The organism is Parabacteroides sp. 20_3 (genome assembly GCF_964238835.1).
In the GTDB taxonomy this organism is placed as follows: domain Bacteria; phylum Bacteroidota; class Bacteroidia; order Bacteroidales; family Tannerellaceae; genus Parabacteroides; species Parabacteroides distasonis.
Window position 1 is genome coordinate 807400 of record NZ_CAXSNO010000001.1, and the last position, 57671, is coordinate 865070.

Genomic DNA, 57671 nt, shown 5'->3' on the forward strand with positions numbered 1-57671 from the left:
TCGATATCGATCCTAACGATATCGAGAGCATTAACATCCTGAAAGGACAAGCAGCTTCCGCCTTGTATGGTATCCGTGCCTCTAATGGTGTAATCGTTATTACAACAAAAAGTGGTAAAGGGGCAAAAAAAGGGAAACCACAAGTATCATTTTCTTCTAACTTGAGTTTTGACAAGATTTCCAGAAAACCTCATCTTCAGAATATATACGCTCAAGGTAGTAACGGTAAATTCAATCCTAACGCTTCAACTAGCTGGGGACCTAAAATCTCAGAATTACCCAATGATCCTACCTACGGAGGAAATACAGATAATACATACACCAAGCAATCGGGCAAACATGAAGGTATGTATTACGTTCCTCAACGTGCCAATGCAGGAATGGATCCATGGACTACTCCACAAATTTATGATAATATAGGAGAGTTCTTTGATTTAGGTACGACTTGGAACAATTCATTAAATGTCGCACAAGCATTGGATAGAGGCTCTTATTCCTTTTCTTTGGGTAGTACTACCCAAGATGGTATAGTCCCTACTACAGGTATGGATCGTTACAATGTAAAATTAACAGCGGAATCCCGATTGGAAGAGCATTGGACTACCGGTTTTTCCGGAAACTTCGTGAATTCAAAAATCCAAAAATCTACCGGAGCTAATGACGGTATCGTGGCGACCGTATATCCCGCACCCGCTCATTATGATTTAGCAGGTATACCATCCCATTATGCCAATAATTTATACCAACAAAATACGTATCGCGGTACAGGAGGATTCGACGCTGCCTATTGGTCTGTCAACAACAATGAATTTACAGAAAAGACCAATCGTTTCTTTGGTAACGCATATGTAAACTTCGGTACAAAATTCAATACCGAAAATCATAAGTTAGATGTAAAATATCAAATGGGTGTAGATGCTTATACTACCCATTATCAAGATATTTGGGGATATGGACATGCGAACGGAAAAGGACAGATAGAAAACTCGGGATGGACAACAACGACGTTCAACTCTCTATTAACCGCGACTTACGCATGGAAGATCTCCGAAGCTTGGGACTTTGATGCCTTACTGGGTAATGAGATCGTACAAGACAATAATAAATATTACTGGCAATATGGTGGTACATATAATTTCCCGGGATGGAATCACATCAATAACACCGTAACTAAAGATAATGAAGAAAAACAGAGCAGCCAACGTACAGTAGGTTTCTTTGGCAGTCTTTCTGCTTCGTATAAGAATATGTTATATTTAAATGTTACGGGCCGTAATGACTATGTATCTACAATGCCGGCAGGCAACCGCTCATTTTTCTACCCTTCCGTATCGGTAGGCTGGATATTGACAGAATTAGAACCTTTAAAGAACGAAATCGTAAATTACGCGAAAATCCGTGCTTCGTACGCTGAGGTTGGACAAGCCGGGAAATACTATCAGAACTACTATACGACTCCTTCTTTTGGTGGAGGATTTTATAGCGGGACACCTTTGATGTATCCTATCGATAGTCAAAATGCTTTCACAGAATATGGGATCGTGTATGACCCCAATTTGAAACCTCAAAATACTCGTTCTTATGAACTAGGAGCGGATATTAGTTTCTTCAACAATTTGGTATCGATTAATTACACTTACTCTCGCCAAAATGTAAAAGATCAAATTTTCGAAGTACCATTAGCATCATCCACGGGATCAAGCAGTTTTATGACAAATGGAGGAAAGATTCACACGAACGCTCATGAGTTAACGGTGAATATCAATCCAATCCGTTTGAAGAATGTAGATTGGAATATCGGGATCAACTGGAGTAAGATAGATAATTACGTAGATGAATTGGCTCCCGGGGTAGAAAGTATCTTCTTGGGCGGATTTACGACTCCTCAAGTACGTGCGGGTATTGGTGATAAATTCCCGGTAATATACGGAGTCTCTTACGCAAGAGACGATAACGGTAACTTGATTGTCGACGAGGATGGAGTTCCCATGGCTGGTAAAGATGATGTAATCGGTAAAGTCTCTCCGGATTTTATCCTTGGTTTCAATACAAATTTACGTTTGTGGAAATTCAATATTAGCGCTGTATTCGATTGGAAGCAAGGAGGACAGATTTATTGTGGAACAAATGGTCTTCTTGACATGTATGGTGTAAGTAAAAACACTGAAAATCGAGAAGGATCATTCATTGTTGAAGGAGTTAAGGAAGACGGCTCCAAAAACACGACACCTATATCCGGAGCGAACGAGATGCAACATTATTATGAGACGATCAATAATATCAACGAATCTTCCGTATATAATAGCTCGTTTATTAAGTTAAGAGAATTAGCTGTTAGTTATCCTGTATTCCAGAAAAAATGGTTAGAAGTCAACTTGAATGTTTTCGCAAGAAATATCTTGGTTTGGTCCGAACTTGCTAACATAGACCCGGAATCCACTCAAGGAAACACGAATATGGCTGGTTCTTTTGAACGTTTCTCATTACCAACAACTTCTAGTTACGGTTTTGGTCTAAATGTTAAATTCTAAAATGATTACTCATATGAATAAATATAAGTTAACGCATGGATTATTGGCTCTGGCATTGCTGGCAGTTCCTATGATTTCTTGTACAGATAGCGTAATGGACGATATTAATGTAGACAAAAATCACGCACAGGATGTACAAGCCAAATTTATTGTAACAGACTTGATCACTTCTACCGCATTCAGCACCGTAGGAGGCGATTTCTCTACTTATGCATCTGTATATATTGAGCAAGAAGCAGGTATTCATAATCAGTTATTCAATGCCGAGACTCGAAATGGAGAACCATCTTCAACAAATACTTATAACAATGTATGGTCTTCTACCTATACCAACCTAAAGAACGCTAAAACAGTAATAGCTAAGTGTTCCGGAGAAGGAGAAGAAGCAGGTAACCAAATCACGCTAGGAATCGGACAGTTTTTCGCCGCCTATAACCTAGCGGTACTTACCGATTTATTTGGAGATGTGCCTTGGACAGAAGCTTGCGATATGAATATTAGCATGCAGCCTAAAATAGACTCTCAAGAATCTATTTACAGTGACATCTTTAAATTAATAGATGACGCTATCAGTAATTTCGATGGTACAGATGCCATGGGAGCGGTAGGAACAAATGATCTGGCTTATGGGGGCAACGGAGGTAAATGGAAAAAAGCGGCTTACGCCTTAAAAGCCCGATTAACAATGCATCTCTTAAATAGAGCATCGGACAAGACCGCTTCATTGAACACTGTCCTAGATTGCATATCTAAATCGTTTGAATCTTCAAGCGAAGAGTTAAAATTTAATTTCTATGATGGTGTCACCAATATCAATCCTCTATTTGGGTTCTGCTTTACTCGTGATGCTCTAGCCGCTAGCCAAAGTATAGTGGAAAAGTTTGTAGAACGTAACGATCCGAGGGGAACACGTGCCTTTATGGACCCGGACTGGGTACAACGTGAAGATCCTTCAGAGGTTAACGCCGCACCAAACGGGAAGCCTGAACAAGTGCAATTCACATACGACACTTCCATATTTTATGGCTCTTCTTTAGCTCCGACAATGATGCTAAGTTATCATGAATTATTATTCCTGAAAGCAGAAGCTCTTTGTCGATTGAATAAAAAAGACGAGGCTGAACCAATACTAAAAGAGGCGATACAAGTAGCATTTAATAACATGAATCGTTCTATCCAAGCAACGATCAATTGCCCGGATTTATTAAATTATGGAGGGGCTACAGCAAAAGCCGATCTAACAGAAGAGGTTGCCGCTGAATATTTTGATAAGAACGTAAAACCGTTATTCGAGGCTAACCCGCTGAAAGAAACCATGATCCAGAAATATCTTGCTTTCTTTGGCGCATCAGGTGAGGCTGTCGAGGCTTATAACGATTATCGTAGATTAAAAGCGGCGGGTGAAGACTTTATCACATTAAAAAATAAAGGTAAATTCCCATTACGCTTCATTTATGGCTCTGGTGACGCAACAGCAAATAACAATATCAAGGAAGCTGTTGGCGATGGCCAATATGTATACAGCGAACCGGTCTGGTGGGCGGGTGGTAGCCGTTAAATGACCTTATAAATTCATAGTTATGATTTTTTCAATTCATACTTATCTTTTGAAAAATCATAACTATGTTTTTTTCAAGTCCTTATAAGGATAATTTACGCATGCTTCACTAGCTCGAACCGCTTGTCTACGCAAGCAGGTAATTCATGCGGGTAATGGGTTACGTAAATCAAGGTTTTTCCCGGGCGATCGCAGAATTGCTCGATAATAGCAGCCGCCTTTTTCTTATTGCTCACATCCAGACCGTGGAGAGGCTCATCTAATATAATTAAATCGGGATCTTTCACGAAAGCTCTCGCTAATAAAGCCAAACGTTGTTCTCCCGATGATAAGGTCAAGAATAAACGGTCTTTCAAATGTTCGATGCCAAAAACTTTCATCCACTCCAAGGCTACCGTTTCTTGCTCCGCATTACACTTACGAAACAAGCCGATCGAATCGAAAAAGCCGGAACCGACAATATTCAAGGTAGGGACATTCTCTTTATAATATAAGTGCATCTCCGGCGATACATATCCGATACGCTTCTTGATATCCCAAATACTTTCCCCGGAACCTCTCTTTCTATCAAACAAATACAACGTATTCGCATACGACTGGGGATTATCCGCGTAAACCAAACTCAGCAAGGTAGATTTACCAGCGCCATTCGGACCGAATAACGCCCACTTCTCCCCGTTCTTGATTTCCCAATCCAAATCTTTCAAGATCGTACGGCTACCATAGCGTATTTTCACATGTTCCATGCGTAAAGTCACCTCATGTAAAGAGGCTATCTTGTTCATATCCACAGGTAAACGAACCTTACCAACTTCCTCGCATGCATGAATGCCTTCCGTTGGAAAAAGACGGGCGATTAATTCCGTATCCGACATAAACTCCTCTCGAGTCAGCGGAGGCAAGCAAGTACGATCATGGATAGGCAATACATGCGTGATCATTGCCGGTATGTCATTGGGGTTAGATAATAACAAGACAACTTGAACACCATTCAATTTTGTCATTTGCCCTAGCATCTCTACCAATAAATCCCGGGAAGGAGCGTCTAAGCCGATAAAAGGATTATCCAAGATCAAGACACGAGGACGGCTAAGCAACGTCCTGACAATCAAGAATTTTCGTAATTCACCACTTGATAAGAAGATCAACCGCTTAGGCAATAAATCCTCTATACCGAAAAGAGTCAATATCTTCGCTAAATTATCAGAGCCGGCATATTCCTTCAACAATTCCTCGACAATAGGCATCTCCTCCGTCTCTGTCGAATGCCAACGCTGTTGGTAATAAGAATTCCGGCAATCCGCCAACGAATAAATATCCTTAAACGCTATGCTCTTGATAAAGTCACTCACCTTACCATCCCCGGAGAACACGACCTCACCTTCCTTAAAAGCGAATTTACGCTGCATAATATCCGCTATCAAGGTTTTACCAGCGCCATTCGGACCGATTACAGCCCATTGCTGTCCTTCATCAATTCTCCAATTCACGGGTGCCGTAAACCGCAATTCCGGCAAACGAGTAACGATATTCTTAATATCGACCACCATCATTCCTTCTTTTTCCATCTTTTTTCTAAATAAGCCGGACAAAGGTACATAGTTTATTTAAAAATGACAGCATAATGACAAAAAAAGGGACCACTCATCACGAGCAGCCCCTCTATAGTATACAGGCACTTGGTATGTCTATGTTAACTAGTAGTTAATGAACGCCTGTACGTGTATCCCACCACATTTGTTTACCCCACAAATTATCCACGACTTCCGCATCGAACGGAGCGCAATTCGCATTGTTCAAATTACGTTCCTTATCAGGATACGGAGAGCGGAACGGGGGTACGTTATGATTAGAATAGTTTGCCGGACGGCCCGGAGCCGGATACAAGTTGTCTGGCACGCCTGTACGGCGATACAATGACCAACCTTCCATTCCTTGCTTGAACATGGCAACCCATTCCTCATAATAAATCTGTTTCTTATCATTCGTGAACTTACCCGCGTTCGCAAGGTAATCCGCTATATCTTCGGCAGATACGCTATTCTCTTCCATGGAATAGGTAACAGCCTTATTGTATGCGTCCTCTGCGGAGATTCCGGTATTCCATCCCAACATAGATGCCTCAGCGACACAGAACCAAGGCTCAGCGACACGCATATAAGGAGAAAAACCAGCCAAGTCCGTGAAGAAACGTGCTCCCCAAATGGAATATTTAGAAGCTACCGCATTCGCTTTCGCCCCGATCGTATAACCGACATACTTAGGCTCACCGGCCTCCACACTTTCTTTTGTGGGTTGGAAATAAGATGAGCGACGAGGGTCCTCACGTGTATTCATATGATCCACGATCACGTCTGCGGCACAATACTCCGTCTTACGTGTACGATAACCGTCTGCCATCGGTTCGTAATAGTTGGGGTCTGTTCCGATCCACCAGAAGAAAGCATTATCATCGTTGCTTTCCATGATCGGATACTTAGTGGGATTACCCATGACTTCCTCTACGGTCTCCTTAGCCAACGCCGGGGAAACCTCTGAGATACGCATCGCTAAACGAAGACGCATAGAATTACAATATCTCTGCCACTTCTCGATATCACCACCGAATAACAGGTCTCCCTCGCCTAAGTCATCACTACCACCATCGGCAAAGCCATCCGCTGCTTCCTTCAATGTAGCCAATAAGCCCGGATAAATATCCTCTTGCTTATCGTATTTCGGCTGCAAGACCCCATCTGTCATCTTAGCGGCATCCGTATAAGGGACATCCCGCCAACGATCCGTGGCTACCTGCATCAAATGAACCTGCATAACCTTCGATACGTTCAGCATATTAGGAGTCTCATTAAACGTGGCACGCTTCTCGATATCTTTTAGGTTATTCAATATACGATACAAATACTCCCAGTTCGTATCCTGTACACCCGTACGGAAATTATAGCGGGACTCGTCGATATAAGTCATCTTCGAAGCATATCCGCAGAAAGTCATCGGCTCATCCATCGCGAACCACCGATCATACAGACGATAGGATGTGTAATATAAAGAATACGCCAGAAGATTCGTCGTAGGCACATCCGTAGGGCTATCCGGGTCTGTATTGACCTCCTCAAACGAATCGGTACACGAGCTACCGAATACAGTAGCACCGACCATCATAGCCATCATGAAATTCTTGATATATCTTTTCATATTAAATTCCTCAGATTAATGTTGATTAAAATGTTACACCTAATTTAAGACCAAAGCTACGAGAAGGAGGATAAGAGTTGGACTCAAAACCTACACCAGAGTTAAATCCTCTGCTTGTAGCCGTAGTCTCGGGGTCATCGCCACCGGTACTTGTAGACTCCGGATCAATATGAGCGATATTTGACTTATGCACCCAAAGCAACGCCAAGTTCGTACCAACCAATGATACATGAGCGGCCTTGATACATTTAGTCTTCTCTAGAATTGATTTCGGGAAATTATACGTCAGGTGAGCCTCACGCAATTTCAAGTAAGAACCATCGAATACCGACATCTCACAAATCGTATAATAATTGTAGAAGAAGTCCTCCGCGTTGACAGCGACATCATTAATCTTACCATCAGCGGTCTTGAAGACCTTGTCCGTCATATAATTCTGGCCAAGTACGACGCCATTCTCACGCAAATCGCCTTCTGCTGTGTGTTTCAAGATACCTGTCTGAGAACCGAATGCTTGTGTAACAGAATACACGTCACCGCCCAAACGGAAATCCAATAAGAAACCGAAGCTCCAATCCTTATAAGAGAACTCATTGCTGAAACCAGCCAACCACTTCGGCGTAACATCACCGATCTCTTTTCCAGCCTCGTAGACAGGAATACCATCCTCTACCAAGATCGAGCCATCCTCATTATATACGTAACCAGTACCTACCAAAGTACCCCAGCTTTTACCGACCATCGCATAGTTCTTCACGCTCCAGCTACTACCGATTTGGTAAGCGTCCAAAGACTGTCCGGTAACGGGATCTGTATAAAGCTCATCGATTCGACTCTTATCCTTCGCCCAGTTCAACGTAGCCGTCCAGTTGAATCCCTTCGGATTCTTGATGATATCACCGGATACCTGCAACTCGACACCCTTGTTGCTGATCTTTCCAGCGTTGATATACATAGAGGTATAACCGGTAGAGGTAGCCACGTTCGCATTCATGATCTGGTCGCTCGTCACCTTATTATAATATGCGGCATCAATATGCAAACGATTGTTGAACAAATTAGCCTCAACACCAACTTCCCAAGTCTTTACGCTCTCCGGACGAAGATTTGTAGGAGGAAGGATTGTCGGATTATAGAACAATGTAGTACCATTGAACGAAGAACTGATCAATGAATAATAAGCGTTCGAACGATACGGGTCCGTTGCGGAACCGATCTTTGCCCAACCACCACGCAATTTCAAGAAATTCAAATAATCGCCATTTTGCAATCCGGGGAATGTCTCGGTCAAGATCCAGCTACCACTGAAAGAAGGATAGAAGAAAGCGTCCTTGATCGTAGAGTCCCAGTCATTACGGACACTTACCTCGGCATAAGCCATATTCTTGTAGCCGATAGAGGCATTAGCGTATACAGAGTTTGAACGACGTTTCTCATGGTCGTTCAAGGTGTACGGGGTTCCATGAGCGTTCGCTACGGTAAATAATCCCTCCGCGGTCAATTCGTCCGCACCTGTCCCCATGATAGCTGTTTGATAATCACGATAGTTGGCTCCAGCCAAACCATTCAAGGCCCAATCACCGAAGTTCTTGTTCACGTAGGCGATAAAGTCCGCGTTAAACTCAGTCATCGAACGGTCGAAGCTACGAAAATATCCATTCGGATAGTCGATATTCCATAAAATACGAGAGAACTGATTAGAATCGTAATGATCCAAGCCCATACGACCTTCAAACTTTAACCAATCGGTCGGTTTGATATACAAAGAGGTCTTGCCATAGAAACGATTACGATCATAACTATTGGTATTCTTATTCAATGTCCAATATGGATTCGCATGGAAAGACTGTATCCAGTTATAATGCGTATATTTTCCATACTCATCCACTTGGTCCCAATTATTCTTCAAATCTTTCAAATCAACTTGACGACCAAACCACTGCATGATAGACTGCAAGGCATTCGTACTGTTATATCCCGTACCCGGCAAGTTTGCGCTTTTCGTGCGAATATAATTCGCGGACAAGTCGAAATCAATATACTTATTAAACGTCATTTTCGTGTTCACCGCCATAGCATAGCGCTTCTGATCAGTGTTCGGGGTCGTACCGCCTTGATCACGGAAAGATAAAGACGCGCGTGTAGACGTTTTATCCGTAGAGGCAGACAAAGCCACCGTATGATTCATAGAATAACCCGTTTGGAAGAAATTCTTGATATTGTCCGGGCTGGAAACCCAAGGAGTAGCCTGACGCACGCCATCGATCACCGGGCTATTGTATTGCGGCAAATTCAATCCGATATCCAAGCGAGGTCCCCAAGACTCATCTGCGTTATCGTTGATACCACTACCCATACCATCTACATAATTGTAACCATTCTCCAAGGCAAAAGCTTGATAATCGCCAGAATATCCCCCCGCTTGCGCTTCCTTCCAATCATACTCGGAAGCGTAATAGCCTTGTCCGTACTTATTCTGCAATCTAGGCAAATTATAAACCCGGTCAATCGTGATATCACCCTCATAAGAGATAGATACACCCTTGTCTTTCTTACCGGATTTAGTAGTAACCAAGATAACGCCATTACCGGCACGCATACCATACAAAGCGGCAGATCCACCCTTTAACACAGAGATAGACTCTATATCCTCCGGATTAATATCATTCAAGCCGGAACCCAAGTTTACAGTGGCACCTTTCGCGTTATCATTAGCGATAGGCACACCATCCACAACGATCAACGGTTGGTTATTACCAAAAGAGGAATTACCGCGAACCACGATATTCTGCGACGCACCAACCTGTCCACCTTGAGAAGTAATCTGCACACCGGCGATCTTACCGGAAAGTGAGGTCGCCAAGCTCTGTTGGCCAGCTTTTGTCAACTCATCAGATTTCACCTCTTGCAGGGCATAACCCAAGGCTTTCTTCTCACGAGTCAAACCCATAGCGGTTACAACCACCTCATCCAACGCTTTTGAATCCGAGTCCAAAACAACGTTGATCACGGATGCCACAGGGACTTCCTTCGTTTTCAATCCTACATAAGAAATAAAGATCATCTTAGCGTCTCTCGGTACATCTAAACTAAAGTTTCCCTCAAAGTCCGTAACCGTACCAATCGTAGTACCTTTCACAACGACAGCCGCACCGATCACGGGTTGCTGATCTTCCGATGATATAACATTACCTGTTATCTTCATCGTCTGTGCCGTTGCGACTCCTATGCCTATAAACAAGCATAATAACAAAAAAGTCAACCTTCTCATAAACACACTTTTAATTTAACAATTAATTATTTAAATCAAAATTCACACATAACTTACCATAGTTTACGAAGAACTTAGTTTAAAACAGCAGGATTATACATGCATATATTTAAAATTACATTAAAATATTCACTTTACTTTTACATACAATCATACATATACCTAATCTTCACACCGCAAATATAAAGAATATTTTCTGTTAAAAACAAATAATATAATAGTTTTATGTCATCAAAACAGTCAAATATATTTCACAACGTCATTTTTAGACCTATTAAATGCATATTTTGACACACAAGCAATATCATAATAACACAAAACCAATCAAGCAATAGGTAATTTTCAGTTAATCTATTTTACAACAATAAAGATTATGCAAGATTTTAATATCATTTTAACAAACTATTTGATTTCTGATAAAAAAAGAAGATTTCCTTAAGAATCATAGCATTTCAACCTATTTCGCTTTCACCTGTAAATAAAATCGTTCTTCGTAGACTATGTTTCTTCCAAAATAAATGAATACATTTGCCTCACGTAAATCTTTAAAACTAATAGCATGAAACATTTTCTTTTAGCCATGGCTACTTTATGGTGTGTGGCAGGTACATTCTCCTTATTCGCGGCGGATAACAATAAATGGAAGCCTCTCTTCGGTAAAAATCTGGAAAACGCCAACTACAATCCGGAAGTTTGGAGCGAGACTGATGGCGTGTTAGGTGCCGTGAAGGACGAGTCTATCTGGACAAAGGATGAATATGAGAACTTCGAGCTGGATCTTGATTTTAAGACCGACGTGGGCACGAACAGCGGAGTAGTCGTTTACTGTACGAACACGAAGGATTGGATACCCAACTCGGTAGAAATACAGATAGCGGACGACCATTGTGAAAAATGGGGAAACGGCAAGCCGTATGAGAAATGCGGAGCCATTTACGGACATCTAGGCGCCGTGCAAGACAAGGTTGTCAAAAAACCCGGGGAGTGGAATCATATGCGTATCAAATGCGCCGGACAACATATCATGGTTATCCTCAACGGAAAGAAAGTTACCGAAATGGATATGAGCAAATGGACTTCCGGCACCAAGAACCCGGATGGAAGCGATATCCCAAGCTGGCTGCCCAAACCTTTCGCCGAATTACCGACAAAAGGATTTATCGGATTACAAGGAAAACATGGGGATTCATTAATCTGGTTCCGTAATATCAAGATTCGGAGTCTTTGATAGACCTATTATATAATGTACGTGAGGGGCCATAAACAGCCCCTCATTTATTTAAAAGACTCTCGTCCCTTTTCCTTGGTGAATCTCCGAGGCTTGCGTAATAATCACTTGCTTCACCCCGGCGTCTATCGCTTGGTAAGCGTTTTCCAGCTTTGGGATCATGCCCCCTTGGATAATTCCTTGTTCTACATATCCCTTAAACGCTATACGATCGATTTCCGGTATCACGCTCTCATCATCGTTCTCGTCCAACAAAACGCCTTTTTTCTCGAAACAGAACATCAATGTCACCTCAAAATGTTTCGCCAACGCTTTAGCGGCTTCTCCCGCTATCGTATCAGCGTTCGTATTCAACATATGGCCTTGCTTATCATGTGTAAGAGGAGCCAGTACCGGCACGATACCTTGATGGATAAGAGAGGCTAGCAAATCGGCATTCACCTCTTTCACGTCGCCTACGAAACCATAGTCTACATCCTTCACGGGACGTTTATCCGAACGCATCAAGTTCATGTCCGCACCGGTCAAGCCTAAAGCGTTCACGCCCAACGCCTGCAAGCCCGCTACGATGTTTTTATTCACCAACCCGCCATAGACCATTGTCACGACCTTCAAGGTCTCGGCATCCGTAATACGGCGACCGTTCACCATCTTGCTCTCGATCCCTAATTGGGCGGCAAGCTTGGTAGCCGAGCGTCCTCCCCCATGCACCAAGACCTTATATCCCTCGATAGCAGCGAAATCGTTCAATAATTGACGAAGCGTTTCTTCTTCCTCAACGATCTTCCCTCCTACCTTTATCAAGACTAGTTTTTCCATACTTAATTCTTTTTTATAAAATTTTCTCGCCAAAGTTACTAAAAAAAGAAAGATTTGTATACATTTGCACTCGCAATGCGGTAGTAGCTCAGTTGGTAGAGCATCAGCTTCCCAAGCTGAGGGTCACGAGTTCGAGCCTCGCCTACCGCTCTATCAGGCATTAGGCGATTATCCAAATAAGGATGGTCGCCTAATTTTGTTTTATCTCCTCAATGCTCCTTCTAAAAGCAACGTCCGTTTCTCTAGCTAGAAACTAGAGTTTTGTGCAAGGGAAACTTCTGTTTCCTCATAGGAAAACTTTTGTTTTCCCTAGAAGAAACTAAAGTTTCTTAAAAAAAAATCCGTAAAAACTGCAACACTCTTATAATCAAAGACGTAACCAAGTTTCCTTTTCCCTTTATAATAAAAACAAAGCTATCTCTTTTCTCGACATAAAGCCATATGTTATGCTTAAACGATCTATACTGTTTAAGAAAAATAATCTACCTTTGCGTCAAATAATCAAGAAGAGAATGACAAAAAGCATATTTCTATTTCTGCTGGGGATTCTTTCCCTATCGGCGATGGCGCAACCCAAACTGAGCGAGGAAGCCCGTATCAGTCTGATGACCAGCGCACCGTACGATGAAGAGGTATTCACCGTGTACGGGCATGCCGCTCTACGCATATACGATCCCAAGCAAAATATAGATTATATATTCAATTACGGTATATTTGATTTCTCCAAACCTAATTTTATCTATCGATTCGCCAAAGGAGAGACGGATTATAAACTGGGAGTGGCCGATTTCCAAGACTATGTGATCGAGTACCAAATGCGGGGCAGCGATATTACGGAGCAAGTATTGAACCTCACCCAAGAAGAGAAAGAGCATATATGGGACGCCCTGCTTATCAATTACAGGCCGGAGAACAGGGTATATCGTTATAACTTCTTCTTCGATAATTGCGCTACCCGCCCTGCCGCGATCTTGGAAAAGGAGATCAACGGGAGCGTCGATTATCAGTATCCCTATCAATCCCAGACCTTCCGGGATCTTATTAATTATTGTACCCGAAACCATCCGTGGCTCACATTCGGATGCGACCTAGCGCTAGGCAGCCCCACCGACCGGGAGGCCACCCAGCACGAGATGCTCTTCCTCCCCCCTTATCTAAAAGAAGCGTTCTCTAAAGCCACCATCACGGGCCCGGACGGGACAATCCGCCCATTGGTGAGCGAGACCCACGTGATCGGAGCCGGGGAAGCCGACGAGCCGGAAAAAGATATCTGGGATTTATTCACCCCTTTAGTCTGCGCTTGGCTTCTGTTCGGAATCGTTTTAGGGCTTACTTGGATCGAATGGCGCAAAAAAAAATACTTCCTGTGGGTGGATTGTGTCCTTTTCTCGGTAGCCGGAGCCGGAGGTGTCATCCTCTTCTTTCTTAGCTTCATATCCGTCCATCCCTGCACGTGGCCGAACTGGTCTTTGGTATGGTTACAGCCGCTCGATTTGATCGCTGTTATTTTGTTTTGCGTAAAAAAGCTGAAGAAGGCTGCATATTACTATCATTTTATTAACTTTGCGGCGCTTACGCTGATGTTACTGGGATGGCATTTCATTCCGCAACATCTAAACAGTGCCTTTATTCCGCTTGTAGCCTCGATTTGGGTTCGTTCGGGTTGGGGTGTTTACAGAAAGATATGGAGAATCGGATGAGAAAAATTATAACGTCACTTATCGCTATCCTCGTGGTAACAAACCTTGAGGCGCAGCAGCGTACCCCCAAATTGGTGGTATGTATTACTGTGGATCAGCTAAGGGGCGACTATATAGAATACTTTTATAATACATTTGGCGAACGGGGCTTCAAGCGTTTGATGAACGAGGGGTTGGTGTACAACAATATCCGCTTCGAGTTCTCTGACATAGACCAAGCCAGCGCGTTCGCGACTCTTTTTACCGGAAGCAACCCTTGCTTCAGCGGTATCGCCGGAGATAAGACATTTGATTTCGAGAAAGAGAAAGAGGTCTCGATCTTAAATGATCCCGAATATCTGGGTAATTACACGAAAGAGAATTATTCGCCCAAGAATTTATTCAGTTCCACGATCGGCGACGAGTTGAAAATCGCCTCTCAAGGAAGAAGCGACGTATATTCCATCGCCCCGGATGCCGAGAGCGCCATCCTTTCCGCCGGACATGCGGCGAACGGAGCTTTCTGGATGGATAACACCAACGGGAAATGGGCTACCACGACGTATTATAAGGGAATCCCTTGGTACGTAGACCGCTATAATAACGGCCCGGAATCTTTGGCGTCACGCTTGGAAACCATGGTATGGACTCCTACCCTTCCAATGGAGAAATACAATGCCTTTCCTTACGTATTAGACGATCTACCTTTCCGCTATACGTTCAGCGAGAAGTTTGCGAACTGCTATCCGAACCTGAAGACCTCGCCGTTCATCAATAAGGAGATCAATCGTTTGGCCCTCCAGTTCCTAGAGTACGGAGGGTTTGGTACACGCAGTTGCCCGGATATGTTGTCTATCACGTACTACGCGGGCAATTACCGGGGTACGATGAGCAAGGAATACACCCGGGAGATTCAAGATACGTATTACCAACTCGATCAAGATATCGAGAAGCTACTGGATACGATCGACAAGAAAGTGGGCTTGGCCAATACATTGGTAGTCTTCACCGGTTCCGGTTATTATAAAAGCGAGGAGTCTTATCCGGACGGCTTGATGGTGAACGGTGGCGAGTTTCACCCGAAACGTTGTCTAGCCCTGCTTAATATGTACTTGATGGCCATTTACGGCCAACATACCAGCTGGGTACAAGGATACTACGACAACCAGATCTACTTGAACCGCAAGGCGATAGAAGACGCCAAGCTGGATTTGACGACTTTACAGAACAAGGCCGCCGAATTCATACAGGAATTTAGTGGCGTACAACTCGTCACTACGGGTAGAAGCTTGCTTACAGGTGACTGGAACGAGGGAACCGCCAAATTCCGTCAAGGTACGCACCATCTGAGACGGGGCGATCTGATCATCGAGTTGCAACCCGGTTGGAAAGTGAACCTCGACAATCCGAAAGAAAAAGTCAAGATTATACGCAATAATGCTGTTATCACCCCGCTGGTATTTATGGGCAACGGGTTGAAACCCCAACATATCTACCGCGAAGTCAAGGCCACTGAGGTAGCCCCCACGGTAACCCATGTGCTAAGAATCAGGCCACCAAACGCTACTCAAAGCCTACCGCTTTGGGAATTGAAAATTGGTAATTGAGAATTAAAATTATCATAGAAGGGAAAGGTAGGTGGTTCTCCCCTAAGTATTTTATCTGAATTCAAATAACAAAGTAATAACAGACGATGATTGCTCATTGACAATCGGAAGTTGAACTCTCAATTTTCAATTTTCAATTATCAATTATCAATTAACATAAGAATCATGGGATTTAATGAGTTTATGACGAAGCTGTTCGGCAATAAGTCGCAGCGTGACCTTAAAGAAATCACACCTTACGTAGATAAGGTAAAGGCCGTATATCCGTCAATCAAGGCACTCTCGAACGACGAGTTGCGTGCGAAAACAGATGAGATCAAACAACGTATCCAGGACTACGTAGCCGAGGAGAAAGCGCAAGTGGAAGAGCTTCGCAAAGGCATCGAGGATAAGGAACTGGAAGAACGTGAGGCGATCTGGGCCGAGGTAGATAAAATCGAGAAAGCCATCACGGACAAGATGGAAGTGGTACTGGAGCAATCCTTGCCCGAGGTATTCGCCATCATGAAAGATACGGCCCGCCGTTTCGCCGAGAATGAGGAAGTGGTAGTTACTGCTAACCAATTCGACCGGGATCTGGCCGCTCGTTTCGACTTTGTCCGCATCGAGGACGATAAGGCGATTTACGCCAATCATTGGAAAGCCGGTGGAAACGAGATCACATGGGATATGATCCATTACGACGTTCAGCTATTCGGTGGCGTCGTTCTTCATAAAGGTAAGATCGCCGAGATGGCGACCGGTGAAGGTAAGACCTTGGTGGCTACCCTTCCGGTATTTTTGAACGCCTTGACACGTAACGGTGTACACGTGGTAACCGTGAATGATTACTTGTCAAAACGTGACTCCGAGTGGATGGGACCGCTTTATATGTTCCACGGACTTTCCGTAGACTGTATCGATAAGCACCAGCCGAACTCCGAGGCTCGCCGTAAGGCTTACGAGGCGGATATCACGTTCGGTACGAACAACGAGTTCGGTTTCGACTACTTGCGTGACAATATGGCGATCAGCCCGAAAGACTTGGTACAACGCAAGCATAACTACTCCATCGTCGATGAGGTGGACTCCGTATTGATCGATGACGCTCGTACGCCGCTGATCATCTCCGGACCGATCCCTCGTGGCGAGGAACAATTATTCGAGCAATTCCGCCCGAACGTGGAGGTTGTCGTGAACGCACAGAAAGACCTTTGCTCCAAATTATTGATCGAGGCCAAAAAGAAAATGGCTAGCGACGACCAGAAGGTCGTTGAGGAAGGCTCTATCCTTCTGTACCGCTCCTTCAAGGGATATCCCCGCAACAAGGCGTTGATCAAGTTCTTAAGCGAGCAAGGCGTAAAAGCTCAAATGTTGAAGACGGAAGAATATTTCATGTCCGAGAATATGCGCCATATGCACGAGGCGACCGATGAGTTGTATTTCGTGATCGACGAGAAGAACAACAGTATCGAATTGACGGATAAAGGTATCGACCTATTGACCGGTAAGACGGACGACCCGACCTTCTTCGTACTTCCCGATATCACTTCCCAATTATCTCAATTGGAGAACATGACAGGAACCGAGGAAGAGAAACAAGCTCAAAAGGACGAGATCTTGGCGAACTATTCCGTTAAGAGCGAGCGTGTACATACCATCAACCAGTTGTTGAAAGCTTACACCTTATTCGAGAAGGATGATGAGTACGTGGTTATGGACAACAAGGTCATGATCGTTGACGAGCAGACGGGTCGTATCATGGACGGACGTCGTTATTCCGATGGCCTGCACCAAGCGATCGAGGCTAAGGAACGTGTAAAGGTAGAGGCCGCTACACAAACATTCGCCACGATCACCTTGCAGAACTACTTCCGTATGTACCATAAATTATCCGGTATGACCGGTACGGCGGAGACGGAAGCAGGCGAGTTCTGGGATATCTACAAATTGGACGTAGTAGTGATCCCGACCAACCGACCGATCGCCCGTAACGATATGAACGATCGTATCTACAAGACAAAACGTGAGAAATATAACGCTGTTATCGAGGAAATCGTTCAGCTGACGGAGGCAGGCCGCCCGGTATTGGTGGGTACGACATCCGTAGAGATCTCCGAGTTATTGAGCCGTATGCTTACGATGCGTAAGATCCAGCACAATGTATTGAACGCTAAGTTGCACCAGAAAGAGGCCGAGATCGTGGCCTTGGCGGGTCAAAAGAGTACGGTTACGATCGCTACCAACATGGCCGGTCGTGGTACCGATATCAAGCTGTCCAAGGACGTGAAAGACGCAGGCGGTTTAGCGATCATCGGTACGGAACGCCATGAGAGCCGTCGTGTAGACCGTCAGTTACGTGGTCGTGCCGGACGTCAGGGAGACCCGGGTTCTTCCGTATTCTTCGTTTCACTGGAAGACGACTTGATGCGTTTATTCGCTTCCGAGAAGATCGCCGGCTTGATGGATAAGCTTGGTTTCAAGGAAGGCGAGGTTCTGGAGCACAATATGTTGAGCAAGTCCGTAGAACGTGCCCAGAAGAAGGTAGAGGAAAACAACTTCGGTATCCGTAAACGTCTGTTGGAATACGACGACGTGATGAACTCGCAACGTAACGTAATCTACACCCGCCGTCGCCACGCCTTGATGGGAGAGCGTATCGGTCTGGACGTATTGAACACGATTTACGATACTTCTACAGCTATCGCCGATCAACACGCCGAGGACTTCGAGGGCTTCAAGTTAGAATTGTTCAAGACATTCGCCATGGAAAGTCCGTTCACGGAAGACGAATTCAAGAGCATGAAACCGGAGCAACTCGTAGAGAAATTGTTCGAGGAGGCATTGAAGACTTACAAACGTCGCATGGAACGCATGACGCAAGTCGCTCACCCGGTCATCAAGCAAGTGTACGAGAATCAAGGAGCGATGTACGAGAACATCATGATCCCTATCACGGACGGCAAGCGCATGTATAATGTATCTTGCAACCTGAAAGAGGCTTACGACACGGAATGTAAGGCAATCGTTAAATCCTTCCAGAAATCAATCGTATTGCATATGATCGACGAGGGATGGAAAGAGCATCTACGTGAGATGGATGAGCTGCGCCACTCCGTACAAAACGCTAGCTACGAGAACAAGGATCCATTGTTGATCTACAAACTTGAATCTTACAACCTGTTCAAGACAATGGTAGACAACATGAACCGTAAGACAGCCGCCATCTTGATGCGTGGACAGATCCCGGTACGTGAGGAGCCGACCGAGGAGCAACGCCAAGCCATGCAAGCCCGTCAAGCGGCCGTAGCCCAGCAAGCCGCCCAAGCGATTGCCGAGGAAAGAGCCCGTCAACGTATCGCCGTACAAGAGGCCGCCCCGGAGAAGCACGAGGATATGAGCCGTTACCGCACGGAGAAAACAGACTTGAGCGGAAACAACACCCAAGCTGAGGCACCTCAACCGAAGCAAGCTCCGGTCCGTGCCGAGAAACGAGTAGGACGCAATGATCCATGTCCTTGCGGAAGTGGCAAGAAATACAAGAACTGCCACGGACAAGGTTTATAAGGAACAAGAAATAAGATAAAAAAAGAGGGACAGAATACCAATCTGTTCCTCTTTTTTGTATATTGCAGGCATATAAACCCATTAAATGCTACCATTATGATTATTGGAATTCCAAAAGAAATCAAGAACAACGAGAACAGGGTAGCTCTTACTCCCGCCGGAGCCAAAGAGTTGGTGAAAAGAGGTCATACCGTGTATGTGCAACACACGGCTGGTATAAACAGTGGTTTCGCCGATGATGCCTATGTGGCGGCAGGGGCCCGGATACTCCCGGCCATTGAGGATGTATATGGAATTGCCGAGATGATCGTAAAAGTAAAAGAACCGATCGCCAGCGAATATCCCTTGGTACGCAAAGGACAGCTTGTCTTCACCTACTTCCATTTCGCATCCGACGAGGCTCTCACCCTTGCCATGATAAAGAGCGGCTCCATCTGTCTGGCTTACGAGACCGTGGAGAACCCAGATCATACGTTACCCCTTTTGATTCCTATGAGTGAGGTGGCCGGACGCATGTCCGTACAGGAAGGCGCTCGTTTCCTTGAGAAACCGCAAGGTGGCAAAGGCGTATTGCTAGGTGGCGTGCCGGGCGTGAAACCGGGTAAGGTATTGGTTTTAGGCGGTGGCGTGGTAGGCCACAACGCCGCCTTGATGGCCGCCGGGCTAGGCGCCGATGTCACGATCGCCGACATCTCGCTTCCCCGCTTACGCTATCTGTCCGAGACGATGCCGAAAAACGTGAAGACGTTGTTCTCTTCCACGCATACGATCGAACAGGAATTACCCACAACCGATTTAGTGATCGGCGCCGTATTAATCCCCGGAGCCAAGGCCCCGCACTTGATCACCCGGGATATGTTGAAGTTATTAAAACCGGGCAGCGTATTGGTAGACGTAGCCATCGATCAAGGCGGTTGCTTCGAGACCTCCCACCCGACTACGCACGCCAATCCGGTTTATGAGATAGACGATATCCTCCATTACTGCGTAGCCAACATTCCGGGAGCGGTCCCGCAGACTTCCACATTAGCCTTGACCAACGCTACCCTGCCGTACGTGATCAAGCTTGCCGACAGAGGTTGGGAAAAAGCCTGCGAAGAAGATCCGGGCCTAGAACTGGGATTAAACATCGTGGAAGGAAAGATTGTCTACCCCGCCGTAGCAGAGGCTTTTCCTTCACTCAAAGCATAAGTTTCAAAGAATCTTTCATCAGTAGGGATTGCCGTAAGCAATCCCTTTTTTATGTTTTCTATTTTTATTGTTTTCTAAAAAACGTAAAATATCTTGGCTCCTTTTCCCGCACACCTTAACTTAGAGCACAAAATCAATTAAATTTAATAATTACCATGAAGAAAATTGTTTTATTAGTGGCTTTATGCCTATGTGTCGGAAACCTATTCGCACAAGACGCTGACAAATTAAGAGATGAAGGTGACGCTGCTTTGAAAGCAAAAGATTACGCTACCGTCGTAACAAAATACGGCGAATACTTGAAACAAAACAATTACCAAGACACCGCCCGTATCTTCAATTGCGGATACGCCGCTAATCAAGCGAAGAACTACGCCGAGGCCGCCAAATACTTCGACATGGCCGTTAAGATGAACTACAACGTAGACGACTCTTATGTAGGCGAGGCTATGGCTTACCGTAACTTAAACAAAACTGAAGAATTCCTGACTACGGTAAAAGAGGGATTAAAAGTGATTCCCGATGGAAACAAGAATAAGACCAATCTGGAAAAGTTGCTTTACGGTTACTGCATCAAACAAGGACAAGCCGCCCAAAAGAAGGGAGATCTGGCCGGTGCCGAGAAAATGTACAAAGAGGTCCTAGCCGTATCGAACAAGGATTACCAGAGCAACGCTTACTACAGCCTTGGCGCCATGCTGTATGGCAACGGAGCGAAGATATTACAGGCCGCTACCCCGATCGCTACTTCCGAGCCGGATAAATACAACGCCGAGAAAGCGAAAGCCGACAAAGACTTCAAGCAAGCGAAAGAATATTTGACAAAGGCTGTCGAACTCGACCCGAAAGACGAGAACTCCAAGAAGATCCTCGCTTCTATCAACGACATCCTGAAATAAGAAAGAGGACTTTATTCATACAAAAAAACCTCCCGGATCACATAGAAAAGTGATCCGGGAGGTTTTTTGTATCTAGTTGTAGAGACGTACGTTACTTGAAGAAGAAGCGGAAGATGTCATTTCCATTCGCATAGATCAATAAAGCGAACAGGATAAACATACCTGCCATTTGGGCATACTCTAGGAATTTATCGCTCGGTTTGCGACGGGCCACTACCTCATAGATCAAGAACATCACGTGTCCGCCATCCAAGGCCGGAATCGGCAAGATATTCATGAACGCCAAGATGATAGATAGAAAAGCCGTACGTTCCCAGAAAATCCGCCAATCCCAGACAGACGGGAACAATCCGCCGATCGTACCGAAACCGCCCAAACTGGAGGCACCTTCCTTCGTAAACACATATTTCATGTCGTTCACATATCCCTTCAAGGTATTAATACCTAATTTAATACCGGCGGGGAACGACTCGAAAAAGCCGTATTCGCGGGTCACGGTCTGATAGAGATCCGTAGGCAACATCACCGCTACGCCAATTTTCCCGGCCGAGTCCGTCCTCATGGTCAACGACTCCAACTGGCCGTTCCGGTAGAAATCTACTGTCACCTCTTCGCCCTTATTCTCTAACAATAACCCGGAGGCATCATAAAACGTCGGGGTAGCCACACCGTTAATAGCCACCACGCTATCCTTCGGCAGCATGCCAGCGAGAGCCGCCGGGGCATTCTTGTCGGGAAGCTCACGAACAACCATCGGGATACGCAAAGGATCGGCGAAGCCTTTTCCGTCACGCATGCAACGTTGCATCATATCCTCCGGTATGGAGATCACGGTCTCCCGCCCGTCACGGAGCACCGTCACGGTCTTCGCCTCCACCACCTTGCGGAAACTGTCGCTACCGAAACGCTCCAACTCCTCATTGTCCGCTCTCAGCAAGATATCACCGTCCTGAAAACCGACGTTCTGGAACGTCTCGCTATAATTCATACCCATCTTCATGTTCTTCAAAGGCAAGTACGTATCGCCCCACGTAAACAAGATCATGGAATAAATAAACAAAGCCAGCAAGAAGTTGAACACCACGCCCGCTACCATAATCATCAAACGCTGTCCGGCCGGCTTGGAGCGGAACTCGTAAGGCTTGGGCGGCTGGGCCATCGCCTCCTTGTCCATACTCTCGTCGATCATACCGGAGATCTTACAATATCCTCCCAACGGAAGCCAGCCTACGCCGTATTCCGTGTCACTGTTTTTCGGCTTGTACTTGAATAGCGAGAACCACGGATCGAAGAAGAGGTAGAACTTCTCTACCCGCACCTTGAAAATCCGGGCAAAGATAAAATGCCCGAACTCGTGGACAATCACCAGTATCGATAAGCTCAAGATAAGCTGTAACGCCTTAATCAAAAAAGTTTCCATCTACTATTGTTTGTTCTGTTTTAAATTATTTCAAAATAACTCGGCCGCCAACCGCCTAGCCTCGGTGTCGGTAGCCACGTAATCCTCATACGAGGGATTGACGATAAACGAGGCTTTCCGCATGGTCTGCTCAATCACGTCGCTCATTTGCAAGAAGCCGATACGATCTTGCAGGAAAGCGGCCACCACCACCTCATTGGCGGCATTCAAGATACAGGGCATATTCCCACCTTGGCGGGCCGCCTCGAAAGCGAAAGCCAAGTTGCGGAAACGTTCCATATCCGGCTCCTCGAACGTCAAGGTCGAATATTGGTTGAAATCCAGACGGGGCGCCATGCTCCTCATACGTGTCGGGAACGAGAAAGCGTAGGCGATCGGCAATTTCATGTCGGGAATTCCCAGCTGGGCGATCACGGCGCCATCCTCAAACTGCACCATCGAGTGGATCACCGACTGCGGGTGCACCACCACCTGTACCTGATCCGGCGTGACATCGAACAACCATTTCGCCTCGATCATCTCGAAGCCCTTGTTCATCATCGAGGCCGAGTCTATCGTGATCTTCGCCCCCATCGTCCAGTTCGGATGCCTCAAGGCCTGCGCCTTCGTCACGGTAGCCAGCTCCTCCAATGATTTGGTACGGAACGGACCTCCCGAGGCCGTCAGCAAGATCTTCTCGATCGGATTATCGTACGCACCTGTTAAACATTGAAAAATGGCCGAATGTTCCGAGTCCACCGGCAAGATAGGCACCTTATGCTCGGCGGCCAGCTTCATGATCAGCTCGCCGGCCACGACCAAAGTTTCCTTATTCGCCAAGGCGATCGCCTTTCCCGCCTTGATCGCCGAGATCGTCGGTCGCAAGCCGGAATAACCCACCATCGCCGTCAGCACCATATCGATCGGCTCCGACTGCACCATCTGGGCGATAGCGTCGGCACCCGCCCATACCTTGATCGGCAGGTCTTCCAAGGCCTCTTTCAGCTCGGGATATTTCCGCTCGTTGGCGATCACCACCACCTCCGGCATATATTTCCGGGCCTGATTGATCAATAAGTCCACTTGGTTATTCGCGGTCAAGGCATACACCTCGAAAAGATCGGAATGCTCGCTCACTACCTCCAAGGCTTGGGTCCCGATGGAACCGGTCGAGCCTAATATCGCTAACTGTCTTTTTTTCATGAATTATCAAAAAGCTATATATTCTTCCGGATTCACCGGATTGCCCTTATACCACAACTCGAAATGCAGGTGCGGCCCGGTAGACAACTCTCCCGTATTCCCGACCAGAGCGATCGCCTCACCGGCTACCACATGGTCTCCCACCTCTTTCAGCAACAATTCGTTGTGCTTATAAACCGAGATGAATCCGTTCTTATGTTGTATTTGAATTACGTTTCCGTGGTTCGGATCGAAACCGGTATAGATCACCGTACCATCCAACGTAGCCAAGACACTCTCCTTCGGGGCCGCGGCCAGATCCACGCCATAATGATGGACATCCGTCTCATAATGAGAGGTGACCACGCCATTCACGGGCTTATAGAAAAAGACCCCCTCGGTCGGTACCTTGCCCGGGTCGGTCAATACCGATAAATTATATTTCTCCTCTTCCTCGTAATCTTTCACGAAGCGAGTCTCTTCCTTGCTACGAGGAATCTCATAGTTAATATCGTTGCTAGCCAAAGAATCTATCTGACGGATCGAGTCCAAGGGCATCGTACCGGAAAGGATTCCGGCCACATTATTCAGATAAAGGGACTGGATCTCCATCATACGCTCCAACGAATCCGCCCGCAAGGCATTCTGCATAATCTCCTTGCGAACCTCCACGTCGAGATAGCCCGGCAAGTAGTTGCGAATCGGTGTCTTGATGATGATAAAGGCGGTAACGGCGATCAAGAAAAAGGCGAACACCGCCAAAGTGACAAACGCCGATAACTGCGAAAGCCGGAAAGACCACACCTCCTCCAACGTCCCCTCATTGATGAAGGAAAGTTTATATTTAAACCGGATCCGGTGCCAAAACGATTTCGTATTCTTCTTTTTCAACCCCTAATCTTCAATTATCAATTATCAATTCTATAAGTCCCTCCGGCAAAGACACCGTGAGGCTACGGGCCTCATGGTCGGCCTCGGTGATCAACTCCTCCACGGCGGGGATCAACAGCTCCTCGCCTTTATGATCGACACGCAGAAGGACGTTGATTGTCGTCTCATCCACGTCTGTTATCTCTCCTAAATAACCTTTCTGTACGTCCGTCACGGTATAACCGATAAAACTGTCCCATGTCATATCCCCCACGAGATCCTCCTCGTCCACGGCGTCCAAAGGATAGAACACCTCCTTGCCCACAAACATGCGGGCATCCTCCTCGGAATTCACGTCCTCCAGTTTCACCAAGACCACCGTATCGGTCTTATAGCGGAAATCCTCCACGAAGAACGGTACCAAGATACCATCCATCTCGCAAACAATGTACGGGTCCTCGGCATCTTCCAGCACATCGCTGTTCGTCACCAACGACAACTCCCCCTTGATACCATGGGGCTTGGCAAACTGCCCGATCTTGAAAACCTCTTCTTCTCTAATCATCGCCTAAAATCTTTAAATCCTCGTGATACGTGCCCCGATCTGGTTCAATCGCTTATCGATCCCTTGATATCCCCGGTCGATCTGGTCTATATTATGGATCGTGCTGGTACCTTCGGCGCTCATGGCGGCGATCAGCAAGGCGATACCCGCGCGAATATCCGGGGATACCATCGTAGAGCCCCGTAGCTTGAAGCGGTTACCCAGCCCGATCACCGTAGCCCGGTGCGGGTCGCAAAGGATGATCTGGGCTCCCATATCGATTAGCTTGTCCACAAAGAACAAACGGCTCTCAAACATTTTCTGGTGGATCAGCACGCTCCCCACAGATTGCGTAGCCACTACGAGAAATACGCTCAGCAAGTCCGGCGTAAGCCCCGGCCAAGGAGCGTCGGCGATGGTCATGATAGAACCATCGATAAACGTATCGATCTCGTAGGAATCATGCCGAGGGATATAAATATCATCGCCTCGCTGCTCCACGGTAATACCCAAGCGGCGAAAAGCGTCCGGGATGATCCCCAGCTTATCATATCCTGTATTCTTGATGGTGATCTCCGATCCGGTCATAGCGGCCATACCGATAAAGCTACCCACCTCGATCATATCGGGGAGGATGGTATGCTCCGTGCCGGAAAGCGACCGTACACCTTCTATCGTCAATAGGTTAGAACCGACACCTGAGATTCTCGCTCCCATGCGGTTCAGCATCGTGGAAAGTTGTTGCAGGTAAGGCTCGCAGGCGGCGTTATAGATCGTCGTCACCCCCTCGGCCAGCACGGCAGCCATCAAGATATTCGCCGTTCCGGTCACGGAAGCCTCGTCGAGCAGCATATAAGCGCCTTTCAACTGGCGTGCCTCTATCTCGTATACTTGCCGCCCGGCGTCGTAGCTAAAGCAAGCGCCCAGCTTCTGGATTCCCACGAAGTGCGTATCCAGCCGGCGTCGCCCGATCTTGTCGCCACCCGGTTTCGGGATCAGCGCCCTGCCGAAGCGGGCTACCAACGGGCCTACGATCATCACGGAACCCCGCAGGCTACCACTCTTGCGCAGGAACTCCTCAGTACTCAAATACTCCATGTCCACGTCGTCCGCCTGAAAGGTATAGGTATCGGCGGACGGATGCTCCACCTTGACCCTCATATCCCTAAGGAGCTGGATTAAGTTATTCACGTCCAAGATATCGGGCACATTGTGTATGGTCACCTTCTCCGGAGTTAGCAATGTCGCGCAGATCACCTCCAACGCCTCATTCTTGGCGCCTTGCGGAACGATCTCGCCGGACAAGCGATAACCACCTTCTATAACGAACGAGCTCATCTGCCTTTACGCGTAAAGTTCCTTTTGTTGCCGCCACTGTTATTACGGGCCAAGATATCACGGCTCTCGGCCAATTTGTGTTCCTCCTCGCTCAATACGATCTTGCCGCTAGACAGCTCGTCCAGATCCTTGAAGATCTTACGGTCGTCCACGCTTTCCTTGTTCCAAGTAAGGAACGATTTCTTCATCTGGTTTGCCAGCAGCCGCACGAGCTGGTCTTTCTCCATACCGGGTTGCAGCTCCGTGGCCTTGCGGATCATCAGCTCCAAGGTCTTTCCGTAATGGCGGTAGCGTATACGGTTATTGTTGTACGGGATACGAGGCGGACGGCTATACAGGTTCTCCTTCTTGATGATCTCGTACGGATAGTCTATATCGAGCTTAAAATCGGCCATGATCGCCAGATGATCCCAGAGGATATGCTTAAAGTCGTTTACGTCACGCAAATGCGGGAACATGTTTCCCATGATGTTGATAATCGTGTTGGCGCAACGCTTGCGCTCTTCCCGGTCTTGGATAGTCACGCAATAGTCCACCATATTTTGGATATTGCGTCCGTATTCGGGCAAAGTCAATCTTTTTCCTTCTGTATTGTATTTCATTCTTTACATTTTGTTTATCGCGAAGATAGGTATATTAATTGAGAATTGAAAATTGAGATTCGAAAGTTACCTCTCGTTAGGCTTAATTATCAATTCATAATCTACCACGTCCAGCCACCGCCCGAATTTCAGCCCTACTTTCTCAAAGTGGGATACTTTTCTGAACCCCAACTTCTCATGCAGCGAGCAGCTAGCCTCATTCCCCTCAGTGATGCAGGCGATCAGGGCGTGGTAGCCGCCTACCCGACATTCCTCGATCAGCCTTTCCATAAGCTGCCGGCCGATCCCCTTGCCCTTGTATCCCGGGGATAAATAAACGGTGGTCTCAAGCGTATATTTATAAGCTGCCTTTTCTTTCCACGCATGGGCATAGCAATATCCCACGACCTCATCATGATCTACGTATACCAGATAAGGATAACTCGCCGAGATCCCGGCTATGCGACCCTCCATCTCCTCCACCCGCAAAGGTTCCGTCTCGAACGTAGCCACGCTATTCACGACATATTCATTGTATATATCCACGATCGCCTTGGCGTCTCGCGAACTCACATTTCGAATCATATTCATTCCGTTAAAACAATCCGATCCGGGAAAGAATATCTCTCTGCCCGGACCGGATCTATCATCGAATAAAATTACTAATTTTTCGGCTTTCTACTCAGACAACGCCTTGATCACCTCTTGGTTCGCCTTGCGCACCTCGGCCTCATTGATCTTGATCACCTTGCGATCGTAGGTCATAAGGCCGTTCACCTCACCTTCTACGTCCGTGGTTTGCGTGTAGACAGCGGCGGAGAAGCCCTTCGGAACCATTTTCTTCAGCTCACGGGCGTACTTCACGTACTCGGCGGTCACCTCATCGCTATTCTTAAACTGTACATAGCCCCAGTTGCGTTTGTTCCACCACAAATGGTTCTCCACGGCCAAGCCGATACCACCATACTCGCCCAATACGTTCACACGCACCGGATCGAACAGGTACATCGCCGGGCCCGGGTAATTATGCAAATCCAAGATATCGCCGCACGCACGGAAATTACCGCCACTGGCCGGATTCACCAGACGGGAAGGATCGTATGTTTTTGTCCACTCGGCAGCCTTCTCGGTATCGAACTGGCCCCAAGCCTCGTTGAAGGGCACCCATACTACTACGCTAGGATTCGAGACGCACAGGTCCATGATCTCCTTCCACTCCTTGTAATAATTACGGATAGACTCCTCGGTACGCTCCTTGTCGGTTCCACCGTTATACGTATGAGGCGCCCATTGGTTACCCATGTCGCCGCTAGGCATATCCTGCCAAACCAACATACCTTCCTTATCGCAATGATAATACCAGCGGGCCGGCTCTACCTTCACGTGCTTGCGGATCATGTTGAAGCCCCACGCTTTCGTCTTCACGATATCATACAGCAACGCCTCGTCCGTGGGAGCCGTGTAAAGCCCGTCGGGCCACCAGCCTTGATCCAGCGGGCCGTATTGGAACAGGTTCTTGTTGTTCAAGCGCATACGCATGATGCCGTTGGCGTCACGCTCGGCGGATATCTTACGGAAGGCGGTGTACGATTTCACCTCGTCCACCTTCTTGCCATTCTTCGACAAGCTCACCTTCATATCATATAAATAAGGATTGGAAGGTTCCCACAACGTAGGATTTTGCACGGCCAAGCGTAATTCTGTCCCTTGTACGCCCTTGGCGGTAGCAACCACCTGCCCCTTATCGAGCAAGCTGACCTCCACGATGTCCGACACCGGGGAGTCGGAACAAGCCCCGACCGTCACGCTCATCACGCCATTATCGATATTCGGGATCGCCTTGATAGAGGTGATATGCGAGGAAGCGACCGGCTCCAGCCATACGGTCTGCCAGATTCCGGTGACCGGCGTATACCAGATTCCCTCCGGGTTGGCCACTTGCTTTCCACGGGGTTGGTAGCCTTTATCGCTCGGGTCCCATACACGCACCACCAGCTTATGCGTACTTTTGCCATTCAGATAGGGAGTGATATTCAAGGAAAACGGGGTAAAGCCTCCCGTGTGGGAACCGATCAAGATATCATTCACGAATACGTCCGCTTTCCAATCCACGGCGCCGAAGTTCAACAAGATATCTTTTCCTTTCCATGAGGAGGGCACCGTAAAGGTTCGTTTATACCACAACTCATTCTTCTCCCCCACTTCTTTTTGCACGCCGGACAAGGAGGATTCCACGGCGAACGGCACCAAGATATTCCCATTGAAACTCGTCGGCTCTGCCTGTCCTTTCGGAAGGATAGCGTATTCCCACTCGCCGTTCAAATTCTGCCAATCCGCACGTTCCATCCCGGGGCGTGGATATTCTGGCAATACATTCCGGGGATCTACTTTCTCAGCCCAGTCCGTCTTGATCTTGTCTCCGGCGGGCTTCCACTGCGCCCCGGCGCTACAAATCGTTGCGAACGCACAAAAGGCTAACAATAATTTTCTCATGATATTATTTACATTTTGAATTGATAATACACTTTCGGAAAACAAAGATACAACAAAGAAACGAAAGTGAGTGCAAAACGAAAAAAAATGTTGTCTGTTAGCGATTTAACAGTGTTTGCTAAGTTCTTGCGGTGTTATCAAAAGCCACCGAAAAGCCCAAAAATGACAGAGTTTCGTTACTATTCCATTACTTTGAGTTTGGATTTTTCAAGGTTTAAATAATCATACTAGAATACTGAAAATAAACATTTTACAAGCAACAAAAAAAACACAAATATAGCGAAGTTTCTCGTATCTTCGTTTTGGTTTTGCCTCAGTTGATTCTTTTATGCCAATACGCTATGTTTTGCTTACCGTCATTCGGCTCTGCCACAAATAATTTTGTAATTAAAAAGTAGATTTATGAGCAGAAGTACTTTCAGAATATTATTCTATCTCAAATGCAATGCCTCAAAGAAACAGACCGATTATTCAATCAATAAGCCGATAAATCAACATATCGATTGATTGATTAACAAACTTATATACATTAATGTTGGCTAATTGGTTGAGCATTAAACAAACTAAACTTAGCATTTGTGCATAATATGCTTTTGCACACAGCAAGATGCCTTTTGAGCTGTTCAAAACTTTCTCGGCTACTCAAAAGGCTTGTGTCTTTCTGAACACTGCAAGGTATGTTTTGTATACTCAAAACCTTTTAGGTTACTCCCGAAACCCTTGCCGCATTCTGCGAACATCTCCCTCCGAAGTCGGGAGATTTAGGCTAAAGCAAAATAAACTCGAGATAATTGTCCTCAATTAATAAAAAAACGAGTAATTTTGTAACAAACTTAGCATGTTACGATGTATGAGAACTATAAAAAAAACGTTGATACAAAATTCAATTAATACATTATCCCTTTTTTCTGGAGCAGGAGGGCTTGACATTGGTGCCATACAAGCAGGTGCCAAAATCATATGGGCTAATGATATGATGAAAGATGCGTGTGATTCCTACTCTACAAATATCGGAGAACATATTTATCAAGGGGATATTAACTCCTATATATCATCACTTGGTCAATATAAAGGTAACATAGATTTAGTTATAGGCGGTCCTCCTTGTCAAGGCTTTTCTATCGCAGGAAAAATGGATGAAGACGATGAACGGAGTAAGCTTATTTGGAGTTATGTTAAAGTTTTAGAGACAGTTATGCCTAAAGCATTTATAATGGAGAATGTAAAAGCTTTAGGAACATTGGAAAGATGGTCTTCTATTAGATGTAAATTGCTAAATAAAATACAAGCTTTGGGATACTCAGTAAACTTCTGTATTCTCAATGCATCAGATTATGACGTGCCCCAAGCAAGAGAACGTATATTTGTTATAGGCTTTAAGGGGAACAATTTTGCAAACCCCAATTTAGAAGTAATGCTTCAACCTTATAAAAGAAAAGCAAAAACAGTTCGCGAATCATTGAAAGTATTAGATAAGGCAGGAACTGGCAATAATATAAGCACTTGTAATGCAAAAATAACATTGACCAACAATCCTGTTTTGCGTAAATCCGCTTATGCAGGAATGTTATTCAATGGCCTTGGGCGTCCTTTAAAATTAGATGGGTATAGTGCAACTTTGCCTGCTTCAATGGGTGGTAATAAAACTCCAATTATAGATGAGCAAGCTTTGTATTGTAATTCACGACCATGGGTGGAAGCATACCACGAACGCTTACAAAATGATATAACTATTGCTCAAAAGGAGGTTGTCCCTAATTTCTTAAGGAGATTGACTATAGATGAAGCTCGTATTATTCAAACATTTCCATTAGAATATAGATTTTTAGGTAGTCAATCTTCCCAATATACTCAAATAGGTAATGCTGTTCCTTGTAATTTAGCAAAAGCTGTATGTTCTATGGTTATTGATGTATTAAAAGGACACTCACCAATTATATATTCAGGACTATTCAATTAAAAATATGGCATCAATTGATTTTAAAACAGCATCTTTGATTCTTGATAGAGCTTTTGTTGAAGCAAAATTGTCAAATGATAAAACCGGTCGGAAAATTAGTGAGATATTAAGAGGAACTCATAAGACATATCGTTACATATTGGTCACAGCTTTATTAGCAAAGGCTACCAACGATGAAATAAATATTTTGAGTTTACAAAAGGGAGATGGAGACGATGGGAAATATGATGCTCGTTCTCTGTGTCATAAAGTTTTAGTCCCTTTTGAAACATTAAAACTTCCAGGGTGTCTTGGTAGTTCTAATGAGCCGTTTCTTAATAAACCTGCTCGTTTTGTGTCTCTTTCATTAACAAATGCGGTCAGAAGAGGAAAAGATTTGCAAACCTTGTCTGATGTAATTGATGTCCTATCTAATATTTCGAATAGTTCCGACGCATATAGATACCTAAAATCTGCATTATCTACAATGAGAGAAGTGAGTAAGGAATATGTATCGAAATTTTCCGTTGGAGATGCTTTGATTGATATTAGTGAATTCTCACAATTGGTTTTAGATTATATTTACACTATTACAGAACACTCATTAGAAGGAGAAGTTTGCCCTTTAATAGTTGCTCAATTAGAGCAGATGTATTTGGGTAAAGATTTTAAAGTAGAACCCCATAAGGTTAATCAAAGTGGAGCATCATCAAAAGAGATTGGTGATATTGATGTATATGATAAGAACAAAAAATTAGTTTATTCGATAGAGGTAAAAGATAAAGACTTCTCAAAACAGGATGTTGCTCATGCTATTACTAAATTCAAGCAAGCAGACCTTAATACCAGTTTATTCGTATATGGAAAGAATGTTTCTTTTGATAAAAATGAAGTGTTTCAATTATTAAAAGAAATAGGACGGGAAGGACATTATTGTTGTTTAATATCAATACTTCATTATGCCAAATTAAGGATTTGTGATTTAAAGACATTAACTATTCGTGATTTTGTAGATGGATTATTGAAATTTGCCAAAGTCATCAATGCGAAAGACGACACCATTAGTATTGTAAAGGATATAGCCAGCAAAATATTTTAATTTATGCAAAGTATAGTAATTCCTATAGATAAAGCACAAACCACTATTAATAGTGAACAAAATTTTGTTATAGTTGGTGCTAATGGAAGTGGAAAAAGTCATCTTGGAGCGTGGATAGAAAAACAAAACATAAATGGATGCGTTTTAAGAATCTCTGCTCAAAGGGCATTGTCTATTCCTGAAAATATAACTATTACGAGTGAGGAAAGCGCTTGGAACAAAATTTACTATGGCAATGCAGAAGATCAGAATAAAGGATATAAATGGAGTTGGGGAAAAGAGTATACTACTAAATTAGTAAACGATTATGGCAGTGTTCTTTCTGGTATATTTGCGAGACAAAATAAGGAAAATGCGGCTTATGTAAAAGATTGTAGAGAAAGAGAAAAACAAGACATGGAAAAAGCTGATGTCCCATTCATGGTTACAGATAAAATCATACAAATATGGGACTCTGTTTTTCCTCATAGAACAATCTCGTTGGAAGATGCTAAGATAAAAGCCATTTATAATACTGATACAGAATATCATGCAAAAGACATGTCTGATGGAGAACGCGTTGCTATATACTTAATAGGGCAATGCTTAATTGCTCCTCAAAACACTGTCATTGTTGTTGATGAGCCTGAAATTCATTTACACAAATCTATAATGTTTAAATTATGGGATAAAATTGAGGAGTTTTGTACTGACAAGATCCTTGTATACATCACACATGATTTAGATTTTGCAGCATCAAGAAAAGAGGCAACAAAAATATGGGTAAAATCATATAATGGAAAAGATAAATGGGAATTAAGTGTGCTACCGCCTGAAGATGAAATTCCTGATAGTTTAATGTTTGAGGTTTTGGGAAATAGGAAACCTATTTTATTTGTTGAAGGAGAAAGAGGGAGTTATGACAATCAACTGTATCCATATATTTATGAGAATTATAGTGTAATACCTTGCCATGAATGCTCCAAGGTTATAGAAATGACAAAAGCCTTTAATAACGAACATATACGTGGACTACATAATTATGAAATTAAAGGATTAATTGACCATGATTATTTAACAGAAGAAGAAGTCATCAGCTATAAAACTGCGAACATTTATACTTTGTCAGTAGCTGAAGTTGAGAATTTATATTTATCAGAAACCCTAATTAAGATTGTCGCAGATAATCAGGTCTTAAATCCATTAGAGATATTTAATCAAGTTAAGGAATTCCTTTTTAATGAATTTAGGAAAGAATATGATCTACAATTAACGTCAATGTGTGCAAAAGAAATTAGGCATAAATTGCAATGTTATACGAAACCCAAAGAAAACTCTTTAGATGCATTAAAATCTCAACTTGACATAGTAAAATCTTCTATAAATATTGAAGAAATATACCAAAATAGAAAAAATGAAATAGACCAAATTTTAGATAATGAAGATTATGATGGTTTGTTGAAAATATATAATCGTAAAAGCTTACATGAACGAATCTCTTCAATATTGAAATTATCTTCCAAGGAATATCCTAACCTTATACTAAGATTGCTAAAAACGGATAAAAAAGATGAAATTATAAAAGCGTTTAAGCAACACACTCCTAATATAGATTAAAAAAAGTAGCCAAACTCTTTGCTCAATCAAGGAATTTGGCTACTTTTGTATCAAAGTTGTTTGACAAAGCATAATGCAGAAGATTGGTGCAATCTTAAAGTCGCCAAATCACTACCAACAACTTTCTATCGTAGCATTCGCCATTTGTGCATCAATCAGATACAGAATAATTTACTATCCGTGACAAAGATAAAAAGAAAAATTCAAACGACAACCTGCCCCCGGTTCCCCTTCTCCTTATAAGACAAGTGCAAGAATTTCTTTTTCCTGTACACGATCGCTTGGTCGAACGGCAATCCGCTATCTATCAATACTTCCAGCAATCGCTCCGGGCCGCAGGCGGCGTAGCAATCGGCGGCCTCGCCCCTTGTGTGCTGGGAGTTGACGACACCGCCTACCAAGCGATTCACCTCCGGGCAACGATAGCCGCTGGTAATGGCGATAGGCTCGCCGAGGCGGTCTCGCAAAGGCTGGAGTAATTGCGTGATAAACAGGTGGATAGCGACGAGCCGTAGCTCGCTAGGCATGTTGTCGATACCGTTCTCTATAGCCGTACGGCTGTAAATAAATTCATCTACTGTAAAATTTCCCGAAATCCGACTATTTTTATCCATGTTGATAAACAGGTGTTTTATTCGTGATACTCTTGTTTTTTATCCCCATATCTATATTTGTAGTCCACCCCGAGCAACGCCCCGGCGAACGTGGAGACCTCGCCGAAAGCGACCAATACGGAGGAATGGATCTCGCCCCGTGGAGGCATCCAGAGGCCCATGAAAAGCAATGTTATTCCCGCCAGACATAAGAGCGTGGCGATGACTAGTTGTAATCTCATGCCGATTTATTTTTCAAGGTTCCCCTAGATACTCGAATACTAACTGTACCTGCTTGGGAGTAAACACACGCTGGCCGTTCACATAACCCGTGTCCGACAATGCTTTCATCAGCGCCTTATTATACATAAACCATCTCTTTATCTGAGTGTTCGCCGACCGGGGCGTACTGTTAGGGAAGTACATCCCGGCGATTTCCTTTAAATGCAATGCTTGTATCTTCATAATACAAATTTACACTTTATTTCTTAATTTAACAATTATATCAAACAAAAAAACAAGAATCGAGAATCGAAAACCAGAATCGAGAATCGAAAACCAGAACACCCCCAATTTTCAATTCTCAATTCTCAATTTTCAATTCCCTAGATCTCGTCCGGACTCTCGCTATCCGAGCCGCCGCCGTTCTCCCCGGTAGCGACATTCGTGATATCCTTTACGTGGGCGAAACTGACGTTCGCCTTCGAGCCTTGAAGGGCCTTGCCGGGATAAAACAGGATGCGAGCCCCCGTGATATTGCCCGTGGCGTTGAACTTCGCCGCAGGATCAGCGGCCTTGGATGAGAACGACATACGGAAGTTGCCCAACTCGCCCATGCGGACGATACGGCCACCACGAAGCTCTAAATCGAGCACGTAGTTCAGCGAGTCCAGCACGCCCTTCACATCGGCGCTTGAGAGGGCCGATCGCTCGGAGATCGCCTTGCAAATGTCCTCCAACTCCGTGTAACCCGTGTAGACCGGGGTAGCGAACGCCTTGTCTGTCTTAGCCCCACCTTTCAAATCAGATACCTTTCTCGTGATGATCTTGTAATTTAATGCCATAAGATTTTAGACTTTAAGATTTATAAATTCGTTGATGATTGATTAACGTCAGCAAAGGTAACACCATCGGAAACCCACACCGTTGGCTTACGTGTCACTTCCTGCCCCAACGGACGCATATAAGCGCCAATAGGGCGAGAAGCGGCAGGAAGACAAGCCGTGAGGCGAGCGATTTGCGCTCGGTATGTCGCTCCGAGACCGTCCGTGTGTCTTGCCGCTCCGAAAGTAGCCGCTCATACTCCCAGACCACTTGCTGAAGGCTGTCGCAGGTAGCGTCGATATACAAGGTGTCACGCAAGATGCGTGCGGACAAGGCGGCACGCCCATCACGCTCCGTATAAGCCGCCCCCTCGGGCAACGGCCTCAACCCCGACAACGGGATGCGCAACGTGGCCCCGCCGCCCGGCACGTTGATGGCGCTCGCCTTGAGGCGCTCCGAGCTGAGGCGCAAGTTCTCCTCGCCGTGACGGCTTAACGTGTGACGGCTGCCGTGGCAAGCCGTGAAAAGCAATAAGATAAAAACAAGATTTCTCATACGTCTTTTTAGGCCCTAAAATAGACGCAGACCATCCCTTCCGGTTGACTTACCGGAAGGGATGGACATATTTCCCAAGGATTGGGGTTAATAGTGTACGTAGATAAGACGGATAACGCAATTTCTCACGGTTCGCAGCTTCGTGCCATTTCCTTATATTGATACCTTATGACTTTCAAACGAACCATCATCTGTTTGGATTTTCAGTATATAAATTCCAGAACTTAACCCATTTGTATCTATTGTGGTCTCATTTGGAGACAATCTTCCATTACGAGAGGATATTCCTGTCGTTGAATTTAACAACTCATACGTGAAGACAGAATTGGCCTTGTTTCTGGTCTCATTTTGTGCGACTGTAATTGTTTTTCCGGATTTGTTGACTGAAACAGAATAATTATAGCCCACTGAAACAACTAAATAAGCCGTGCCACCGGTACCACAGGGAGTCGACATATAGCATCGAAGAGTATAATTTCCCGCATTATTGAACGTAACTGAAAGCTCGCCATTTGTTACGGAACTATAGACTCCTGTCGTAGGTAATACTTCCCATTTAAGAGTGGAAAAATTAGCATCAAACCAATCTCCCGATGATGTGTATTTTTTTGTACTTCCCACACGTGCGGTAGTTGGCCCCGTTATATTTATCCTGTTAGATTTACCTACTTGAACTAATCTAGATTTGGAAAAAGTTCCGACTCGTGCCGTTATAGAGCTGTTAGGAGCGGTTCCGGATTTATTTGCGGACGTAATTCTCAAGGTGTTACCTGTTGTTGAAACAACAGACCCTCTATTATCCGCCGTCCAAGTAACGTTTATGTAATCCGGACATTTATTTAAGGTATAAGTAGCTATATCGCCCTCACAAAATCCGGAAGGACCGGATACAGAGATGGGACAACCATATAGAGTCCAGATACCTTGGAGATCATCAATAGCGATACGGCAACCCTCCCAATAAGTAGGGAACATCAGCGTATTAGGCAAATCCGAGTGATCTAGCCCTAGGGCATGACCGATCTCATGCGTAGCCACACCTTCTAAAAACTCCTCAGTCCAAGCTTCACTATCATCAAAATGAATTTGTCCGACAAAACGGCCTCCAGCAGGGGCTGGATAGAACGAATGTGCCAATACTCCATGAGGACCATCAAAAGCATTATCATCCCCATCGCCGTGATTGCCTGTTACCCAGCTTAATTTAAAGTCTGCCTCTGATTGATTGTAAACTTGGGTAAATGACATGTTTGTACAACTTTGCCACGCATTAAAAGCAGCCCTAATCGCAGTATTCTGCACAGATGATGAAACTTTAGAGGACGTATTACAAATGCAATATGTCAACGCCGTCTTATTCCACTTAGATCCCTCTATGCTAAAACGGGCATTCTTTAGAGCTGGATCTATCAGAGCTCCATTATCTATTAATATTTGAGAATACGCATTCACTGATAAAAATGCGAATATTAAGAGAAAAAGATGTTTTTTCATAACCAAACTAATTAATTATTGATATTACGCTTAAATGTAAACAAAAAACCGTAGTACCCGCAGGCAAGGTGGTGGCTACCTCTAGAGGATGTATTTTCCCGCTAAATTTCACGGAAGCCCCCTCTCGCTCACAATCAGCGCTCGGGTTTTTAATGTAAAAAATTCTCTCGACATCAATCGTGTTCGATTCATGTGAATGAATTGTCCAGATTTTTTCCTCATTATTATAGGAAATAGTCCCTTCCATATCACTTAATGTGACAAGATATTGATTGTCATCTTGAAAATCACAAATCTGTGATTTGTCATCACAAGACATCAAAACGGCCATAACAAATAATGCCAAATAATAAAGGATATTTTCCACTCGTTTCATGACAATAGATATTTTTGCCTAAGATAGCAAAAAAACTCAAATAAAAGAACTTTTATCAAAAAAACACTTCATAGACTTTGAATCACGATAACTCGTTAAACATTCCAATTAGTACTTATGGCATCACAAGACATCATTAGCCAGATCTATTAAGTCCATAATCACATCCGGATCGGATCTTATTTTCATTCGGATCGGTTCCGCCGTCCATTCGGACAGAAATTCAATTCCTTTCGAATAAAATTATTAGATATACATTTGTAATTAATAAATATTAATTAATACTACTTCCTCCTATCGTATAAAGATGAACCAAAAAGACTCATTTATAAATTATTGATAAATATTTGATTTTATCGATATTTAATTTGCTTCATATTAAAGTTTGATTTATATTTGCCGCAAATAAAGTTGTTAACCAACAAATTTACGTAATATTAATTTTATAAATTAAAGTAATGAAGAGTAACGAAACAAAACAAAAAACTATGTTGATCCAAACCCCGTCTATGGAAAAATGCGCAATCGCATTGAACCAAAACGCAGAGAATAGCGTACGTTTTATCCGATTCGGGCAAGAGCTGATCCGTCGTGCCGAGCATGAGGGCATGGACGAGGGGATGGCCGACGAGATCCGCAGTTACAACTCCCAATGCGCCAGCCAGATCAAGGCGATGCACGAGATGCGCCGCCCTTTCACCGAGATCTTGGCCGACCTGCAAAAACGGTTCGTGAGTTTAGAGAACGCCATTGATCCACGCAAGCCCGGGACACCGGCGCATACCTGCGGGCAATACCTCGACTCCTTCCTGCGTAAGCAAATGGACGAGGCGTTCAAGCAGCGGGAGCGTCTGGAGAAGAACCTCCGGCAGACGCAGCGCCGTATCGAAGGCCGCCAAGACCTCTCGGAGGAGGAGAAACGCACGGCGCTGGAGCGTGCGGACAAGCGCCGGTTGCTCGGCGAGCGTGACTTGAGCCTGCGGGCCATCGACTCCGAGCTGATACCGGAACCCCTATCTCCCGAGGGCTACATGGTCCTTCTGGCCTTCTGGTGGGAGAACCGTGGCAAGGGGATGCCGGACGACGAGTTGCGCAAGACTTTCCACCCGATACTCATGTACGCCAAGGCGCAAGCCCGCAAGGGCATACTCGTGGACAGCCCGCACGTGAGCTACCTAGCCGAACCCAAACGCAAGAAAACGGCTTGACAAATCCAAGGCCAATCAATTTCCTATTATCAATTTTCAATTATCAATTACCGAATGTCTAATATCAAACAAATCAAGCAAGTATCCATCAAGGATAACAAATTGAAAGCGACGATCGAGGTGTACGATGAGCGTACCGCCGACAGCTACCAGACCTCTTACCAGAACGAGTGCCCTATCCATGAGGAATTTACGTTGGCCATGGCGAACCTGAACTTCCACGTGGAGAAGATCTGCGGCACCTGCTTCCCCGGCCTCCGGGCCGAGGGCTTCTACCGCCAGCCGTCCGGCGACTCGGAGTTGCTCACCATCTACGCCGTCAACCGTGCCGACGATAACACCTGCCCCGTCAACCTCGCCGCCCGGCTCCACCTCGGGCGGGACGAGTACGCATGGATAGACCGCCTGCTGGAAGACCTCTCGCTATGCGAGCGTGAGGCACTGCTATACATCACGCAAGGCAAGCGCCTCGGCATGGAGCGTTTCGTCGAGATCGGGAACACGAGTGACGAACCTCTTAACACAGCCGCCTAAGACCATGACACACGCATCCACGCTTATCACGCCGACGGCCAAGGGCTGTCTGCTGGGCGACCAAGCCGCCGCCTGTTTCTTCCACCTCGCCTCGGGCGAGAGCCGCTCACGCAACTACCGCTTCGCACGGGGAAACGAGTACGGGTATTACTACGAGCCACGCATCCGCAAATGGATCACCTTCGACAACCGGATGGGAACCTTCTACGTGGAGATCTGCGACACGGACCGAGAGGCCGAACAACTCCTGACTGATGGGAACGGACTACTCGCCGCTTAGCGAGGCCGTCTTACGCTACACGGGGCTGCGGGTGGAACGGGAGTTCCCCTTCCACCCCACCCGTGAGTGGCGTTTCGACTTCGCCATTCCTCAAGCCCACGTAGCCATAGAGGTGGAGGGCGGCTTATGGAACGGCGGTCGCCACTTCCGCCCCGAGGGCTGGAAGCGTGACACGGAAAAATACAACGAGGCCGCCGCTTGCGGATGGCTCGTGATACGCACCACGCCCGCCGAGCTGCTCAACGTACGCACGCTGCAATGGATCGTGAGGGCGATCAAGACTCGCGATTAACTTTCAATTTTCAATCATCAATTTTCAATTAACCATGGCACGACCTATTAAAAAGGGGCTGGATTATTTCCCGCTCAATACCGATTTCATGAATAATCGCACGATACGCCGCTTGAAGAGGAAAGGCGGCTTCAAGGCAATCGTCCTCTATATGGATTTATTATGCGACATTTACGCCAATAGTTATTTTATAGAAATAACCGACAACTATATATTCGATCTTTCGGATCAACTCGGGCTCGAAGAAAAAGACATCCGGAGCATGATCGGGATAATGATAGAACTCGGATTATTCCACGAGAGATCTTTTGACAAAAGCCATATCCTAACCTCCGAGACCATACAAGAGCAATATGCCTTTTCAAAGAGTAAAAGACCAGATAATAAAGCTGTTATTGAGTTGTATAAGATAGTTAACGATGTAAAAACCGAGGTTTTCGCAGACGAAACCCCGCAAAATGACACGAAAAGTGCATATAGTATAGTAAAGGAAAGGAAAGAAAACATTACTACTACTTCTTCTCCCGCACGCACGTACGCACGGGAAGAGATCCTCCGCTCTTATCGAGACGAACTATCCAACGATGAGGATTGGCGGGCCGCTATCGTCCGTATGAGCGGCAAAGGTCCCGCCGTATTGGACCTGTTACCGGGCGTGATGGAACTTTTCGAGAGTCACATCGTCTCTACCGGCGACATGGGAACGCTCCGCACCAAGAACGATTACGCCCGTCGTTTCACCTCTTGGTGGAGATGCCTCGATTACCAACCCGAGGCAGACATAATCAATCGTCCCGCACCAATCGCCCCGGCCGGAAACAAACGGCCCGCCGCCCCCTCACGCATAGAAGAAGCCATGAAAGCGAGCGAACGAGCGGCACAAATAGCATTGAACATCTTACAAGCCGACGGACATGACAGGTCTAGAGCTTAGGCTACGGGAATCCTTGTCCTCGGAACGGATCGAGGACATATCAATCGAACAACTCACGCAATCCGTCTCCCAGTTGATCGCACAGACGTACATCATGGTCGGCTACCAGACGTACAACGAGCGGGATATCGGGATATTGGCGGCCAAGTTATCGTCCGACCTCCGGGAATCATACGCCTACCTCACCTTCCCCGAGGTATCGCTTTGCTTCGAGCTAGGGGCGAAAGGCACGTTCGGAGACTACACGGGCGTGAACCTCCGCACCTTCTCACGTTGGCTGAAAGCCTACAAGACGAGCGACCTGCGCTATCACGCCGTCGTGGAACGGGAACGGGATCGGCGGCTAAACGCTCTCCCGCCCGTCAGCGAGGCTTACAAGGAAGAGCGTGAGCTTGCCTTTCTCCGCAAGGTATTCCAGCAATACAAGGCCGGTTACCCGCTGGAACGCCTTTATCCCGCCCGTGTCTACCAGTCCTTGCAAGAGCGGGGATTGATACACGATACCCCCGAGGAGAAACGCCACGCCATGAGCCTCTTCGCCCATTGGAGACCACCGGGTCACCTGCCCATCAGCGAGGACTATCGGCTGACGATGGTGCGACAGCAAGCCATGGCGTGGTTGCTGCGGAGGTATTTCGATGGGCTGATAGCTAAAGAGAAAGCATAAGAACGAGTAGTATACACTTGCATATCTGTTAATAATTCGCCAATAAAAACATTGATTTACAAAATATATAGTTATATTTGCATCGTCATGTGGCTATAGCGTTAGCCGAAAAGCATGGCGACATATTATGTATTAGAGCATCGAGTGTTATTCTAGGCATTGTCAAACATCCCTAAAAGCAAAGTCAACTAGAATAACAAACTTCATGCTCACGCTGTTGTATTATCTCAAATATACAATAATGGCGTGAGCTGTCGTTTGTTATAGTTGACAAAGGTATGGGGATACCTGACAAGCCTATAACAATATAACGGCAGCTTCACGCTTTTTTTTTGTGTCTGCCCATAAAAACTCTATTTCTCCAATAATTATACATTTGGCCTATAATTAATCGAATTTAACAACATGGCTTTTCAGAGGAAAAGCTTGGTTATTTAGTTAAATAAAGAAAAGAGCTATCTCGTTCGTGAGAATATAGGTAGCTCACTATTGTTTAACCTTTTTAATGCGTTCACATCCTATTGATGGTAGACTTGTGCCAATAGGCTATAGTTAAATTTTATCATCATTACCCATAATTTCCTTCAAACTATAATGGTATGATAAAAACTAATTGTACATTTAGGGCAATCCTATTTTAGTTGTTAACTAATTAAAACTGATTCAGAAACATGAGAACTTCTTTATTTATATTTTTCATGGTCATTTTTATTGGTTGTAGTGAAAATGACATTATCGATGAAGGGGAAAAACCAGAAGATCCTCAAGCCGAAATAGAGGTTTATTATGACCAAGAAAGTACAAGCTCAAGAAAACCTGATGCAGGCGCAAAAGTGTATTTGTATTATAACATTAATATAACGACAGCGTTTGGTGGCCTTGCATCTTATGAAGGATAAGGCTAGGTATGCCCCTAGGTGATATAAAATGGGAACTATTCTTCTCACGCAAGAGAACACCCGGAAAGTATCGGACAAATAGACAACTCAACCCGAAAACCACCGAGGAAAGATTGTCCTCTTATTAAACTTCATCGTGCAATTTGATTATACAATTTAATAACGTACATTCGCGTACAAATAAATTAAATCTGTAGTCCGATGAGAACGCATTTACGCGAAAGCATGCTAGCGCTTCTTTTGATAGGTATCTTAGCCACGGGTTGCGATACCGGAACGAAGAAGGCTTCCGAAAACAGTATCACGTTTGATTCTATCAGCGTGGAAAAGACTTACCATTTGTTAGATAATCCGGATAATCCCAATTGCAATCTAGAGATCAAGTTCGTTTATCCCCGGAAATATTCGGATAAAGAGGTTCTTAAGAATCTACAGAGACAGTTCGTCTCCTCTTATTTCGGCGAGAATTATGAGCAATTATCCCCCGAGGAGGCGGTACGGAAATATACCGACGACTATCTGGCCGCTTATAAGGATCTGGAAGAGGATTACAAGGCTGAGGTGGCGAAATCCGACGAGACACCGGTGGGCTCTTGGTTCTCTTACTATGAGATGTCGTCGGATGATATCGCCTTCAACCAAGACGATATCATCAGCTATACGGTAAGCTTCGAGAACTATACGGGCGGAGCGCACGGCGCGCATTCCTACAATAACCATGTAGTGAACCTCAAGACCGGTAAGCCGATCACCGAGGAGGAGATATTCGTGGACAACTATCAAGACAATCTGGCGCGAATATTGGTAGATCAGATCGCCAAGCAAAACAACGTATCCGACGCCAAGGAACTGGAAAATATCGGTTTCTTTAGCGTGGACGAGATCTTCCCGAACGGGAACTTCCTCGTAGACGAGACGGGTATCACCTATTCTTTCAACGAATATGAGATAGCGGCATACGTGGTAGGCGTCACGAACGTCCATCTCCCTTACAAGGAAATCCGCTATTTGCTGCGGGATGACAGCCCGATAAGTCAGTTAATTGAAAATTGAGAATTGAAAATTAATGATAGATAAACCTATAAACAGATGTCCTATGGAACAAAATACAGAGAAATTTTCAATTCTCAATTCTCAATTCTCAATTCTCACATCTTATTTCCCCGATCTCACCGACCGGCAAAAAGAGCAATACGCCGCCCTATATGACCTATATACGGATTGGAACGCCAAGATCAACGTGATCTCACGGAAGGATATCGAGAACCTATATCCGCATCACGTGCTTCACTCGCTGGGTATCACCGATATGCTGCGTTTCAAGCCGGGTTCCTCGGTGATGGATCTGGGTACGGGAGGCGGTTTTCCCGGCATCCCCTTGGCGATCTTATTCCCGGAGACCCATTTCCATCTGGTAGACAGCATCGGGAAAAAAATCAAGGTGGGACAAGCCGTGGCCGAGGCGATCGGGCTGGAGAACGTATCCTTCCGCCATTGCCGGGGCGAGGAGGAAAAGCAGCTTTTCGATTTCGTGGTAAGCCGTGCCGTGATGCCTCTGGCGGATCTGGTAAAGCTCGTCCGCAAGAATATAAAGAAAGAACAGATCAACGCGTTGCCCAACGGATTGATTTGCCTGAAAGGTGGAGAGCTGGCGCACGAGATATTGCCTTTCCGGAACCAAGCGATAAGCATGGATCTGAAAGACCATTTTAAAGAAGAGTTTTTTGAAACTAAAAAAGTAGTGTACGTACCCTTATGATTACGATAAAATCTTTCGAAGTAAACTATTTCTCCGAGAATACTTACTTGCTATACGATGATACCAAGGAGGCGGTCCTTATCGATTGCGGCTGCCTGCGCAAAGAGGAACAAAAAGAAGTAAGCGACTTTATCGCCCAGAACGGGCTGACGCTGAAACGTTACCTTTGTACGCACCTCCATCTGGATCACATATTCGGTAACGAATTCATCCATGACACCTACGGATTGAGCCCGGAAGCCCATAAAGCGGACGTGGAGGGCCTTCCCTCTCCCGAGGAGCAAGCCAAGGCATTCGGCCTGCCGATGAAGGCGAAAAGCATCCCGGTAGGGAAATATCTGGTAAACGGGGAAATCATAAAGTTCGGGAAATCCGAGCTGGCGGTATTGAGCGTTCCCGGCCATTCGCCCGGAGGCTTGGCTTTCTATAACAAGAAGAACGGTTTCGTGATCGTAGGAGACTCCTTGTTCGCCGGAAGCATCGGCCGTACTGATCTATGGGGAGGCAACCAAGATGTACTGCTTGCCGCTATCAAGGACAAATTACTGTCGTTGCCGGACGAGACCGTGGTATACCCCGGCCATGGCCCCGAGACACGAATCATTGATGAGAAATTAAATAATCCTTATTTATAAAATACTAGAATTATGGACACAAATAAGTTTGTAAACCGCCACGTGGGCATCTCAGCGGAAGATATTCCCGCTATGTTGGAGACGATTGGCGTGAAGTCTTTGGACGAGTTGATCGATCAGACCATTCCGGCCAACATCCGTTTGAAAGAGCCGTTGAACCTCCCGGAGGCCATGACGGAACGTGAGTTCGCCGAGCATATCGCCGAGCTGGCCTCCAAGAACGAGGTATTCACCTCTTATATCGGTATGGGTTGGTACGACACGGTTTGCCCGGCCCCGATCCAACGTAACGTATTCGAGAACCCGGTTTGGTACACCTCCTATACTCCGTATCAGGCGGAAGTATCCCAAGGACGCTTGGAGGCGTTGCTGAACTTCCAGACTGTTATCAGTGAATTGACAGGATTACCTTTGACAAACTGCTCGCTACTCGATGAGGCGACCGCGGCAGCCGAGGCGGTTACCATGTTCCATGGTTCACGTAGCCGTGCGCAGGTGAAAGCGGAAGCGAATACGGTATTCATCGACGAGAATGTGTTCGCCTCTACGCTGGCCGTCATCCACACCCGCATGATCCCGCAGGGCATCCAGGTGGTAGTGGGCGATTATAAGAAATTCGAGTTCACGCCGGATGTGTTCGCCGCCATCGTACAGTTCCCGAACGCGGATGGTTCGATCGAGGACTATAAGGAATTCGTAGCCCGTGCGGGCGCCGCCGGAGCCAAGGTAGGCGTAGCCGCCGACTTGATGAGCTTGGTATTGCTGACTCCTCCGGGAGAATGGGGAGCGGATGTCGTATTCGGTAGCAGCCAGCGCTTCGGTATCCCGATGTTCTACGGGGGTCCTTCCGCCGCTTTCTTCGCTACGAAGGACGATTATAAACGTACGATCCCGGGACGTATCATCGGTATCTCCAAGGACGCTTACGGCCATCCGGCTTATCGCTTGGCCTTGCAGACCCGCGAGCAACATATCAAACGTGAGAAGGCTACGTCCAATATCTGTACGGCTCAGGCGTTGTTGGCTACCATGGCCGGCTTCTACGCCGTATATCATGGAGCGGAGGGGTTGCGTAACATCGCCGGACGGATTCATTCCACGGCCGGATTCTTGGCCAAGGAGTTGGAGAAACTGGGATATACGCAATTAAACAAGGATTATTTCGATACCTTGAAGATACAGCTTCCCGCGCACGTGTCGGTGAACGCGCTGCGTGAGATCGCCTTGGAGTGCAAGGTGAACTTGCGTTATTTCGAGGCCGGACAAGTGGGCGTCAGCATAGACGAGACGACATTGCCTACGGACATAGGCGTATTACTATACATCTTCGCCGGTGCCGCCGGTAAAGACTATATGCTGGACGAGTCTATCCCCGCCCAGACTTATTTCGACGCTAAATTCGCCCGTACCTCCGATTTCTTGCGGCAAGACGTATTCAAGAAATATCATACGGAGACCGAGTTGATGCGTTACATCACCCGTTTGGGACGAAAGGATGTTTCCTTGGCTCAATCCATGATCTCGCTGGGATCTTGCACGATGAAGCTGAACCCGGCCTCCTCCATGCTGCCGCTCAGCCGTCCGGAATTCATGAATATCCACCCATACGCTCCGGAGGAGCAAGTGGAGGGCTATACGGAGCTGATCGAGAACCTGTCTTCTTACTTATGCACGATCACGGGCTTCAAGGGCTGTACGTTGCAACCGAACTCCGGCGCCGCCGGCGAGTACACGGGTCTTCGTGTGATCCGTGCTTATCAGGAAAGCATCGGCCAAGGCCATCGTGATATCGTTTTGCTTCCGGCTTCCGCCCACGGAACCAACCCGGCCAGCGCTATCCAATGCGGGTATAAGACCGTAACCGTTAAATGCGACGAGAATGGTAATATCGATCTGGAAGATTTCCGCGCGAAAGCCGAGGAGAACAAGGAGCGTCTGGCTGCCAGCATGATTACCTATCCGTCTACGCATGGTATCTTCGAGGTGGACATCAAGGAGATGTGCGACATCGTTCACGCTTGCGGAGGACAGCTTTATATGGATGGCGCCAACATGAACGCGCAGGTTGGATTGACAAATCCGGGTACGATCGGCGCCGATGTATGTCACTTGAACCTGCATAAGACCTTCTCTTCTCCTCACGGAGGTGGTGGTCCCGGCGTAGGCCCGATCTGCGTGGCCGAGCATCTGGTTCCGTTCTTGCCGCAGCATCCGGTGCTTTGGGGCAGCGACTTGAATACGGTATCCGCGGCTCCTTATGGTAGCGCCGGTATCCTGCCGATCACGTACGCTTACATCCGCTTGCTGGGTACGGAAGGTCTTGAGACGGTGACGAAGACGGCCATCTTGAACGCCAATTACTTGGCCGCTAAGTTCAAGGATACGTACGGTATCGTTTATACCGGGGCGACAGGCCGTGTAGGTCATGAGTTGATCTTGGAATGCCGCACGGTAAAAGAGCGTTCGGGCATCGACGAGGGCGATATCGCCAAGCGTTTGATGGACTTCGGCTACCACGCTCCTACCCTATCTTTCCCGGTACACGGCACCTTGATGGTAGAGCCGACCGAGAGCGAGAGCAAGGCCGAGCTGGATCGTTTCGTAGAGGTAATGGAATGTATCTGGAGCGAGATCAAGGAGGTGGAGGAAGGCAAGGCTTCGAAGGAGGACAACGTCTTGAAGAACGCCCCGCATCCGGAATACGAGGTGACCGCCGACGAGTGGAAACACGCATATCCCCGCACGAAGGCTGCCTTCCCGCTGGAATGGTTGCACGACAGCAAGTTTTGGATTAACGTAGCCCGTGTAGATAACGCTTATGGCGATCGTAACTTAATACCGACTTTATGCGCTTGCGAGATATGAAGAAGCTCTTTATCGCTTTGGCGGCCGTCACTCTGACGGCTTGCGTCAAGGCTCCCGAGAAAACAGTCAAGGTCTACGCATGGCAAGGCGAAGGTGGGAATACCACCGAGCAAACCTTACAGGCGGACTTTAGTAAATGGCATGCCCACGGAGTAGACGGGATGTGCTACAACGCCGGCCATGACACGGAGAAAATTCAGCGTGCCGCCAAAGCGGCCCATGCCAATGGCATGGAATATCACGCATGGATTCCCGCCATGTTGCAACATGGATTGGACTCCACCCTCTACGCCGTGAACCGGAAAGGCGAGTCGGCCTATTCCGTACAGGCGTATGTGCCTTATTACAAATGCCTGTGCCCGAACCAAGAAGGTACGGCGGAGTTCTTGCTGAATCTGTATGGCAAGGTAGCCGATATCCCGGAGGTGGATTATATCCATCTGGATTATATCCGTTACGTGGATGTCATCTTAGCCCGCGGACTTTGGGAAAAATACGGCTTGGTGATGGACGAGGAATATCCTACGGCGGACTATTGTTACTGTGACAAATGCGTGGCCGATTTCAAGGCCGCTACCGGTATCGACATCAAATCCGTAGAGGATCCTTCCAAATGCGCAGAATGGGCGCAGTTCCGTTGCGACTTGATCACGAAATTGGTAAACCGCATCGCCGACGAGGTTCACGGCAAAGGCAAGAAAGTGAGCGCCGCCGTATTCCCGGGGCCGGACTCTCACGCCAAGTGGATGGTTCGTCAAGAATGGAATAAATGGAATATCGACGCTTTCTTCCCGATGAATTATAACGATTTCTATCTGGAGGACGCTTCTTGGCTGGCTCCGATCGTGAAAGAGGAAGTAGCCTCCGTGCAAGGCAAGAAGCCGGTTTATAGCGGTTTGTTCATCTGCGAGGATTGGCAGAACAAGGCGAATATCAAGGACCCGGAAGGCCACGGACTGATCCCGTCCGAGATCGAGGAGGCCGTAAGAGGCTCCATGGAAAACGGAGCGGCTGGCGTGGCGTTGTTTACGCCGGGCAACATGACGGATGAGCATTGGAAAGCTTTCGATAAGGCGATCCACCAACCGTATACCGTAAAGCCCTAATTCGTAATTACTATACGATAAAACAAAGACGAGGAGGCGCAGCTCTTCATTTTCTCACCTGCGCCTCCTCTTTTACTTATCCATCTAATCTATCTTACTAATAAAAATATCATGACAACTAAGAAACAAGAGAAAATCAAGTTCAGTAAAGCATTCTGGGTAGCGAACACCGTCGAGTTGTTCGAGCGAGCCGCTTATTATGGCGTATTTATCGTCATCACCCTTTATCTTAGCCGCATCTTAGGCTTTAACGACATTCAGGCCGCCAGTATCGCCGGTATCTTTTCCGCTTGTCTGTATCTGCTGCCCACGTTCGCCGGAGCGTTGGCCGATAAGATCGGTTTCCGCAACTCGATGCTACTGGCTTTCACTTTGTTAACTTGTGGTTATCTAGGACTGGCAGTTTACCCTACTTGGCTTCAATCCGCCGGACTTGTTGAATACAGCACGACGACTACCTTTACGGGATTGCTGGAGAGCAATCTTCAGTACGGCATTATCCCTATCATGGCCTTGATCGTATGCGGCGGGGCTTTTATCAAGAGCGTTATCTCCGGCACGGTCGCTAAAGAGACCACGCCGGAAACCCGGGCGAAGGGTTTCTCTATCTTCTATGCGATGGTAAATATCGGGGCTTTCTCCGGAAAGACCATCGTGAAGCCGCTTCGCGAGGCGTTGGGTAACGAGGGGTTGATCACCCTGAATTATTTCTCGGCCAGCATGACGTTCCTTGCCTTGCTAGCCATCTGGTTCTTCTACAAAAGCGCCCAGCACTCGGGCGAGGGCAAGACGTTCGGGCAGATTTGGAACGCCTTGATCAAAGTTTGCAGTAATGGCCGGCTGATTACCTTAATCATCATTATCACCGGATTCTGGATGGTGCAACACCAGCTGTATGCCACGATGCCTAAATATGTGCTTCGTTTGGCCGGTGAGGGGGCCTCTCCTTCTTGGTACGCCAACGTAAACCCTTTAGTCGTAGTTCTGACAGTCAATCTAGTAACGCAGATGATGCGGAAGCGGACAGCGCTTACTTCCATGACGGTCGGTATGTTCATCATGCCGATATCCGCTCTTTGCATGGCATCCGGAAATATGCTAGACGGAAATACGAATATACTCGGCATGCACCCTGTTGCCTTCATGATGGTGGTAGGCATCGTGTTCCAAGGCTTGGCCGAGACATTCATATCGCCTCGCTTCCTCGAGTATTTCTCTTTGCAAGCTCCCAAGGGAGAGGAAGGTCTTTATCTTGGATTCAGCCATTTGCATTCCTTCTTATCCTCTATCTTTGGGTTTGGATTATCCGGATTCCTTTTGAGTAAATACTGTCCGGAACCTACCCTCTTCGCCTCTCATGAGGAATGGCTGACGGCTAGCGCAAATGCCCATTATATCTGGTATTATTTCGGAGCGATCGCTTTAGTCTCGGCTTTTGCCTTGATTATTTATGGCAAGGTGGTAGAACGCCTAGACGCAAAACAGGTACGAGGCTGATATCGTCTTAATAAACATACATATCTTCGTAAGAACTTGGTTTGTACCCGAGAGTAGTACAAACCAAGTTTTTTTCATATTTTAGTTTCTCTTTGGAAAACCATGAATGTCTTTAAAACACGACATAGGGTCAGTATGTTTTCATGTAATTAATTAAGGAGAGAAGCTATGGGACAATCCAAACAAAAGAACAAAAGCACGGCTCTTTTATTCATCGAGTACGTCAAGATACGTGCTCATAGCAAGAGGGAGCAGGGAAAGCTGAGTACCGCGGAACTATATGAGGTGGCGGGACGACATTTCGAGCGTTTCTTGGGGAAGAGCGTTTGCCGTATCAAAGATGTGACGGCGACACAGATCGCCGATTTCCACTGTTTCTTGCAGAAACTGGGGTTAAAGACCAACTCGGTCAATAGTTATATGAGTAGCCTGAGGGCGATCTACAACGCCGCCTTGTCCGAAGGGCTGGTGACCGTACGGGAGAACCCTTTCGCACGCTTACGCTTGAAAAGGGAAGAGACCGCCAAACGGGCCATCCCCTCCGAAGCCATCCGGGAGATAGCGGCACAGGACTTACGGGAGCGACCGGACCTTGAGCGGGCCGCTGACCTGTCGATTTTCAGTTTTATGGCCTTCGGCATGCCTTTCGTGGACATCGTGAACTTGAGAAAGGAAAATATCCGAGGCGGCGAGATCGTGTACAACCGCCGCAAGACAGGCACGCAGATCCGGATCGAAATCACCTCCGGCATGAAGGCCCTGATCCGGAAATACAGGAATGACACGCCTTTCATCTTCGACTTGGGGCTGACATCTCCGGATCACACCAATAATCAAGAATACAAACGGTTATTGAGCCGGCAGAACCGGGCCTTGAGGGAAATCGGCGAGCGGCTGGGGCTGAAGATCAAGCTCACCTCTTACGTCATGCGTCACACATGGGCCTCGGAGGCCTTGGCGCACCACGTCCCGGTTGCCGTGATTAGCCAAGCGATGGGGCATTCGTCCGAGAAGACCACCCGATGCTATCTCAGCTCGCTCGACCAGTCGGAACTGAACAAGGCGAATAAACAAATAACGAGATTCTTGAATAATCTGCTGAGGAAGGGATACGAGACTTATTTACGAAATAAGTCAAAACCGGATTAACAGCCCTATAATGAGTTGTTTGCGATTCAACAAGAAGCGACAAGGCAACTCTGTTATAGAACAACACGACAAAGTACGGTTTTATATATTAGAAAAACAAGCTTTTTTCTAATCTTTTTTAGCAAACAACCTTTTTCTCCCGAAAAGAGAAGTTCTGCATAAGGAATATTCACGTTTTTTTCCTTGATATAAGCCTTTTAGGCGCTTTTACCAAAAGGAGGGCAAAGGCTGTCCTTACCATCGTGCCTTTACGTTTTATTAACAAGCTCTTCTCACGCCTTTTGCCAGTCAAAAGAACTCCGTACACGAGGATGTATAAGAAAACCACGGTCGTTTACCGTTTTTTCGCTCCAATAACGAAACCGTTCGGCGATAGATCTATCTGCCGTAAACCTTATTTCGTAAATAAGGATCGTTATCACTATACAGGAAGAACCATATATCAAGCCCTTAGTGATGGATGAGAGACTGGAAGAACCAATGGAAACGCGAAGGCTTTTCCTGAAAATAGAGAGAGTGACTGGCCGTTAGGAAAAAACCGACCCAACTTCTGTATCCGGTAAGAACTACGACCCGTTCATAAGATGATTATTTACTTAATTCAATGAATACAATGAAAATGAAAAGGCTTTTCACGTTAATGGTATTTCTCTGCGCAGCGTTCCTCTCGCAAGCGCAGACTTCGCCGGGCGATGACAAGGGCGCCGTGGCGGCCATCAAGACCAATCTCCCGTACTGGGGAGTGGGCGGTACCTTCAACCTCGGCGCCGAGTTCCGGCTGGCACGGCACTGGACGCTGGACCTGGAGGCGGGACTCAACCCCTTCGACGGGAAGAACGACGACGGATCTTACGACCGTACGATGAAACACTTCCGGGCGCACCCCGAGTTGCGCTATTGGTTCTGCGAGTCATTCCAAGGGCATTTCCTAGGGCTTCACGTACCCTTTATCGCCTATAACTTCGCCGACCTGAAGGTTCTCGACCTCGAGAACGAGCGTCGCCAAGGCTGGGGAACAGGCGTAGGCGTCAGCTACGGATACCAATGGCTCCTGCACGAGCACTGGAACTTGGAGGCCACGCTCGGCGTAGGATACCTCTACCTCAATTACGACAAGTTCCCTTGCAAGAATTGCGGCAACAAGTCGGAAGACAACAAGAAGCACTACTTCGGCCCTACGCAGGCGGCCGTCAGCTTGATCTACTTATTCTAAAACACGCGAACTGATGAAAAGACGATTCTTACCCATAGCTCTGCTGCTGGCCGGATCCTTGGCGGCGGCGGATGCGTACGCGCAGGAGAACACGTTGCGCGTAGAGAAAAAACTCATCGAACGGTCCGGTGACTACCTGCTAGTAGACCTCACCCTCAACCTGAGCGACCTAGAGATCCGCTCCAACCGATCCGTTACCTACACGCCGGTCATCCAGCGGGGCGACAGCTTGAGAAGACTGCCCGCGCTGATCGTGAACGGGCGTAAGCGCCAGATCCTATACGAGCGCACGGGGCGCGACACCGCCACCGACGGGGAGTTCGCCGTGCGCCGCAAGAACGGTACCGAGCAACGCTTCGACTATCACGCCCGCGTGCCTTACGCCCGCTGGATGGACGGTTCCGAGATGGCCTTGGTGATCGACGAGTGCGGTTGCGGATGGGAGGCTCTCAAGAATGACCGGAGCACGCTCTTCCCGATCCAGCTGGATCAGGCCCCTCGCCCACTCATGGCCTACGTGGCGCCTCCGGTGGAGGTGAAGAACCGGGCGAAGGAGGGTAGCGCGTTCCTCGACTTCCCCGTGAACCGCACGGAGATCTGCCCGGACTACCGCCAGAACTCGCGCGAGCTGGCGGCGATCCAAGAGATCATAGAGTCCGTACGCGGCGATAAATACGCCACCATCACCGGTATCAGCATAAAAGGATATGCCTCTCCCGAAGGCTCATACGCCAATAACGAACGTCTGGCCAAGGGCCGCTCCGAAGCTTTGCTGGCATACGTGAGAGAGCGGTACGGCCTAGACGGCGTGGACACCGAGGCGAGCTACGAGGCGGAGGACTGGCAAGGGCTGGAGGACTGCGTGGAACGCTCCTCGATGCCCGCCAGGGAGGCCCTGCTTGACGTGATCCGGGACGCCTCCATCGACGACCCGGATCGTCGCGAGGAGAGGCTGAGGGGCGTCGACGGGGGCGAGCCTTACCGTTACCTGCTAAAGGAGATCTACCCCGCCTTGCGCCACTCGGACTATAAGGTGAGCTACACCATCCGGCCGATCAGCGTGGAGGAGGCGAAGAAATTGATTTACAACGACCTGAAACAGCTGAGCCTCGATGAGATGTTCCGTGTGGCGCAGACCTACGAGACGGGAAGCGCCGAGTTCAAGGAGGTGTTCGAGATTGCCGTGCGCATGTATCCGGACGACCCCGTGTCGAACCTCAACGCTGCCAACTCCGCCCTGCTGAACGGCGACAGCGCCGCGGCGCGCCGCTACCTAGCGAAGGCGCAAGAGGGACCGGAGCGTAGGCTGGCCGAGGGCGTAGCCTCTTGGCTGGAGGGCGATACCGACCGGGCGGCCACCATCTTCCGTGCACTGACGAACGACGTGCGGGTGGGCGAGCAGGCCCGGGCCAATCTGGAACAGGTGGAGGATTGACCCGCTGCCCCGCAGCAGATGTCTTCCGAGGTCTGCCGCGGTCGTCGGAGACTATTACATACTAACTTTAATTAAACAATAAAACAACATGAGACTGAAAAGTACATTATGGGCACTCGCCTTCGCTTGCGCGGCGGTGTCTTGTTCGGACGATCTGGAGAACGGGCCGAACGTAAACAACAACAATGGGGAAATGGGTGAGGCCGACGCCTATCTTAAGGTCGTGGTCAACTCTGACATAGCGACAAAAGCCGCCGACTCAGAGGAAGAGCCCGGATCGCGTGACGAGTACGAGGTAAAAGATGTCACGATCATCCTCTTCAATAATGGTGAAAGCACTGACTACGGCTTCGGGGCGGACAGCCAGATCAAAGGCGTGGGTTTCGCGCAAGTCGGTCAAATGGAAGGAAGCGGTACGGATAACCATTCCTTCATGGCACAGATAGAAGTACCGGTCTCCGATCCGGGATCCACGTTGGCTGGTAACACATACGGCGTGATAGCCGTTACGAACCTGGGCGGAAGCAAAGATGTCCCGAACGATTTGTATAAAGCGATCAAGGACCAAACGAGTGGCACAAAAATCACAAAGGGATCAGAATTGGCCGACTATATCATCAAATACGAACAGTATAATAACCAGACCAATGGCTTTGTCATGTCCACCCATGCCATGGAATGGCCGAAAGAATCAGGCGAGGAGAGCAAGGTTACGTTCAATGAAAACCCCACCGACGAGAACCACGCGCCTACCGTAAACGTATATGTAGAACGCTTGGCCGCCAAGATCCGTATCAAGGAGGATCAGGACAAAGGAGCAAACTTCTTCTACACAATCACTTCACAAGAGACCCCGAGCAATACAATCGCCAAGGTCGCCTTGCGACAGGCCGCTATCGTGAACCAGTTGAACAGCGGATCTTATTTGTTGAAACGTGTATCAAACACGATCAACGGCGAGGGGGATATTACCGCGGGTGAACAAACCTACTTAGGCCCAGAGGTTTGGAGTATGGACAATGGAACAAAGGTAGTTACAGCGAACTATGTAATAGACCCATGGTTCTTTAAGAAAAACGCCAGCGCCGATTTACCAACAGCAACCGCCCAATTGAGCTACAGCAACCCATACAGAGTGGGTGAGCAAGGTACAATGAACAATATCGGTGCTATATGGGATTCATATTCAAAAAAAACTAGCTTGCCTGGCGAAGCTAACGATAACGGAGCCATACGCTTGGCGTACGTAATGGAGAACACGACCAAGGTCGGTACCTCATTGCAAGGCTACGCGACGGGAGCGGTGTTCAAGGCAACCTATTACCCGGCACAAATGAGTGAGGTTGATGAGACAGGTAGCATTACCCCGAAACCTGTCACGTATGGCGAAACAGCTTTTAAAGATATTGACAACACTACTGCCGGTAAAACATTCTATCGCTATGAGGGAAAGATCTTTAAGGACGATGACGCTATTTTCGCTTATTACCTGAATGAACACGGGCATTTTGATGCGGATGGCGAACATGCAAACTGCAACTACACCGATTTTATCGGTGATAAGTTCTCCAAACTTAATATCGCAGACTTCCATGAGCATTTCTACACGGACGAAGAAGCGAAACATGATCCGTTTGGTTATCTAGATTACTTGCATAAAGAATCAAAGAAAAATCCTAATGCAACAACATTCGGTGAGATAACAGGCGTAAACGACTTCACGGCTTACATGGAAAGTAAACCCGATGCTACGACTTATAACGACGTAGACGAATTCATAAATGGGGAATGTTACTATACTTATTGGATCAAGCATCAAGACAACAAGAACTCACATCTGATCGCCCCCATGGAGTATAGCATCGTCCGCAACAACATCTATGATTTGCAGATAAGTGGTGTCAGCGGCCTGGGCTTCGCTCGTAGCATGGTTCCGGATCCCAAAGATCCGACCGAGGATAGCAACCAGTTGCTGAACGTCGTTCTTCACGTGAAGAACTGGACGGTTCGCCCCAACAGCGACATCATCCTCTAACGACCCCTTCCTCCCCCTCCGGCCCTCCGCCGGAAGGGAGGAACCCTATATGCCACCGGGGAAATCCCCGCTTCCTACATACATGACCCTATAGCACAGTTGGGATCCTGCCCTTCCCATCAGTGAATGACAGGAGGGTGGCTCCCCGGTGGACATTAAATTATCTTTGGCAGTAAACAAACAACGTTTAAACAGATATGAACAGATTCTCCAATTTATTAATCAAATCGATCGGCGCGCTGACGCTGACGGGACTCGCCGCGTGCGACTATATCCACGATGACTCCATCGCCCCTTGCGAGTACCGGCTGCGCCTCGTGTACGATTACAACATGAAATTTGCCGACGCCTTCCAATGCGAGGTGGATAAAGCCGCATTGTTTATCTGCGACAACAAGGGTAATTTTATCCGGCGGCAAGATATCGAGGGAGCGGAGTTGAAAGCGAACAACATCGCGATGGACCTCGAGCCCGGGACTTACCAAGTGCTCACTTGGGCCGGACTGGACGAGAGCTCCTACCAATGGCCCGAGCTCACC

48 protein-coding genes and 1 tRNA gene (2 of these 49 only partly in view) are annotated in these 57671 nt (G+C 46.8%); 30 read left to right on the plus strand and 19 right to left on the minus strand.

The window, feature by feature from the left end:
- Together ACESPU_RS03410 and ACESPU_RS03415 are read left to right on the plus strand one after the other, a co-directional pair.
- On the plus strand, nucleotides 1–2531 hold the 3' portion of the coding sequence (locus tag ACESPU_RS03410; RefSeq protein ID WP_087880993.1) for a SusC/RagA family TonB-linked outer membrane protein. It extends 412 nt beyond the left edge of the window; only the last 2531 of its 2943 coding nucleotides appear in the window; its start codon lies off the left edge, out of view; the stop codon is at nucleotides 2529–2531.
- A gap of 13 nt (nucleotides 2532–2544) precedes the next feature.
- Complete coding sequence (locus ACESPU_RS03415; protein WP_005865336.1) at nucleotides 2545–4089, plus strand: SusD/RagB family nutrient-binding outer membrane lipoprotein; 1545 nt, start codon at nucleotides 2545–2547, stop codon at nucleotides 4087–4089.
- Between the two features lie 95 nt (nucleotides 4090–4184).
- Here the strand turns inward: ACESPU_RS03415 and ACESPU_RS03420 are convergent, their stop codons facing one another.
- From ACESPU_RS03420 to ACESPU_RS03430, 3 genes are all read right to left on the minus strand, one after another.
- Nucleotides 4185–5657 carry an ATP-binding cassette domain-containing protein gene (locus ACESPU_RS03420; RefSeq protein WP_122115020.1) on the minus strand — a complete coding sequence of 491 codons (1473 nt, stop codon included), beginning with the start codon at nucleotides 5655–5657 and terminating at the stop codon, nucleotides 4185–4187.
- A gap of 136 nt (nucleotides 5658–5793) precedes the next feature.
- A complete protein-coding gene (locus tag ACESPU_RS03425; RefSeq protein WP_057327194.1) occupies nucleotides 5794–7281 on the minus strand; it encodes a SusD/RagB family nutrient-binding outer membrane lipoprotein in 1488 nt (495 codons plus the stop codon).
- Between the two features lie 25 nt (nucleotides 7282–7306).
- Nucleotides 7307–10552 carry a SusC/RagA family TonB-linked outer membrane protein gene (locus ACESPU_RS03430; protein ID WP_005865330.1) on the minus strand — a complete coding sequence of 1082 codons (3246 nt, stop codon included), beginning with the start codon at nucleotides 10550–10552 and terminating at the stop codon, nucleotides 7307–7309.
- A gap of 559 nt (nucleotides 10553–11111) precedes the next feature.
- Here ACESPU_RS03430 and ACESPU_RS03435 point away from each other — a divergent pair.
- On the plus strand, nucleotides 11112–11780 hold the full coding sequence (locus tag ACESPU_RS03435) for a DUF1080 domain-containing protein (protein ID WP_158532480.1): 669 nt from the start codon (nucleotides 11112–11114) through the stop codon (nucleotides 11778–11780).
- Between the two features lie 51 nt (nucleotides 11781–11831).
- Here the strand turns inward: ACESPU_RS03435 and argB are convergent, their stop codons facing one another.
- Nucleotides 11832–12599, minus strand: a complete 768-nt coding sequence (gene argB / locus ACESPU_RS03440) for an acetylglutamate kinase (RefSeq protein ID WP_036651497.1) — start codon at nucleotides 12597–12599, stop codon at nucleotides 11832–11834.
- Nucleotides 12600–12676: 77 nt separating this feature from the next.
- Here argB and ACESPU_RS03445 point away from each other — a divergent pair.
- The 6 genes from ACESPU_RS03445 to ACESPU_RS03470 all read left to right on the plus strand — a co-directional run bounded on the left by ACESPU_RS03445 (nucleotide 12677) and on the right by ACESPU_RS03470 (nucleotide 21521).
- Nucleotides 12677–12749 (plus strand) — tRNA-Gly (locus tag ACESPU_RS03445).
- 362 nt (nucleotides 12750–13111) lie between these two features.
- The gene (locus tag ACESPU_RS03450) at nucleotides 13112–14299 is read left to right on the plus strand and encodes a DUF4105 domain-containing protein (RefSeq protein ID WP_005855611.1); all 1188 of its coding nucleotides are present in this window, start codon (nucleotides 13112–13114) and stop codon (nucleotides 14297–14299) included.
- Entirely contained in the window at nucleotides 14296–15885 is a 1590-nt protein-coding gene (locus ACESPU_RS03455) for an alkaline phosphatase family protein (RefSeq protein ID WP_081024267.1), read from the plus strand. The genes ACESPU_RS03450 and ACESPU_RS03455 overlap by 4 nt, the downstream gene beginning before the upstream one ends.
- A 165-nt stretch (nucleotides 15886–16050) precedes the next feature.
- Nucleotides 16051–19431, plus strand: a complete 3381-nt coding sequence (gene secA / locus ACESPU_RS03460; RefSeq protein WP_005855607.1) for a preprotein translocase subunit SecA — start codon at nucleotides 16051–16053, stop codon at nucleotides 19429–19431.
- 96 nt (nucleotides 19432–19527) lie between these two features.
- Nucleotides 19528–20622 carry an alanine dehydrogenase gene (gene ald, locus ACESPU_RS03465; protein WP_005855604.1) on the plus strand — a complete coding sequence of 365 codons (1095 nt, stop codon included), beginning with the start codon at nucleotides 19528–19530 and terminating at the stop codon, nucleotides 20620–20622.
- A 155-nt stretch (nucleotides 20623–20777) separates the two neighbouring features.
- Nucleotides 20778–21521 carry a lipopolysaccharide assembly protein LapB gene (locus ACESPU_RS03470; protein ID WP_005855602.1) on the plus strand — a complete coding sequence of 248 codons (744 nt, stop codon included), beginning with the start codon at nucleotides 20778–20780 and terminating at the stop codon, nucleotides 21519–21521.
- Between the two features lie 91 nt (nucleotides 21522–21612).
- Here ACESPU_RS03470 and rseP read toward each other — a convergent pair whose 3' ends face one another.
- The 8 genes from rseP to ACESPU_RS03510 all read right to left on the minus strand — a co-directional run bounded on the left by rseP (nucleotide 21613) and on the right by ACESPU_RS03510 (nucleotide 29928).
- Nucleotides 21613–22941 (minus strand): RIP metalloprotease RseP, encoded by a 1329-nt coding sequence (gene rseP, locus ACESPU_RS03475; protein WP_005865319.1) that lies wholly within the window; start codon nucleotides 22939–22941, stop codon nucleotides 21613–21615.
- Nucleotides 22942–22971: 30 nt separating this feature from the next.
- Nucleotides 22972–24123 (minus strand): 1-deoxy-D-xylulose-5-phosphate reductoisomerase, encoded by a 1152-nt coding sequence (locus ACESPU_RS03480; protein WP_158532482.1) that lies wholly within the window; start codon nucleotides 24121–24123, stop codon nucleotides 22972–22974.
- A 6-nt stretch (nucleotides 24124–24129) separates the two neighbouring features.
- Nucleotides 24130–24993, minus strand: a complete 864-nt coding sequence (locus tag ACESPU_RS03485; RefSeq protein WP_122378967.1) for a M23 family metallopeptidase — start codon at nucleotides 24991–24993, stop codon at nucleotides 24130–24132.
- A gap of 10 nt (nucleotides 24994–25003) precedes the next feature.
- Nucleotides 25004–25537: a ribosome maturation factor RimM gene (rimM, locus tag ACESPU_RS03490; protein WP_005865312.1), complete on the minus strand. Its 534-nt coding sequence runs from the start codon at nucleotides 25535–25537 to the stop codon at nucleotides 25004–25006.
- Between the two features lie 12 nt (nucleotides 25538–25549).
- Complete coding sequence (gene murA / locus ACESPU_RS03495; protein ID WP_005855586.1) at nucleotides 25550–26854, minus strand: UDP-N-acetylglucosamine 1-carboxyvinyltransferase; 1305 nt, start codon at nucleotides 26852–26854, stop codon at nucleotides 25550–25552.
- Nucleotides 26851–27456 (minus strand): DUF4290 domain-containing protein, encoded by a 606-nt coding sequence (locus ACESPU_RS03500; protein ID WP_005855584.1) that lies wholly within the window; start codon nucleotides 27454–27456, stop codon nucleotides 26851–26853. Before ACESPU_RS03500 ends, murA begins: the two co-directional genes overlap by 4 nt.
- Before the next feature lie 66 nt (nucleotides 27457–27522).
- Nucleotides 27523–28020, minus strand: coding sequence for a GNAT family N-acetyltransferase (locus ACESPU_RS03505; protein ID WP_005855581.1), 498 nt, complete (start codon nucleotides 28018–28020; stop codon nucleotides 27523–27525).
- Nucleotides 28021–28113: 93 nt separating this feature from the next.
- Nucleotides 28114–29928 carry a glycoside hydrolase family 2 protein gene (locus tag ACESPU_RS03510; protein ID WP_373133129.1) on the minus strand — a complete coding sequence of 605 codons (1815 nt, stop codon included), beginning with the start codon at nucleotides 29926–29928 and terminating at the stop codon, nucleotides 28114–28116.
- An 850-nt stretch (nucleotides 29929–30778) separates the two neighbouring features.
- Here ACESPU_RS03510 and ACESPU_RS03515 point away from each other — a divergent pair.
- From ACESPU_RS03515 to ACESPU_RS03525, 3 genes are read left to right on the plus strand one after another with little or no spacing between them, the layout of a single operon-like run.
- Complete coding sequence (locus ACESPU_RS03515) at nucleotides 30779–31888, plus strand: DNA cytosine methyltransferase (protein ID WP_303391609.1); 1110 nt, start codon at nucleotides 30779–30781, stop codon at nucleotides 31886–31888.
- A gap of 4 nt (nucleotides 31889–31892) precedes the next feature.
- Nucleotides 31893–32966, plus strand: a complete 1074-nt coding sequence (locus tag ACESPU_RS03520) for a restriction endonuclease, SacI family (protein WP_373133130.1) — start codon at nucleotides 31893–31895, stop codon at nucleotides 32964–32966.
- A 3-nt stretch (nucleotides 32967–32969) separates the two neighbouring features.
- A complete protein-coding gene (locus ACESPU_RS03525; RefSeq protein WP_373133131.1) occupies nucleotides 32970–34562 on the plus strand; it encodes a DUF4435 domain-containing protein in 1593 nt (530 codons plus the stop codon).
- 203 nt (nucleotides 34563–34765) lie between these two features.
- On the opposite strand, the gene ACESPU_RS03530 is transcribed toward ACESPU_RS03525, so the two are convergent.
- From ACESPU_RS03530 to ACESPU_RS03560, 7 genes are all read right to left on the minus strand, one after another.
- Nucleotides 34766–35176 carry a D-Ala-D-Ala carboxypeptidase family metallohydrolase gene (locus ACESPU_RS03530; RefSeq protein WP_373133132.1) on the minus strand — a complete coding sequence of 137 codons (411 nt, stop codon included), beginning with the start codon at nucleotides 35174–35176 and terminating at the stop codon, nucleotides 34766–34768.
- 17 nt (nucleotides 35177–35193) lie between these two features.
- The gene (locus ACESPU_RS03535) at nucleotides 35194–35397 is read right to left on the minus strand and encodes a hypothetical protein (protein WP_373133133.1); all 204 of its coding nucleotides are present in this window, start codon (nucleotides 35395–35397) and stop codon (nucleotides 35194–35196) included.
- A 13-nt stretch (nucleotides 35398–35410) separates the two neighbouring features.
- Nucleotides 35411–35620: a DUF4248 domain-containing protein gene (locus tag ACESPU_RS03540; protein ID WP_036611558.1), complete on the minus strand. Its 210-nt coding sequence runs from the start codon at nucleotides 35618–35620 to the stop codon at nucleotides 35411–35413.
- A gap of 140 nt (nucleotides 35621–35760) precedes the next feature.
- Complete coding sequence (locus ACESPU_RS03545; protein ID WP_122370513.1) at nucleotides 35761–36219, minus strand: HU family DNA-binding protein; 459 nt, start codon at nucleotides 36217–36219, stop codon at nucleotides 35761–35763.
- A gap of 94 nt (nucleotides 36220–36313) precedes the next feature.
- A complete protein-coding gene (locus tag ACESPU_RS03550; protein WP_057327182.1) occupies nucleotides 36314–36754 on the minus strand; it encodes a hypothetical protein in 441 nt (146 codons plus the stop codon).
- A 153-nt stretch (nucleotides 36755–36907) separates the two neighbouring features.
- Nucleotides 36908–38248 (minus strand): M57 family metalloprotease, encoded by a 1341-nt coding sequence (locus ACESPU_RS03555; RefSeq protein ID WP_146374880.1) that lies wholly within the window; start codon nucleotides 38246–38248, stop codon nucleotides 36908–36910.
- A gap of 7 nt (nucleotides 38249–38255) precedes the next feature.
- Nucleotides 38256–38624, minus strand: coding sequence for a hypothetical protein (locus tag ACESPU_RS03560; protein WP_227713605.1), 369 nt, complete (start codon nucleotides 38622–38624; stop codon nucleotides 38256–38258).
- A 458-nt stretch (nucleotides 38625–39082) separates the two neighbouring features.
- On the opposite strand from ACESPU_RS03560, the gene ACESPU_RS03565 reads away from it, so the two are divergent.
- The 18 genes from ACESPU_RS03565 to ACESPU_RS03650 form a co-directional block, all read left to right on the plus strand.
- Complete coding sequence (locus ACESPU_RS03565) at nucleotides 39083–39832, plus strand: hypothetical protein (RefSeq protein WP_373133134.1); 750 nt, start codon at nucleotides 39083–39085, stop codon at nucleotides 39830–39832.
- Nucleotides 39833–39886: 54 nt separating this feature from the next.
- Nucleotides 39887–40366, plus strand: coding sequence for a hypothetical protein (locus ACESPU_RS03570; protein ID WP_122369636.1), 480 nt, complete (start codon nucleotides 39887–39889; stop codon nucleotides 40364–40366).
- Nucleotides 40367–40370: 4 nt separating this feature from the next.
- Complete coding sequence (locus ACESPU_RS03575) at nucleotides 40371–40646, plus strand: hypothetical protein (RefSeq protein ID WP_057327319.1); 276 nt, start codon at nucleotides 40371–40373, stop codon at nucleotides 40644–40646.
- Nucleotides 40621–40938, plus strand: a complete 318-nt coding sequence (locus ACESPU_RS03580; protein WP_057327318.1) for a hypothetical protein — start codon at nucleotides 40621–40623, stop codon at nucleotides 40936–40938. Before ACESPU_RS03575 ends, ACESPU_RS03580 begins: the two co-directional genes overlap by 26 nt.
- Before the next feature lie 34 nt (nucleotides 40939–40972).
- Nucleotides 40973–41872, plus strand: coding sequence for a DUF4373 domain-containing protein (locus ACESPU_RS03585; RefSeq protein WP_057327317.1), 900 nt, complete (start codon nucleotides 40973–40975; stop codon nucleotides 41870–41872).
- Nucleotides 41853–42539: a hypothetical protein gene (locus ACESPU_RS03590; RefSeq protein ID WP_261385559.1), complete on the plus strand. Its 687-nt coding sequence runs from the start codon at nucleotides 41853–41855 to the stop codon at nucleotides 42537–42539. Before ACESPU_RS03585 ends, ACESPU_RS03590 begins: the two co-directional genes overlap by 20 nt.
- 671 nt (nucleotides 42540–43210) lie before the next feature.
- Nucleotides 43211–43438: a hypothetical protein gene (locus ACESPU_RS03595; protein ID WP_008771680.1), complete on the plus strand. Its 228-nt coding sequence runs from the start codon at nucleotides 43211–43213 to the stop codon at nucleotides 43436–43438.
- A gap of 201 nt (nucleotides 43439–43639) precedes the next feature.
- Nucleotides 43640–44491, plus strand: coding sequence for a DUF3298 and DUF4163 domain-containing protein (locus ACESPU_RS03600; RefSeq protein ID WP_005855566.1), 852 nt, complete (start codon nucleotides 43640–43642; stop codon nucleotides 44489–44491).
- A gap of 13 nt (nucleotides 44492–44504) precedes the next feature.
- Nucleotides 44505–45197, plus strand: coding sequence for a 16S rRNA (guanine(527)-N(7))-methyltransferase RsmG (gene rsmG / locus ACESPU_RS03605; protein WP_182438203.1), 693 nt, complete (start codon nucleotides 44505–44507; stop codon nucleotides 45195–45197).
- Nucleotides 45194–45832, plus strand: coding sequence for an MBL fold metallo-hydrolase (locus ACESPU_RS03610; RefSeq protein WP_044545423.1), 639 nt, complete (start codon nucleotides 45194–45196; stop codon nucleotides 45830–45832). The genes rsmG and ACESPU_RS03610 overlap by 4 nt, the downstream gene beginning before the upstream one ends.
- A 12-nt stretch (nucleotides 45833–45844) precedes the next feature.
- Nucleotides 45845–48697, plus strand: a complete 2853-nt coding sequence (gcvP, locus tag ACESPU_RS03615; RefSeq protein ID WP_373133135.1) for an aminomethyl-transferring glycine dehydrogenase — start codon at nucleotides 45845–45847, stop codon at nucleotides 48695–48697.
- A complete protein-coding gene (locus ACESPU_RS03620; RefSeq protein ID WP_259009347.1) occupies nucleotides 48694–49803 on the plus strand; it encodes a hypothetical protein in 1110 nt (369 codons plus the stop codon). Before gcvP ends, ACESPU_RS03620 begins: the two co-directional genes overlap by 4 nt.
- A 111-nt stretch (nucleotides 49804–49914) precedes the next feature.
- Nucleotides 49915–51300: an MFS transporter gene (locus ACESPU_RS03625; RefSeq protein WP_048927746.1), complete on the plus strand. Its 1386-nt coding sequence runs from the start codon at nucleotides 49915–49917 to the stop codon at nucleotides 51298–51300.
- A 168-nt stretch (nucleotides 51301–51468) separates the two neighbouring features.
- A complete protein-coding gene (locus ACESPU_RS03630) occupies nucleotides 51469–52449 on the plus strand; it encodes a site-specific integrase (protein WP_195473631.1) in 981 nt (326 codons plus the stop codon).
- 619 nt (nucleotides 52450–53068) lie between these two features.
- Entirely contained in the window at nucleotides 53069–53662 is a 594-nt protein-coding gene (locus ACESPU_RS03635; protein ID WP_044545715.1) for a DUF3575 domain-containing protein, read from the plus strand.
- 13 nt (nucleotides 53663–53675) lie between these two features.
- Nucleotides 53676–55097 (plus strand): DUF3868 domain-containing protein, encoded by a 1422-nt coding sequence (locus ACESPU_RS03640; RefSeq protein WP_373133136.1) that lies wholly within the window; start codon nucleotides 53676–53678, stop codon nucleotides 55095–55097.
- 88 nt (nucleotides 55098–55185) lie between these two features.
- Nucleotides 55186–57132, plus strand: coding sequence for an Mfa1 family fimbria major subunit (locus ACESPU_RS03645; RefSeq protein WP_258919702.1), 1947 nt, complete (start codon nucleotides 55186–55188; stop codon nucleotides 57130–57132).
- A gap of 197 nt (nucleotides 57133–57329) precedes the next feature.
- Nucleotides 57330–57671 carry the 5' portion of a FimB/Mfa2 family fimbrial subunit gene (locus ACESPU_RS03650; protein ID WP_158532489.1) on the plus strand. The gene runs 771 nt beyond the window's last position, so 342 of the gene's 1113 nt are visible here — the first part of the coding sequence; its start codon is at nucleotides 57330–57332; the stop codon falls past the right edge of the window.

Coding starts and splice junctions, on each gene's coding strand:
- ACESPU_RS03415 (WP_005865336.1), top strand. CDS start 2,545: ATGAATAAATATAAGTTAACGCATGGATTATTGGCTCTGGCATTGCTG.
- ACESPU_RS03420 (WP_122115020.1), bottom strand. CDS start 5,657: ATGGAAAAAGAAGGAATGATGGTGGTCGATATTAAGAATATCGTTACT.
- ACESPU_RS03425 (WP_057327194.1), bottom strand. CDS start 7,281: ATGAAAAGATATATCAAGAATTTCATGATGGCTATGATGGTCGGTGCT.
- ACESPU_RS03430 (WP_005865330.1), bottom strand. CDS start 10,552: ATGAGAAGGTTGACTTTTTTGTTATTATGCTTGTTTATAGGCATAGGA.
- ACESPU_RS03435 (WP_158532480.1), top strand. CDS start 11,112: ATGAAACATTTTCTTTTAGCCATGGCTACTTTATGGTGTGTGGCAGGT.
- argB (WP_036651497.1), bottom strand. CDS start 12,599: ATGGAAAAACTAGTCTTGATAAAGGTAGGAGGGAAGATCGTTGAGGAA.
- ACESPU_RS03450 (WP_005855611.1), top strand. CDS start 13,112: ATGACAAAAAGCATATTTCTATTTCTGCTGGGGATTCTTTCCCTATCG.
- ACESPU_RS03455 (WP_081024267.1), top strand. CDS start 14,296: ATGAGAAAAATTATAACGTCACTTATCGCTATCCTCGTGGTAACAAAC.
- secA (WP_005855607.1), top strand. CDS start 16,051: ATGGGATTTAATGAGTTTATGACGAAGCTGTTCGGCAATAAGTCGCAG.
- ald (WP_005855604.1), top strand. CDS start 19,528: ATGATTATTGGAATTCCAAAAGAAATCAAGAACAACGAGAACAGGGTA.
- ACESPU_RS03470 (WP_005855602.1), top strand. CDS start 20,778: ATGAAGAAAATTGTTTTATTAGTGGCTTTATGCCTATGTGTCGGAAAC.
- rseP (WP_005865319.1), bottom strand. CDS start 22,941: ATGGAAACTTTTTTGATTAAGGCGTTACAGCTTATCTTGAGCTTATCG.
- ACESPU_RS03480 (WP_158532482.1), bottom strand. CDS start 24,123: ATGAAAAAAAGACAGTTAGCGATATTAGGCTCGACCGGTTCCATCGGG.
- rimM (WP_005865312.1), bottom strand. CDS start 25,537: ATGATTAGAGAAGAAGAGGTTTTCAAGATCGGGCAGTTTGCCAAGCCC.
- murA (WP_005855586.1), bottom strand. CDS start 26,854: ATGAGCTCGTTCGTTATAGAAGGTGGTTATCGCTTGTCCGGCGAGATC.
- ACESPU_RS03500 (WP_005855584.1), bottom strand. CDS start 27,456: ATGAAATACAATACAGAAGGAAAAAGATTGACTTTGCCCGAATACGGA.
- ACESPU_RS03505 (WP_005855581.1), bottom strand. CDS start 28,020: ATGATTCGAAATGTGAGTTCGCGAGACGCCAAGGCGATCGTGGATATA.
- ACESPU_RS03510 (WP_373133129.1), bottom strand. CDS start 29,928: ATGAGAAAATTATTGTTAGCCTTTTGTGCGTTCGCAACGATTTGTAGC.
- ACESPU_RS03515 (WP_303391609.1), top strand. CDS start 30,779: ATGAGAACTATAAAAAAAACGTTGATACAAAATTCAATTAATACATTA.
- ACESPU_RS03520 (WP_373133130.1), top strand. CDS start 31,893: ATGGCATCAATTGATTTTAAAACAGCATCTTTGATTCTTGATAGAGCT.
- ACESPU_RS03525 (WP_373133131.1), top strand. CDS start 32,970: ATGCAAAGTATAGTAATTCCTATAGATAAAGCACAAACCACTATTAAT.
- ACESPU_RS03530 (WP_373133132.1), bottom strand. CDS start 35,176: ATGGATAAAAATAGTCGGATTTCGGGAAATTTTACAGTAGATGAATTT.
- ACESPU_RS03535 (WP_373133133.1), bottom strand. CDS start 35,397: ATGAGATTACAACTAGTCATCGCCACGCTCTTATGTCTGGCGGGAATA.
- ACESPU_RS03540 (WP_036611558.1), bottom strand. CDS start 35,620: ATGAAGATACAAGCATTGCATTTAAAGGAAATCGCCGGGATGTACTTC.
- ACESPU_RS03545 (WP_122370513.1), bottom strand. CDS start 36,219: ATGGCATTAAATTACAAGATCATCACGAGAAAGGTATCTGATTTGAAA.
- ACESPU_RS03550 (WP_057327182.1), bottom strand. CDS start 36,754: ATGAGAAATCTTGTTTTTATCTTATTGCTTTTCACGGCTTGCCACGGC.
- ACESPU_RS03555 (WP_146374880.1), bottom strand. CDS start 38,248: ATGAAAAAACATCTTTTTCTCTTAATATTCGCATTTTTATCAGTGAAT.
- ACESPU_RS03560 (WP_227713605.1), bottom strand. CDS start 38,624: ATGAAACGAGTGGAAAATATCCTTTATTATTTGGCATTATTTGTTATG.
- ACESPU_RS03565 (WP_373133134.1), top strand. CDS start 39,083: ATGAAGAGTAACGAAACAAAACAAAAAACTATGTTGATCCAAACCCCG.
- ACESPU_RS03570 (WP_122369636.1), top strand. CDS start 39,887: ATGTCTAATATCAAACAAATCAAGCAAGTATCCATCAAGGATAACAAA.
- ACESPU_RS03575 (WP_057327319.1), top strand. CDS start 40,371: ATGACACACGCATCCACGCTTATCACGCCGACGGCCAAGGGCTGTCTG.
- ACESPU_RS03580 (WP_057327318.1), top strand. CDS start 40,621: ATGGGAACGGACTACTCGCCGCTTAGCGAGGCCGTCTTACGCTACACG.
- ACESPU_RS03585 (WP_057327317.1), top strand. CDS start 40,973: ATGGCACGACCTATTAAAAAGGGGCTGGATTATTTCCCGCTCAATACC.
- ACESPU_RS03590 (WP_261385559.1), top strand. CDS start 41,853: ATGACAGGTCTAGAGCTTAGGCTACGGGAATCCTTGTCCTCGGAACGG.
- ACESPU_RS03595 (WP_008771680.1), top strand. CDS start 43,211: ATGAGAACTTCTTTATTTATATTTTTCATGGTCATTTTTATTGGTTGT.
- ACESPU_RS03600 (WP_005855566.1), top strand. CDS start 43,640: ATGAGAACGCATTTACGCGAAAGCATGCTAGCGCTTCTTTTGATAGGT.
- rsmG (WP_182438203.1), top strand. CDS start 44,505: ATGATAGATAAACCTATAAACAGATGTCCTATGGAACAAAATACAGAG.
- ACESPU_RS03610 (WP_044545423.1), top strand. CDS start 45,194: ATGATTACGATAAAATCTTTCGAAGTAAACTATTTCTCCGAGAATACT.
- gcvP (WP_373133135.1), top strand. CDS start 45,845: ATGGACACAAATAAGTTTGTAAACCGCCACGTGGGCATCTCAGCGGAA.
- ACESPU_RS03620 (WP_259009347.1), top strand. CDS start 48,694: ATGAAGAAGCTCTTTATCGCTTTGGCGGCCGTCACTCTGACGGCTTGC.
- ACESPU_RS03625 (WP_048927746.1), top strand. CDS start 49,915: ATGACAACTAAGAAACAAGAGAAAATCAAGTTCAGTAAAGCATTCTGG.
- ACESPU_RS03630 (WP_195473631.1), top strand. CDS start 51,469: ATGGGACAATCCAAACAAAAGAACAAAAGCACGGCTCTTTTATTCATC.
- ACESPU_RS03635 (WP_044545715.1), top strand. CDS start 53,069: ATGAAAAGGCTTTTCACGTTAATGGTATTTCTCTGCGCAGCGTTCCTC.
- ACESPU_RS03640 (WP_373133136.1), top strand. CDS start 53,676: ATGAAAAGACGATTCTTACCCATAGCTCTGCTGCTGGCCGGATCCTTG.
- ACESPU_RS03645 (WP_258919702.1), top strand. CDS start 55,186: ATGAGACTGAAAAGTACATTATGGGCACTCGCCTTCGCTTGCGCGGCG.